The 55,573-nt window shown below is 67.4% G+C and carries 52 protein-coding genes and 1 tRNA gene (1 of these 53 only partly in view); 28 read left to right on the top strand and 25 right to left on the bottom strand.

Going from position 1 to position 55,573, the window contains the following annotated elements; translation table 11 throughout:
• Window positions 1-354, top strand: the end of a protein-coding gene (locus PSA7680_RS08190; RefSeq protein ID WP_085868222.1) for an aminotransferase class V-fold PLP-dependent enzyme. Its footprint begins 777 nt before the window's first position; the window shows 354 of its 1,131 coding nt (coding positions 778-1,131); its start codon lies off the left edge, out of view; the stop codon is at window positions 352-354.
• Between the two features lie 103 nt (window positions 355-457).
• Here the strand turns inward: PSA7680_RS08190 and PSA7680_RS08185 are convergent, their stop codons facing one another.
• Genes PSA7680_RS08185 through PSA7680_RS08175 form a run of 3 tightly spaced genes read right to left on the bottom strand, consistent with a single transcriptional unit; the run spans window position 458 to window position 2,643 of the window.
• Window positions 458-1,666 carry a UbiH/UbiF family hydroxylase gene (locus PSA7680_RS08185; protein ID WP_085868221.1) on the bottom strand — a complete coding sequence of 403 codons (1,209 nt, stop codon included), beginning with the start codon at window positions 1,664-1,666 and terminating at the stop codon, window positions 458-460.
• A gap of 28 nt (window positions 1,667-1,694) precedes the next feature.
• The gene (locus PSA7680_RS08180; RefSeq protein WP_085868220.1) at window positions 1,695-1,937 is read right to left on the bottom strand and encodes a hypothetical protein; all 243 of its coding nucleotides are present in this window, start codon (window positions 1,935-1,937) and stop codon (window positions 1,695-1,697) included.
• Between the two features lie 46 nt (window positions 1,938-1,983).
• Window positions 1,984-2,643: a pyrimidine 5'-nucleotidase gene (locus PSA7680_RS08175; RefSeq protein ID WP_085868219.1), complete on the bottom strand. Its 660-nt coding sequence runs from the start codon at window positions 2,641-2,643 to the stop codon at window positions 1,984-1,986.
• Window positions 2,644-2,749: 106 nt separating this feature from the next.
• Between PSA7680_RS08175 and PSA7680_RS08170 the strand changes: the two genes are divergently transcribed.
• A complete protein-coding gene (locus PSA7680_RS08170) occupies window positions 2,750-3,400 on the top strand; it encodes a GntR family transcriptional regulator (RefSeq protein ID WP_085868218.1) in 651 nt (216 codons plus the stop codon).
• On the opposite strand, the gene PSA7680_RS08165 is transcribed toward PSA7680_RS08170, so the two are convergent.
• Both PSA7680_RS08165 and carA read right to left on the bottom strand, forming a co-directional pair.
• Complete coding sequence (locus tag PSA7680_RS08165) at window positions 3,366-5,303, bottom strand: glycosyltransferase family 2 protein (RefSeq protein WP_085868217.1); 1,938 nt, start codon at window positions 5,301-5,303, stop codon at window positions 3,366-3,368. The two genes, PSA7680_RS08170 and PSA7680_RS08165, sit on opposite strands and share 35 nt — an antisense overlap.
• A 138-nt stretch (window positions 5,304-5,441) precedes the next feature.
• The gene (carA, locus tag PSA7680_RS08160; protein ID WP_085868216.1) at window positions 5,442-6,620 is read right to left on the bottom strand and encodes a glutamine-hydrolyzing carbamoyl-phosphate synthase small subunit; all 1,179 of its coding nucleotides are present in this window, start codon (window positions 6,618-6,620) and stop codon (window positions 5,442-5,444) included.
• A 192-nt stretch (window positions 6,621-6,812) separates the two neighbouring features.
• Here carA and PSA7680_RS08155 point away from each other — a divergent pair, with 192 nt between their 5' ends.
• The 3 genes from PSA7680_RS08155 to PSA7680_RS08145 all read left to right on the top strand — a co-directional run bounded on the left by PSA7680_RS08155 (window position 6,813) and on the right by PSA7680_RS08145 (window position 9,386).
• The gene (locus PSA7680_RS08155; RefSeq protein ID WP_085868215.1) at window positions 6,813-7,271 is read left to right on the top strand and encodes a GatB/YqeY domain-containing protein; all 459 of its coding nucleotides are present in this window, start codon (window positions 6,813-6,815) and stop codon (window positions 7,269-7,271) included.
• Between the two features lie 200 nt (window positions 7,272-7,471).
• Window positions 7,472-8,788 (top strand): enoyl ACP reductase FabMG family protein, encoded by a 1,317-nt coding sequence (locus PSA7680_RS08150; RefSeq protein ID WP_085868214.1) that lies wholly within the window; start codon window positions 7,472-7,474, stop codon window positions 8,786-8,788.
• Between the two features lie 196 nt (window positions 8,789-8,984).
• Complete coding sequence (locus PSA7680_RS08145; RefSeq protein WP_176244100.1) at window positions 8,985-9,386, top strand: CBU_0592 family membrane protein; 402 nt, start codon at window positions 8,985-8,987, stop codon at window positions 9,384-9,386.
• 402 nt (window positions 9,387-9,788) lie between these two features.
• Here PSA7680_RS08145 and PSA7680_RS08140 read toward each other — a convergent pair whose 3' ends face one another.
• From PSA7680_RS08140 to lipB, 4 genes are all read right to left on the bottom strand, one after another.
• Window positions 9,789-10,325 (bottom strand): DUF2244 domain-containing protein, encoded by a 537-nt coding sequence (locus tag PSA7680_RS08140; RefSeq protein WP_085868213.1) that lies wholly within the window; start codon window positions 10,323-10,325, stop codon window positions 9,789-9,791.
• A gap of 38 nt (window positions 10,326-10,363) precedes the next feature.
• A complete protein-coding gene (gene ctaD / locus PSA7680_RS08135) occupies window positions 10,364-12,037 on the bottom strand; it encodes a cytochrome c oxidase subunit I (RefSeq protein WP_085868212.1) in 1,674 nt (557 codons plus the stop codon).
• Window positions 12,038-12,192: 155 nt separating this feature from the next.
• Window positions 12,193-12,612 carry a c-type cytochrome gene (locus tag PSA7680_RS08130; protein ID WP_085868211.1) on the bottom strand — a complete coding sequence of 140 codons (420 nt, stop codon included), beginning with the start codon at window positions 12,610-12,612 and terminating at the stop codon, window positions 12,193-12,195.
• A gap of 99 nt (window positions 12,613-12,711) precedes the next feature.
• Entirely contained in the window at window positions 12,712-13,455 is a 744-nt protein-coding gene (gene lipB, locus PSA7680_RS08125) for a lipoyl(octanoyl) transferase LipB (RefSeq protein ID WP_275936522.1), read from the bottom strand.
• Between the two features lie 125 nt (window positions 13,456-13,580).
• On the opposite strand from lipB, the gene PSA7680_RS08120 reads away from it, so the two are divergent.
• Both PSA7680_RS08120 and cobT read left to right on the top strand, forming a co-directional pair.
• A tRNA-Leu gene (locus PSA7680_RS08120) sits at window positions 13,581-13,667 on the top strand.
• 199 nt (window positions 13,668-13,866) lie between these two features.
• Window positions 13,867-14,880, top strand: a complete 1,014-nt coding sequence (cobT, locus tag PSA7680_RS08115) for a nicotinate-nucleotide--dimethylbenzimidazole phosphoribosyltransferase (RefSeq protein ID WP_085868209.1) — start codon at window positions 13,867-13,869, stop codon at window positions 14,878-14,880.
• Window positions 14,881-14,999: 119 nt separating this feature from the next.
• On the opposite strand, the gene PSA7680_RS08110 is transcribed toward cobT, so the two are convergent.
• Entirely contained in the window at window positions 15,000-15,389 is a 390-nt protein-coding gene (locus PSA7680_RS08110; RefSeq protein ID WP_085868208.1) for a hypothetical protein, read from the bottom strand.
• Window positions 15,390-15,643: 254 nt separating this feature from the next.
• On the opposite strand from PSA7680_RS08110, the gene PSA7680_RS08105 reads away from it, so the two are divergent.
• Complete coding sequence (locus tag PSA7680_RS08105; protein WP_085868207.1) at window positions 15,644-17,038, top strand: bifunctional enoyl-CoA hydratase/phosphate acetyltransferase; 1,395 nt, start codon at window positions 15,644-15,646, stop codon at window positions 17,036-17,038.
• Window positions 17,035-18,186, top strand: a complete 1,152-nt coding sequence (locus tag PSA7680_RS08100; protein WP_085868205.1) for an acetate/propionate family kinase — start codon at window positions 17,035-17,037, stop codon at window positions 18,184-18,186. Before PSA7680_RS08105 ends, PSA7680_RS08100 begins: the two co-directional genes overlap by 4 nt.
• Before the next feature lie 142 nt (window positions 18,187-18,328).
• Here PSA7680_RS08100 and PSA7680_RS08095 read toward each other — a convergent pair whose 3' ends face one another.
• The 3 genes from PSA7680_RS08095 to PSA7680_RS08085 are packed head-to-tail and all read right to left on the bottom strand — an operon-like array spanning window position 18,329 to window position 21,703.
• A complete protein-coding gene (locus PSA7680_RS08095; RefSeq protein WP_370738543.1) occupies window positions 18,329-19,324 on the bottom strand; it encodes a glucokinase in 996 nt (331 codons plus the stop codon).
• Between the two features lie 19 nt (window positions 19,325-19,343).
• On the bottom strand, window positions 19,344-20,672 hold the full coding sequence (locus PSA7680_RS08090; protein WP_085868201.1) for a GH1 family beta-glucosidase: 1,329 nt from the start codon (window positions 20,670-20,672) through the stop codon (window positions 19,344-19,346).
• Window positions 20,669-21,703, bottom strand: a complete 1,035-nt coding sequence (locus tag PSA7680_RS08085) for a substrate-binding domain-containing protein (RefSeq protein WP_085868200.1) — start codon at window positions 21,701-21,703, stop codon at window positions 20,669-20,671. Before PSA7680_RS08085 ends, PSA7680_RS08090 begins: the two co-directional genes overlap by 4 nt.
• A gap of 293 nt (window positions 21,704-21,996) precedes the next feature.
• Between PSA7680_RS08085 and PSA7680_RS08080 the strand changes: the two genes are divergently transcribed.
• The 5 genes from PSA7680_RS08080 (at window position 21,997) to PSA7680_RS08060 (ending at window position 28,317) form a co-directional block, all read left to right on the top strand.
• Window positions 21,997-23,265 carry an ABC transporter substrate-binding protein gene (locus PSA7680_RS08080; protein ID WP_085868198.1) on the top strand — a complete coding sequence of 423 codons (1,269 nt, stop codon included), beginning with the start codon at window positions 21,997-21,999 and terminating at the stop codon, window positions 23,263-23,265.
• An 88-nt stretch (window positions 23,266-23,353) separates the two neighbouring features.
• Window positions 23,354-24,379: a carbohydrate ABC transporter permease gene (locus tag PSA7680_RS08075; protein WP_085868196.1), complete on the top strand. Its 1,026-nt coding sequence runs from the start codon at window positions 23,354-23,356 to the stop codon at window positions 24,377-24,379.
• A complete protein-coding gene (locus PSA7680_RS08070) occupies window positions 24,379-25,539 on the top strand; it encodes a carbohydrate ABC transporter permease (protein WP_085868194.1) in 1,161 nt (386 codons plus the stop codon). Before PSA7680_RS08075 ends, PSA7680_RS08070 begins: the two co-directional genes overlap by 1 nt.
• A 13-nt stretch (window positions 25,540-25,552) precedes the next feature.
• Entirely contained in the window at window positions 25,553-27,205 is a 1,653-nt protein-coding gene (locus PSA7680_RS08065) for an alpha-glucosidase (RefSeq protein WP_085868192.1), read from the top strand.
• A gap of 20 nt (window positions 27,206-27,225) precedes the next feature.
• Window positions 27,226-28,317: an ABC transporter ATP-binding protein gene (locus PSA7680_RS08060; RefSeq protein WP_085868191.1), complete on the top strand. Its 1,092-nt coding sequence runs from the start codon at window positions 27,226-27,228 to the stop codon at window positions 28,315-28,317.
• 74 nt (window positions 28,318-28,391) lie between these two features.
• Here the strand turns inward: PSA7680_RS08060 and ssb are convergent, their stop codons facing one another.
• Window positions 28,392-28,901, bottom strand: coding sequence for a single-stranded DNA-binding protein (ssb, locus tag PSA7680_RS08055; protein WP_085868189.1), 510 nt, complete (start codon window positions 28,899-28,901; stop codon window positions 28,392-28,394).
• Between the two features lie 142 nt (window positions 28,902-29,043).
• On the opposite strand from ssb, the gene PSA7680_RS08050 reads away from it, so the two are divergent.
• The gene (locus PSA7680_RS08050) at window positions 29,044-29,634 is read left to right on the top strand and encodes a lytic transglycosylase domain-containing protein (RefSeq protein ID WP_085868187.1); all 591 of its coding nucleotides are present in this window, start codon (window positions 29,044-29,046) and stop codon (window positions 29,632-29,634) included.
• A gap of 348 nt (window positions 29,635-29,982) precedes the next feature.
• On the opposite strand, the gene PSA7680_RS08045 is transcribed toward PSA7680_RS08050, so the two are convergent.
• From PSA7680_RS08045 to miaA, 6 genes are all read right to left on the bottom strand, one after another.
• On the bottom strand, window positions 29,983-32,067 hold the full coding sequence (locus PSA7680_RS08045) for a dipeptide ABC transporter ATP-binding protein (RefSeq protein WP_085868186.1): 2,085 nt from the start codon (window positions 32,065-32,067) through the stop codon (window positions 29,983-29,985).
• A 107-nt stretch (window positions 32,068-32,174) separates the two neighbouring features.
• A complete protein-coding gene (locus tag PSA7680_RS08040; protein WP_085868185.1) occupies window positions 32,175-33,335 on the bottom strand; it encodes an ABC transporter permease in 1,161 nt (386 codons plus the stop codon).
• Window positions 33,336-33,348: 13 nt separating this feature from the next.
• Window positions 33,349-34,395 carry an ABC transporter permease gene (locus PSA7680_RS08035; RefSeq protein ID WP_085868183.1) on the bottom strand — a complete coding sequence of 349 codons (1,047 nt, stop codon included), beginning with the start codon at window positions 34,393-34,395 and terminating at the stop codon, window positions 33,349-33,351.
• A gap of 151 nt (window positions 34,396-34,546) precedes the next feature.
• On the bottom strand, window positions 34,547-36,214 hold the full coding sequence (locus tag PSA7680_RS08030; protein WP_085868181.1) for an ABC transporter substrate-binding protein: 1,668 nt from the start codon (window positions 36,212-36,214) through the stop codon (window positions 34,547-34,549).
• A 309-nt stretch (window positions 36,215-36,523) separates the two neighbouring features.
• A complete protein-coding gene (locus PSA7680_RS08025; RefSeq protein ID WP_085868180.1) occupies window positions 36,524-37,342 on the bottom strand; it encodes an AraC family transcriptional regulator in 819 nt (272 codons plus the stop codon).
• A gap of 134 nt (window positions 37,343-37,476) precedes the next feature.
• A complete protein-coding gene (gene miaA / locus PSA7680_RS08020) occupies window positions 37,477-38,385 on the bottom strand; it encodes a tRNA (adenosine(37)-N6)-dimethylallyltransferase MiaA (RefSeq protein ID WP_085868178.1) in 909 nt (302 codons plus the stop codon).
• 129 nt (window positions 38,386-38,514) lie between these two features.
• Here miaA and pyrH point away from each other — a divergent pair, with 129 nt between their 5' ends.
• The 13 genes from pyrH (at window position 38,515) to lpxB (ending at window position 50,774) form a co-directional block, all read left to right on the top strand.
• A complete protein-coding gene (gene pyrH / locus PSA7680_RS08015; protein WP_085868176.1) occupies window positions 38,515-39,252 on the top strand; it encodes a UMP kinase in 738 nt (245 codons plus the stop codon).
• Between the two features lie 58 nt (window positions 39,253-39,310).
• Entirely contained in the window at window positions 39,311-39,877 is a 567-nt protein-coding gene (gene frr, locus PSA7680_RS08010; protein ID WP_085868174.1) for a ribosome recycling factor, read from the top strand.
• 33 nt (window positions 39,878-39,910) lie between these two features.
• Window positions 39,911-40,630, top strand: a complete 720-nt coding sequence (gene uppS, locus PSA7680_RS08005) for a polyprenyl diphosphate synthase (protein WP_370738541.1) — start codon at window positions 39,911-39,913, stop codon at window positions 40,628-40,630.
• Window positions 40,627-41,418 carry a phosphatidate cytidylyltransferase gene (locus PSA7680_RS08000; protein WP_085868171.1) on the top strand — a complete coding sequence of 264 codons (792 nt, stop codon included), beginning with the start codon at window positions 40,627-40,629 and terminating at the stop codon, window positions 41,416-41,418. Before uppS ends, PSA7680_RS08000 begins: the two co-directional genes overlap by 4 nt.
• Complete coding sequence (gene dxr / locus PSA7680_RS07995) at window positions 41,418-42,593, top strand: 1-deoxy-D-xylulose-5-phosphate reductoisomerase (protein ID WP_085868170.1); 1,176 nt, start codon at window positions 41,418-41,420, stop codon at window positions 42,591-42,593. The genes PSA7680_RS08000 and dxr overlap by 1 nt, the downstream gene beginning before the upstream one ends.
• 9 nt (window positions 42,594-42,602) lie before the next feature.
• The gene (gene rseP, locus PSA7680_RS07990) at window positions 42,603-43,949 is read left to right on the top strand and encodes an RIP metalloprotease RseP (RefSeq protein WP_085868169.1); all 1,347 of its coding nucleotides are present in this window, start codon (window positions 42,603-42,605) and stop codon (window positions 43,947-43,949) included.
• A 105-nt stretch (window positions 43,950-44,054) separates the two neighbouring features.
• Window positions 44,055-44,195, top strand: a complete 141-nt coding sequence (locus PSA7680_RS18705) for a hypothetical protein (RefSeq protein ID WP_176244099.1) — start codon at window positions 44,055-44,057, stop codon at window positions 44,193-44,195.
• 163 nt (window positions 44,196-44,358) lie between these two features.
• Window positions 44,359-46,707 (top strand): outer membrane protein assembly factor BamA, encoded by a 2,349-nt coding sequence (gene bamA / locus PSA7680_RS07985; protein ID WP_139838584.1) that lies wholly within the window; start codon window positions 44,359-44,361, stop codon window positions 46,705-46,707.
• Window positions 46,707-47,411: an OmpH/Skp family outer membrane protein gene (locus PSA7680_RS07980; RefSeq protein ID WP_085868167.1), complete on the top strand. Its 705-nt coding sequence runs from the start codon at window positions 46,707-46,709 to the stop codon at window positions 47,409-47,411. Before bamA ends, PSA7680_RS07980 begins: the two co-directional genes overlap by 1 nt.
• Window positions 47,412-47,551: 140 nt before the next feature.
• Window positions 47,552-48,010: a 3-hydroxyacyl-ACP dehydratase FabZ gene (fabZ, locus tag PSA7680_RS07975; protein WP_085868166.1), complete on the top strand. Its 459-nt coding sequence runs from the start codon at window positions 47,552-47,554 to the stop codon at window positions 48,008-48,010.
• A 5-nt stretch (window positions 48,011-48,015) separates the two neighbouring features.
• Window positions 48,016-48,813, top strand: a complete 798-nt coding sequence (gene lpxA, locus PSA7680_RS07970) for an acyl-ACP--UDP-N-acetylglucosamine O-acyltransferase (protein WP_085868165.1) — start codon at window positions 48,016-48,018, stop codon at window positions 48,811-48,813.
• Window positions 48,814-48,816: 3 nt separating this feature from the next.
• The gene (locus PSA7680_RS07965; protein ID WP_085868163.1) at window positions 48,817-49,620 is read left to right on the top strand and encodes an LpxI family protein; all 804 of its coding nucleotides are present in this window, start codon (window positions 48,817-48,819) and stop codon (window positions 49,618-49,620) included.
• Window positions 49,617-50,774 carry a lipid-A-disaccharide synthase gene (gene lpxB / locus PSA7680_RS07960; protein ID WP_085868242.1) on the top strand — a complete coding sequence of 386 codons (1,158 nt, stop codon included), beginning with the start codon at window positions 49,617-49,619 and terminating at the stop codon, window positions 50,772-50,774. The genes PSA7680_RS07965 and lpxB overlap by 4 nt, the downstream gene beginning before the upstream one ends.
• Before the next feature lie 109 nt (window positions 50,775-50,883).
• On the opposite strand, the gene PSA7680_RS07955 is transcribed toward lpxB, so the two are convergent.
• The 5 genes from PSA7680_RS07955 to PSA7680_RS07935 all read right to left on the bottom strand — a co-directional run bounded on the left by PSA7680_RS07955 (window position 50,884) and on the right by PSA7680_RS07935 (window position 55,396).
• The gene (locus tag PSA7680_RS07955; protein WP_085868161.1) at window positions 50,884-51,294 is read right to left on the bottom strand and encodes a Fur family transcriptional regulator; all 411 of its coding nucleotides are present in this window, start codon (window positions 51,292-51,294) and stop codon (window positions 50,884-50,886) included.
• 88 nt (window positions 51,295-51,382) lie between these two features.
• Window positions 51,383-52,630 (bottom strand): cation:proton antiporter, encoded by a 1,248-nt coding sequence (locus PSA7680_RS07950; protein ID WP_085868160.1) that lies wholly within the window; start codon window positions 52,628-52,630, stop codon window positions 51,383-51,385.
• 76 nt (window positions 52,631-52,706) lie between these two features.
• The gene (locus PSA7680_RS07945) at window positions 52,707-53,399 is read right to left on the bottom strand and encodes an endonuclease/exonuclease/phosphatase family protein (protein WP_085868159.1); all 693 of its coding nucleotides are present in this window, start codon (window positions 53,397-53,399) and stop codon (window positions 52,707-52,709) included.
• Window positions 53,400-53,404: 5 nt separating this feature from the next.
• The gene (locus PSA7680_RS07940) at window positions 53,405-54,844 is read right to left on the bottom strand and encodes a protein adenylyltransferase SelO (protein ID WP_085868157.1); all 1,440 of its coding nucleotides are present in this window, start codon (window positions 54,842-54,844) and stop codon (window positions 53,405-53,407) included.
• A gap of 99 nt (window positions 54,845-54,943) precedes the next feature.
• A complete protein-coding gene (locus PSA7680_RS07935) occupies window positions 54,944-55,396 on the bottom strand; it encodes a GNAT family N-acetyltransferase (protein ID WP_085868155.1) in 453 nt (150 codons plus the stop codon).
• Window positions 55,397-55,573 lie beyond the last annotated feature (177 nt).

The following is a 55,573-nucleotide window of genomic DNA, read 5'->3' as shown; positions in this document are numbered from 1 at the left end:
CGCGACACGATGCTGGAAACCCGAAAATACGGCTTCGAGAAGCTGCGCGAGGCGCAATGGGAGCAGGGCCGCAGGGTGCGGGAGCTGCTCAAACGCCACGGCATCCGTTCGGTGGCGGCGGAAGGCTTCGAGGCGCCGGGGGTCGTGGTCAGCTTCACCGAGGATCCCGACGTGCAGTCGGGCCGCGCCTTCGCGGCGCAGGGGCTGCAGATCGCGGCCGGCGTGCCGCTGCAATGCGATGAAGGCCCCGACTACAAGAGCTTCCGCCTCGGCCTCTTCGGGCTCGACAAGCTCTACGACGTGGACGCCAGCGTGGCGCGTCTGGAAAAGGCCTTGGCGAAAGCCATCGGCTGATCCGGGTGGCGGCGCTCGCGAAACGCACGGCCAAAAGACGGGGCCCCACTTTGTTCCGAAAATATCCCGGGGGAGGCGCCGCAGGCGGCGGGGGCGGAGCCCCCTAGCGCCGGGCGGCCATCCCCATGCCGGCGCGCATGAGCGTCTTGCGCACGGGGGCCACGGAATAGAGCGTGTTCAGCAGGCCGGCGCGCAGATCGCGCAGGCCCTGCGCCCCCATCATCGAGGCGCGGTTGAGCGCATCGATCCCAGTGACGCGCAGCTTCACCTCCGGATGGCGGAGGCGGTTGTAGCGCGACAGCATCGCGGCATCGCCGAGCGCGCCAGGGTCGGCGCGGGCGAGATCGAGCAGCACCCGCAGATCGCCGAGACTCATGTTCAACCCCTGGGCGCCGATCGGCGGCACGGCGTGGGCGGCCTCGGCCACCAGCGCCGTGCGCTCGGCGTCGAAACGCTCGGCGATCTGGCTGATCATCGGCCAGATCGAGCGCTCGGTGACGAGGGTGAGCGGGCCGAACAGTCCGCAGGACCGGATGTTCATCTCGGCCTCGAAATCCGCGACGGGCAGCGATTTCAGGCGCAGCGCCTCGGGGCCGCGCTCCATCCAGACGACGGCGGAGCGGGGCGTGCCCTCGAGATCGGGCAGCGGCACCAGCGTGAAGGGGCCGCCGGAGCGGTGGATCTCGGTGGAGACATTGCCGTGCGGGATCGGGTGGGTCACCGAGAAGGCCAGCGCCTTCTGGCCGTAGCGCAGGGTGCGCACCGGGATGCCGAGCGCCTCGCGGGTTGGGGAGTGGCGCCCGTCCGCGGCGATCAGCAGCCGCGCGGCCACGCGGGTTCCGTCGCTCAGGCGCACGTGGGCGGCGCTGCTGCGGGTGAGCACGCCCACGGTGGAGACGCCGGGCCGGAAGGTGACGTTGGGCAGCTCGCCCAGACGCGCCACCATCTCCCGCCGCAGCAGCCAGTTCGGCAGGTTCCAGCCGAAAGGCGCGTCCGAGATGTCGGAGGCGTCGAAATCCTTCACCACGCGCGGCTCCGGCACCTTGCCGCCGGCATCCACGATCCGCATCACCTGCAGCGGCGCGGCATGGGGGGCGAGCCGCTCCCAGAGGCCGGCATCTTCGAGGAAGGCGCGCGAGGGTTGCAGGAAGGCCGTGGTGCGCAGGTCCGTTCCCGGGGCGTCGGCCTCGGTCACGGGCGGCTGCGGATCGACGCAGATCACCGAGAAGCCCGCGCTGCCGAAGGCGGCCGCGGCGGTGAGCCCGGCGACGCCGCCGCCGGAGACCAGGATGTCGGTGTCGATGCGGCTCATCGAAGGCTCCCTGCGGGCGCGCGGCGCATCAGCCGCGGCTGATCAGCACCAAAACGAGGAACATCACCGGCACGGCCATCACGGCCGGGATGGCGATCCCCACGATGCCGAAGGTGAGGCCGGAAATCAGCCAGAGGCTGACCACCGTGATGATGTGATACCAGATGTTGGCATCCTGCCCCTCGTGGTAATCCTTCAGAATCCAGCCGAAGACGGGAAGGGCAAAGACCAGGCGCTGCCAGAAGGGGCGGCGTGCGGCGATACTCGTCATGATATGTCCTGTGCGCTTGTGTGTTCACCATGGATATAGGCGTCTTCTAGCGCGTTTCGCCCCCGGCGACCTGCGACAGAAAGTCGGCCAGGTCGGCGGTGTGGTGATGGATATGCGCGGCCGGTTCGGGCTCCGGCGCCACGTGGACGGTGCGCATCCCCATGGCGTGGGGGGCCTGGAGGTTGCGGGAATCGTCTTCGAACATGGCCGCGGCCTCCGTCTGCACGCCGTCGCGGGCGAAGACGGCCTCGAAGGCGCCGGTTTCGGGCTTGGGGCGGTAGCCGGCGTGCTCCACGCCGTAGATCGCATCGAAGACTCCCGAAAGCCCGCGGGCGGCGACGACGCGTTCGGCGTAGGGCGCGCTGCCGTTGGTGTAGACGATCTTGCGCCCCGGCAGGCCGCGGATCAGGGCGGCGAGGCGCGGATCGGGTTCGAGGTGGTCGAGGCTGATGTCGTGGACGTCCTCGAGGTAGGGCACGGGATCGACCCCGTGTTCGGCCATCAGCCCCGCCAGAGTGGTGCCGTGCAGGGCCCAGTAGCGGCGGCGCAGACGGTCGGCCTCGGCGCGCGGCACGCCGAGCGCATCCATGACGTAGGCTGTCATCCGGGTTTCGATCTGGTCGAACAGCCGCGCCTGTGGCGGATAGAGCGTGTTGTCGAGATCGAACACCCAGTGGCGGACGTGGGAGAAGGAAGCGGAAATCATGGCGCCATGGTAAAACGCCGCGGGGCGGGGTTCAATCGGAGCCACGTCTTGATCCTCTGCGGCATCCCGCCCTAGGGTGGCGCAAACAGGGGATTTTTCGAGAGCCATGGCCGAGACGAAACCGCAGAACAAGGATGCCTACGCGCTGATCCTCGAAGCCATCGACGTGGGCATCTACAAGCCCGGCGACCGGTTGGTGGAAAGCGAACTGGCCGATCGCTTCGGCGTGTCGCGCACGCCGATCCGGGAGGCTTTGCAGCGGCTGGAAACGCAATCCCTGCTCACGCGGGACGGCCGCTCGCTGATCGTCGCCTCGCTGGATCACAACCAGATGGCCGAGCTCTATGCCGTGCGCAGCGAGCTGGAGGGGCTGGCGGCGCGGCTGGCCGCGCGCCACGCCACGCCGGAGGAGGTGAAGGTGCTGCGCGACATGGTGATCGAGGATCAGGCCTTCATGGATGATCCGGAGGCGCTTTCACGGGCGAACCGGCGTTTCCACAAGCAGATCCACCTGGCCAGCCACAACCGCTACCTCGTCCAGCAGCTGGATCTCGTGCACCGCACCATGGCGCTCATGGCCACCACCTCGCTGGCGGCCGAAGGGCGCGGCGAAACCGCGCTGGCGGAGCATGGCGCCATCGTGGAGGCGATCGCGGCCGGCGATGGTGATGCCGCCTATGCCGCCCTGCGCCGCCACCTGTCGCAGGCCTTCGAGACGCGCCTCAAGCAGGACGCGAAGAAGGAGCTTCTGGGCTAGCGGCCCCGCCATGATCGCCGTGGTCGGTCTTGTCCCAGTAGAAGGGATCGCGGATCAGCTCGAAGGCGGCCTTGTAGGCGGCGAAGGTGCCCAGCGGATGGTAGAAGTGCAGCGTCGGCACCCATTTCACCAGCCAGCCCGCGCCCCGGCGCAATACCGCCACCGCACCGATGGTGATGTTGCTCACCTCGGCGGCGAGAAACAGGCCGACGGCGGCCCAGATCAGCGCCGGCGGCAGCAGCGATGACACCGGGTGCGGCAGGCCGAAGAACATCAGCCAGCAGCTCCAGAGCAGGGGCGCCAGCCAGACCTGCATCAGCGACCCGGCAAAGAGCACCTGCACCCCGAGAAAACGCCAGGGGCCGAGATCGCGCAGCAGCGCCGCCGGGTTGCGCATGTGCACGGCATAGGTGACGGCATAGCCCTTGATCCAGCGCGAGCGCTGCTTGATCCAGGGCAGGGCGCGGGCGTTGGCCTCTTCGCGGGTGACGGTGGTGAGGGTTTCGGCGCGGTAGCCGTGGCGGGCCAGCCGCAGGCCGAGATCGGCGTCTTCCGTCACGTTGTGGGCGTCCCAGCCGCCCAGGTCCTCCAGCGCGGCGCGGCGGAAGAAGAGCGTCGTGCCGCCGAGCGGGATCACGAGGCCGAGGCGGCAGAGGCCCGGCAGGATCACCCGGAACCAGGTGGCGTATTCGATGGTGAAGCAGCGCGCCAGCCAGTTGCGTTCGGCATTGTAGAAATCGAGGATGCCCTGAAGGCAGGCCACCTCGGGGCCGCGTTCGTGGAAGCGTTTCACCACCGCATGGATCTGCCCAGGTGCCGGGGCATCCTCGGCGTCGTAGATGCCGATGAGGCTGCCGCGGCAGAAATCCAGCGCGTAGTTCATTGCGCGGGGCTTGGTGCGCACGCGGCCGCGCGGCACCGGCACGATGCTGACCCAGGGCGGAAGCTGGATGCGCGAGAGCGTGGCGCGGGTGGTGAAATCGTCCTCTTCGAGGACGAGGATCACGTCGAGCAGCTCGCGCGGGTAGTCCAGCGCTTCGAGGCGGGCGAGCAGGTGCTCGGCGATGCGGCGTTCCTTGAACAGGGGCACGAGGATCGAGACGATGGGCAGCCGGGCGATGCTGGGGGGCGGCGCCGCGCGCGCCGCCAGCACCTCGGTCGCCCCCGGCGCGGGCGCCGGTTTCGGAGCGGCCACGGCGGCGGCGATCTTGAGCGCGGTGAGCGCGACGAGGCTGAGGCAGGCCAGCAGGAACAGCGCCACGAGCGCCTGGGCGGGGTAGAGCAGCGCGGCTGTGAGGAAGACCGCGAGCACGGAGCGCATCAGGGGCGCGGGCTGCGCCCAGCGGCGGCAGCTTTCGCGCTGCATGACGCGGGCCTCCGCGCTGGCCACGAGCGCCGAACCCATGGCCTGCGCCACCGCCCGGCGCACCGCCGCCTGCCGCGCCAGCACCATGTGCACCGGCCCCAGCGAAGGCGGCAGGCTGCGGCGCAGCGCGGCAAACTGCTCGGGCCGCGAGGTGGCCAGCACGATGCCGTTTCCGAGGCGCCGCCAGGGCACGCAGCCGTTCTTCAGGCAGAAGGAGCCGCCGAGGCGGCGCACGAGGCCGGGATCGGGCGGCTCGGTATCGAGATCGACCTCCGGGCAGCCCCAGCGGCGGGACATCGCCAGCATCAGCCCGTCTTCGCTGATCCAGCCGTTCGCGAGCAGGATTTCTGGGGTGTCGGCCTCTTCGCGCTGGCGCAGCGCCAGCGCGCGGGCCAGATCGCCCGGATCCACGCCGCCGTATTCGACGAGACACTCCGAGAGCGGCGCCATCGGGCGGGCCGTGGCGCTGCCGGGCCGGGGCGTGGTTTCCGGCGTGCCGGTTGCAGCCGGCACGAGGCGCAGGGGAGATCGGGGCATCGCATCTCCTGGAACGGGTGGACCGCCGAAGTGCTGCGGCGCCGCCAGTCTAGGGACGCGAGGTTAACGCCGGTTTAAGTGCTTCGCTGACCCTCCGGGCCCATGCCAGGCAAGCGGGGAGGGGTGCCGCGCGGCGCCTCAGCCGGCGGCGCGGGCGCTCATGGCCTCGGCGAAGCGCTCGAACAGGTAGTAGCTGTCCTGCGGGCCGGGGCTGGCCTCGGGGTGATACTGCACCGAGAACACGGGGCGATCGGCGATGCGGATGCCGCAGTTGGAGCCGTCGAACAGCGAGACATGGGTTTCCACCACGCCTTCGGGCAGGCTCTGGCTGTCCACGGTGAAGCCGTGGTTCATCGAGGTGATCTCCACCTTGCCGGTTTCCAGATCCTTCACCGGGTGGTTGGCCCCGTGGTGGCCGTGGTTCATCTTGATCGTGCGCGCACCGAGCGCGAGCGCGAGCATCTGGTGGCCGAGGCAGATGCCGAAGACGGGCAGATCCGTCTTCTCGAGGATCTCGCGGATCATCGGCACCGCGTATTCACCGGTGGCCGCCGGATCGCCCGGGCCATTGGACAGGAAGACGCCGTCCGGCGCGTGCGCCAGCACCTCCTCGGCGGTGGCGGTGGCGGGCAGGACGGTCACGTCGCAGCCGGCGGAGGCGAGGCAGCGCAGGATGTTGCGCTTGGCGCCGAAGTCCAGCGCCACCACCTTGTGGCCGGGCGCGCTGCGCCGGCTGTAGCCCTCGGGCCAGGCCCACCGCATTTCATCCCACTTGTAGGATTGGGCGCAGGTGACGTCCTTGGCGAGATCGAGCCCTTCCAGCCCCTTGAAGGCGCGGGCCTTGGCCACGAGGGCCTCGATGTCGAAATTGCCCTGAGCGTCATGGGCCAGCGCCACGTGGGGCGCACCCTGCTGGCGGATGGCGCGGGTCAGGCGGCGGGTGTCGATGCCGCCGATGCCGATGCGGCCGCGCTTGGCGAGCCAGGCGCCCAGCTCTTCGGTGCTGCGCCAGTTGGAGGGCTCGGTGGGATCCCATTTCACAACCATGCCGTCGGCCACCGGATCGGTGGTTTCGTCGTCTTCCGGGTTCACGCCGGTGTTGCCGATGTGGGGGAAGGTGAAGGTGACGATCTGGCCGGCGTAGGAGGGATCGGTCATGATCTCCTGGTAGCCCGTCATCGCCGTGTTGAAGCAAAGCTCGGCCTGGGTGCTGCCCTCCGCCCCGAAGCCGTATCCGTAGAACAGTGTTCCGTCGGCCAGTGCAAGGCAGGCCGTTGGCTTGGTGGGGGTGAACAGGGCGCTGGCAGCGGCAGACATCACGGGACTCCTCGGCACAAAATTGTCGGGAAACTAGGGGCAGCGGGGGCATTGGTCAAGTCGAAACCTCAAATTTGAAAATGCAATGAAAACAATAGCTTGCGAGGCTGTGCCGCCATTGTCTTGCCGGCGCCTTCGGGCTAAGGTTCAGGCTTTGGGGAAACTTCGGAACGCTTGGGGACAGCCAGACCGATGAACATGAGAAAACAGATCAGCGCCGCGCTCAAGGAGGCGATGAAGGCCAAGGATGCCGGCAGGCTCTCCACGTTGCGGCTCATCAACGCCGCCATCAAGGACAAGGACATCGCCCTGCGGGGCGAAACCGGCGAGGGGGAAGTCTCCGATGCCGACATCCTTGGAATCCTTGGGAAAATGGTTAAGCAGCGCCAGGAGAGCGCGCGCGCCTACGAAGAGGGCGGGAGGCTGGAACTGGCCGAGAAGGAACGGGCCGAGATCGCGGTGATCGAGGATTTCCTGCCGCGCCAGCTCTCGGACGCGGAAATCGCCGCCGCCATCGATGCCGCCATCGCCGAAACCGGCGCCGAGTCGATCCGCGACATGGGCAAGGTGATGGGCGTGCTGAAGGGCAAATACACCGGCCAGATGGATTTCGGGAAGGTCGGCGGGATGCTGAAGGACCGCCTCGGTTGAGCCGGCGGGCGGCGCTCGCCCGCCGCTTCCGGCGCCCGTGCGCGCCGGTTTCGCGGCGGGGCGCATCGGCCACATTGTGCGCCGCGGCGCGCAACTGCGCTTGACGGCGGCAGCCCGCCGTTGCAGTTGTCGTCCGGACACGCGCGGCGTTTACGCTGCGGAACCATGGAACACATGATCACCAGCGAAGGTTTTCGACAATGACTCCCCTGAACCCAATTCGCAAAGTTCCGGCCCCCGCAGGCTATGGCGCCGGTGATGTGCTCGTCGTTTTCGGCGAGGTCTTCGGGCGCGGCTACGTGAACGGGCTGATCGACGCCGCGGAGAAGGCGGGGATGACCGTGCTCTACGGCACCGTCGGGCGCCGGGACGCAGAAGGCAACCTGCGCCCGCTGACCGATGCGGAACTGGCCGAGAAGGGCCACGGCCCGATCATCAACGTGCCGCTGGAAGCGGGTTTCGACAAGGAGAAGGGCTCCGACGGGCTGACGCTTTCCGACCGCCTCAACGCGCTGGGCAAGGATTGGGAGAACGGCAGCCTCGACATGGCGGCCATCGAGGAGACCCGCCAGAAGGGCGAGGCCAGGTTCAAGGCCAGCGTTGCCGCGTTCATGGCGGCGCTCAAGCCGCATCTGCCCGAGGGGGCCAACGTGCTCTTCGCCCACACGATGGCGGGCGGCATTCCGGCGTCCAAGCGGGTGCTGTCGGTGTCCAACCGGGTGTTCAAGGGCACGGGCGCGCGCTTCCAATCCTCCGAGACCTACTGGAACTCCCCGATCGGGCGGGCCTGCGAGATCTCCTTCGAGGAGGTCACCGCGCGCACCCTGAAGCACCTCGTGGAGGGCTCCGCCGAACTGCGCGCCGAGATCGAGGCCAAGGGCGGGCGCGTGAACTACGTGGCCTACGGCTACCACGGCACCGAATGCCTGATCGACGGCAGCTACCAATGGCAGACCTACGCGCCCTACCTGCAGGGGTTCGCCAAGATGAAGCTCGAGGATCTCGCCGCGGAGGCCCGCGCCACGGGCGTGAACGTCTCCGTCTACAACGCGCCCGAGATCCTGACGAACTCCTCCGGCGTCTTCGTGGGCGTGGAGCTGCCGCTCTACCGGCTGCTGAACGCGCTGGACCACGAGGCCGAAAGCGCGCCGCTCTCCGCAACGGTCAAGGCCAACTGCGCAGCCAAGCTGACCGACGGCGAGGCCGCGCTGGCCCGCGTGCAGGAGATCCTGGACACCTACCACGCCGATCCGGCGACGCAGTACATGCGCGTCTTCGAGAACTGGCCGCAGCACAACACCCAGGAGCAGATGGACATCATGCTCGGCAGCTCCGCCGAACTGCGCGCCATGCACAAGGACAGCGACGATCTGATGACGAGCTACCTGAGCCAGCTCGTCTTCACCGCCTGCGGCCACATCATGCTGCACCAAAGCTGGACGGCCGACAGCGCCGCCTACTGGATGGGCCATGACGTGGTGTCCAAGACGCTGGGCGTCACCGGGCTGCCGGGCTGACGCCGGCAGCAGCGCCAGCCAGACCGAACCTGCGGAAAGCCCGGCCAGCGCGCCGGGCTTTTTCATGCCCTTCGCATAGGGGCGTGAGCGGATCGCGATTGCCGGCCTCACGGCCCCCTGACGCCCGTGAAGCGGCGCGTCGGGCACCTTCCGCGCACCAAGGTTTCCCGGTGATGTGGTTTCGGTGGGTGGGCGGATGGGTTTGTTCGAGTCGGCTTTGCAGGTTCTGGCCCTTCAGGGGCCCGCGGTCGTCGGCGTGGCCGGCGTCTGCCTCTACGTAGGCAACTACTGCCTGCTGGTGCTCCAGCGCACCGACAGCCGCTGCATCGGCTATTTCCTCGTGAACATGGCGGCGGCGGCCTGCGTGCTGGTGAGCCTGACGCGGGATTTCAACCTCGCCTCGGCCATGATCCAGGTGCTCTGGATCGCGCTCGGCACCGTGGGGATCGCCCTGCGGCTGGCGCGCCGGAAGCGGGGGCAGGCGGCCGCCGGTGCGGTTCCGGCGCTGCCGCGCGACGCCCGCCGCCGTGCGCCGCCGGCCCGTGGCGCGATGCGCCGAACGCCGGGGCGCGTGCGGGTGCAGGGCCTCGGGCGCTGAGGCGGCAGCGCGCCCAGCTGCCCCCGCGTTAACGCGGCGGCGCTTTCCCGCTAACGGTTGGTTCACATCTTTCGGGCTAGACAGTGGCAGGCGCCGCATCCGGGTTTCATTCCCGCCCGCTGGGGCGCCGATTTTCGAAAGGCGCGGCCCCCGTGGTCCTAGCCCGCCACTTCCAACCCCGCTCGTTTTCCCGTGCGGGAGGGCGATGGGGCACGGCCCGTGCGAGCAGAACTTTCGAAAAAGCGCATCGCGCGCATGGATGGCCTTGTGCCGGCCGCCGCCCGCCCTGTGTCCCCTCTGGGCATCCGGCTGCGGCCCGCACTGCTCCTGGTGTCCTGCCATCCGGCGGCGCGCGGCGAAACGGGGAGGGCACCAGCCTTCTTCATGTGCCTCTGGCTCTGGTCAGTTCCCCAGACGCCCGAGCCAGAGGCGCAGATCCGCCGCCAGCTGCACGCGTTCCTCCTCGCTCAGGAAACGGCCGATCTCCACCGGGCGCGGACCGCCTTTCAGCACGATGTAGTTGGGCACCGGGCCACCGCGCTCCACCAGCTCCACGCTGATCCAGTAGGGGTTGGCCTCCCATGTCCGCTCCGGCCCCCGCGGCGCGATGTGGCGCAGCAGCGCGCGGTCCGGCCAGAGGGTGAGTTCCTCGGTGATCGCGGCGTCGCGCTGGTTGCGCCGGATCGCATACCAGACGCCGCCGACGGCGAGCGCGAAGAAGGGCAGCAGCCCCCAGAGCACCGGCGAGCCCAGCACCGCCAGAAGCGGCAGCAGGAAGAGCGCCGCCGTCGCACCGATGAAGATCACGAAGCCGCGCGGCGTGAGCGATTGATGCGGCTCCAGCAGCAGGCGCACGCGGGGCAGGGCGTGGCCCTCACGGAAAGGGGCCCCGGATTGCTCCGGGGCCCCTTCAGGATATTCAAGCCATGTGGCCGGCATCTTCGATGCTTCGTCAGCTAGGCTGGGTCAGGCCGCCCTCAGTGGGCGTGGCCCTTGTCCCAGTCGGACTGCTTGGGCAGGGTTTCGAAGGTGTGCTCCGGCGGCGGGCAGGGCAGCGTCCACTCGAGCGTGTCGGCATACTCGTTCCAGTAGTTGTCTTCTTCGATCTTCTTGCCGCGGGTCAGGGTGTAGAACACCACGCCGATGAAGAAGAGGAAGGAGGCAAAGGAGAGGAAGGCGCCCCAGCTGGAGATGGTGTTCCAGTAAGCGAAGGCTTCCGGGTAGTCGATGTAGCGGCGGGGCATGCCCTGACGGCCCAGGAAGTGCTGGGGGAAGAAGGTCATGTTCGCGCCGATGAACATCATCCAGAAGTGCAGCTTGCCGGCCCATTCCGGGTATTGGCGGCCGCTCATCTTGCCGATCCAGTAGTAGATGCCGGCGAAGATGCAGAACACGGCGCCGAGGCTCATCACGTAGTGGAAGTGGGCAACCACGTAGTAGGTGTCGTGGTAGGCGCGGTCGACGCCGGCCTGGGAGAGCACCACGCCCGTCACACCGCCCACGGTGAACAGGAAGAGGAAGCCGAAGGCCCAGAGCATCGGGGTCTTGAATTCCACCGAGCCGCCCCACATCGTGGCGATCCAGGAGAAGATCTTGATGCCGGTGGGCACCGCGATCACCATCGTGGCCAGCATGAAGTAGGACTGCTGCGTCAGGCTCATGCCCACGGTGTACATGTGGTGCGCCCAGACGACGAAGCCCAGAACACCGATCGCCACCATGGCGTAGACCATCGGCAGGTAGCCGAAGATCGGCTTGCGCGCGAAGGTCGCGATCACCTGGGAGATGATGCCGAAGCCCGGAACGATGATGATGTACACTTCCGGGTGGCCGAAGAACCACAGGATGTGCTGGTAGAGGATCGGGTCACCGCCGCCGGAGGGCTGGAAGAAGGTGGTGCCGAAGTTGCGGTCCGTCAGCAGCATCGTGATGGCGCCGGCCAGCACGGGCAGCGACAGCAGGATGAGCCAGGACGTCACGAAGATCGACCAGCCGAACAGCGGCACCTTGTGCAGCGTCATGCCGGGGGCGCGCATGTTCAGGAAGGTGGTGATCATGTTGATCGCGCCGAGGATCGAGGAGGCGCCGGAGACGTGCACCGCGAAGATCGCCAGATCCATCGACATGCCGCCTTCGTTGGTGGAGAGCGGCGGGTAGAGCACCCAGCCCACGCCGGAGCCGAGCTGATCGTTGCCACCCGGGGCCAGCATGGAGGCCACGCCGAGCGCCACGCCGGTGACATACATCCAGTAGGAGAGGTTGTTCATCCGCGGGAACGCCATGTCAGGCGCGCCGATCTGAAGCGGCATGAAGTAGTTGCCGAAGCCCCCGAAGAGTGCCGGGATGACGACGAAGAACATCATCAGCACGCCGTGATAGGTGATCATCACGTTCCAGAGGTGGCCGTTGGGGGTGCAGACCTCGTCGGATGCGAGGAAACGTGCGCCTTCCAGGCACATGTACTGCACGCCCGGTTCCATCAGCTCCAGCCGCATGTAGACGGTGAAGGCGACGGAAATGAAGCCTACGATGCCCGCGGTGAAGAGATAAAGGATACCGATATCCTTGTGGTTCGTTGACATGAACCAGCGCGTGAAGAACCCGCGCTCGTCATGGTGTTCGTCATGGCCTTGAATGGCTGCGTCCGCCATGTAAGTGCCTCCCGGTCCCTAGTTCGATTCTGTCGCACCGGGAGTCACCTCCCGCAGCGCGTTCCGCCCCCCTCTTAAGCATGCAGGGGGGCGGAGACAATGTATCAGAGCGCCGCAGCGCATTTTTTTGTTTGCGGGTTCCGCCCTGTTCCGCCCTACTGGGCCGCGCCGACGGAGGCGAGGTAGGCCACCACGTCTTCCGCGCCCTTGGTGAGCTTGAAGCTCATCTTGGATTTGGCGCCGCCGTCACCGAGCGTTTCCTGCAGGAACTTCTTCGGATCGGCGAGGTAGGAAACGAGGTTTTCCTCGTTCCACACCAGCCCGGCTTCGCCTGCGGCGACCAGATCGTTGCCGTAGCGGAAGCCCTCGACGGAGCCGGCCTGGCGCCCGATCACGCCGTAGAGGTTGGGGCCGGTCTTGCCGCCCTTGAAGATCACGTTGTCGCCGTCGGCGATCATGTGGCAGGCCTTGCACTTCTTGAAGCCCGCTTCGCCCTTGGCCACGTCGCCGGCGGCGAGGGCGGGGGTGGCGAGCGCAAGGGCGGCGATGGTGGCGAGAATACGTTGGGTGGTCATCTGTGCCTCACGTTTCAATGGCTGTCGGAGAAGGACAATAGCCCTTTTGCGCCGCCTGGGAACGTCACAGATGTCGCAGCACTCCGGCCGGCGGCGCCGTCAGCCGAACACCGTGTCGAACTGGGCGCGCAGGGCGACGTCCAGATCGTTCATCGTCACCGGCAGGCCGAGGTCCACGAGGCTGGTGACCCCGTGTTCGGTGATTCCGCAGGGCACGATGCCGGTGAAATGTTCGAGGTCCGGCTCCACGTTGATCGAGATGCCGTGGAAGCTGACCCATTTGCGCAGGCGGATGCCGATCGCGGCGATCTTGTCCTCCCGCACCGCGCCGCTCGGGCCGCGCGGCTTCTCGGGGCGCTGCACCCAGACGCCGACGCGCCCTTCGCGGATCTCGCCCTTCACGTTGAATTCGGCCAGGGTGGCGATCACCCATTCCTCCAGCTGCTGCACGAAGCGGCGCACGTCGCGCCCGCGCCGGCCCACGTCCAGCATCACGTAGACGACGCGCTGGCCGGGGCCGTGGTAGGTATACTGCCCGCCGCGCTTGGTCTCGTAGACGGGGAAGCGGTCCGGGTCGGTGAGATCCTCGATCCGCGCCGAGGTGCCCGCGGTATAGAGCGGCGGATGTTCCACCAGCCAGATCAGCTCCTCGGCCTCGCCGGCCGCGATCGCGGCGGCGCGCGCCTCCATGAAGGCCACGGCCTCGTCGTAGTCGAGCAACCCCTCGCGGGTGATCCATTCCACCATGTCGTGCCTCTCCTGACAGCCTGCCGGAGCGGTAGCGAAGGGGCGCGCGCTTGTCCAGCGGCGCCGCTGGCCGGGGGCGGGGAGGGGGGCTGGCATGGGGCTGGCAAGGGGCCGGGGTGGAGCGCGCGGGGGCGTGGCAAAAAAATTTTCGAAAACCGGTTTTTTCCGCTTCACATCCCGAAAAGCAGGGGCTAAGTAGCGCCTCACCTACCTGATCACGTGCGGTCGTGGCGGAATTGGTAGACGCGCAGCGTTGAGGTCGCTGTGGGGTAACTCCCGTGGAAGTTCGAGTCTTCTCGACCGCACCAACCACCCCCTGAAGCGGGGTGGACAGGAAAAGGCCAATCTAGGAAATTTTCGTTATTGCGGCCCCTTGCGGGGCGTTCTTCGCGTGGCCTCCGGCGCCTGTGACGCTGGGGCGCCGCGCCATGCCGCCTTTGCCGCTTTGCCTGCCGGCCGCGCGCCGCTACACAGGCGGGCGAGAGCAAGACGAGGAGAGCCCATCCCATGAGCCAATCGCAGCCCGTGACCCTGAAGGACTGGTCGGACCTGCTGAAATCCCTGCCCAAGGCCGATGCCGCCGCCGCGCAGGCCGCGCGTGCGCGCAACGGCGTGCTGACCAAGCCGCCCGGCGCCTTGGGGCGGCTCGAGGACCTGGCGATCTGGTATGCCGGCTGGCGCGGGACCGACAGGCCCTCCGTCGAGTCGCCGCAGGTCATCGTCTTCGCCGGCAACCACGGTGTCGCAGCGCGCGGGGTCTCGGCCTTTCCGGGCGAGGTGACGGTGCAGATGGTGGCCAATTTCGAACACGGCGGCGCGGCGATCAACCAGCTCTGCAAGGCCGCGGGCGCTGCGCTTTCGGTGGTGCCGCTCGATCTCGACACCCCCACCGCCGATTTCACGCAAGGCCCGGCGATGAACGAGGCCGAATTCCTTGCCGCGCTGGCGGCGGGCTGGAACGCGGTGGATCCGCAGGCCGATCTCCTCGTCGTCGGGGAGATGGGCATCGCCAACACCACCTCGGCGGCGGCGATCTACCTCGCGCTCCACGGCGGCAGCGCGCTGGACTGGACGGGGCTCGGCACTGGAATCAGCGAAGAGGCCCTGCCGCTCAAGGCGCAGGTGGTGGCCGATGGCGTGGCGGCGAATCCGGGGCGGGGCGGGCTCGAGATCCTCGCGAATCTCGGCGGGCGCGAACTGGCGGCCATGGCGGGCGCGGTGGTGCGCGCGCGCGTGCTGTCGATCCCGGTGATCATGGACGGTTTCGTTTGCACCGCGGCGCTCTCCTGCCTGGCGCGCGAAAGCGCTGATGCGCTCGATCACGTGGTGGCCGGGCATGGCTCCGCCGAACAGGCCCATGGCGCGGCGCTGGCGAAACTGGGGATGGAGCCCCTGCTGGATCTCGGGATGCGGTTGGGCGAGGCCTCGGGCGGCGCGCTGGCGATCCAGATCCTGAAAGGGGCGGTGGCCTGCCATTCCGGCATGGCGACCTTCGCGGAAGCCGGGGTGTCTGAGGGTTAATTCTGCCCGTCACGATAGTGGCGGGCACGCGCCCGCCCGCCCCATGGCGGGCGCGTTTCGCGCCCACCCGGGCAGGCGCTTTGCTCTAAAGCACGACGCCCGCACTTTGTTGTGAGTGCTTACTTAGCTTTGTGCTTCTCCAGCGTTTCCTTGAACAGATACATCGGCAGCACGATCGCCGCGATCAGCGAGCCGAGCCAGACCAGCAGCGTTGCGGCCAGCAGGTTGGAGATGCCGCCGATGGTGAGGCCGGGCAGGATCAGGTTGGTGATCACGAGGCCCACGAAGACCGTCACCAGCGCCACCCCGCCCTGAAGCGCGGGCAGGTTCTTGAGCGACATCTTCGTCAGCAGCGGCCCCGCCACCACCGTGATGGCGGTGAACAGCAGCACCACGATCACGAACGATATGAAATCGATCGAGAAATTCGGCAGCAGCAGCCACGCCAGCAGCAGCCCCACCGCATTGGCCAGTGTCGTGAACACGGCCGAGATCAGCATCTTCATCATTCCTTGCGTCTCCGTCGGATGGACATCCCGGCCACAGTAGCGCCTTGAGGATGTGCGTCCAGCCTTTTGCGATTGCGGGGGAAATCGCGCTCGGGCGGTTGCCGGGTGGTTGCGGGCGGGCGTCGCGGAACTGGACCGGGCGCGCGTTTGATGCAAGTCATGGGAGCAGGCGGCGGCCCGTGCGATCGGGGGGCGCGCGGCACCGGACGCATTTCAGGCGCGGCGCGCCGCAGCCACAGGGTTTGGAGACCGGCATGGACTACCTTGAAAACCGCACCTTCGACGAGATCGCCCCCGGCGACAGCGCGGCGCTGACCCGGACGCTCACCACCCGCGACATCGATCTCTTCGCGGTGATGTCGGGCGACGTGAACCCGGCCCACATGGATGCCGAGTTCGCCGCCGCGGCCGACAGCCACCGGATCGTGGGCCACGGCATGTGGGCGGGGGCGCTGTTCTCGACGCTTCTGGGCACCGAGCTTCCGGGCGCGGGCACGCTCTACCGGGGCCAGACGCTGCGCTTCCACGCGCCCGTGGGGCTGGGCGATACCGTCACCGCGCGCGTCACCGTGCGCGCGAAGCACGCCGAGGGGCACCGGGTGATCTTCGACTGCCGCTGCGAAGGGGCCGACGGCAGCCTGCTGATTTCGGGCGAGGCCGAGGTGGCGGCACCGACGGAGAAGATCCGCCGTGCCCGCGTGGATCTGCCCGAGGTGCAGCTGCGCCGCCGGCGCGGGGCCTACGAGGCGCTGCTGCAGGCCACCGAGGCGCTGGATCCGATCCGCACCGCCGTCGTGCACCCCTGCGATGCGGTCTCGCTGGGCGGCGCGCTTCAGGCGGCCCGGCTCGGGCTGATCGCGCCGGTTCTGGTGGGGCCGGAGGCACGCATCCGGGCCACGGCGCAGGCGGAGGGGCTGGATCTTGACGGCGCGGAGATCGTCGATACGCCCCACAGCCACGCCTCCGCGGCCGAGGCCGTGGCGCTCGTGCGCGCCGGGCGGGCGGAGGCGCTGATGAAGGGGGCGCTGCACACCGACGAGGTGATGGGTGCCGTCGTCGACAAGGCCACCGGCCTGCGCACCGAGCGGCGCATGAGCCATGTCTTCGCGCTGGACGTGCCCAGCTACCCCAAGCCGCTGTTCATCACCGACGCCGCGATCAACATCTTCCCCGATCTCGCCGTGAAGGCCGACATCGTGCAGAACGCCATCGAACTGGTGCGCAGCATGGGGGTGGCGGTGCCGAAGGTGGCGATCCTCTCCGCCGTGGAAACGATCATGCCGAAGATCCCTTCCACCGTTGAGGCCTCGGCGCTCTGCAAGATGGCCGATCGCGGCCAGATCACCGGCGGGCTGCTGGACGGGCCGCTGGCGTTCGACAACGCGATCTCGCTGGCCGCGGCGCAGACGAAGGGCATCACCTCGCCCGTGGCCGGGCAGGCCGACATTCTCGTGGCGCCGGATCTGGAGGCGGGCAACATGATCGCGAAGCAGCTGATGTACCTGGCCGGAGCGGAGAGCGCCGGGCTGGTGCTCGGCGCGCGGGTGCCGATCATGCTCACCAGCCGCGCCGACGGCGAGATTTCCCGCGTGGCTTCGGCCGCCATGGCGCAGCTTTTCGTGCGCCGCAAGCCGGAGCTTTCCGCATGAGCCGCGCGATCCTTGTTCTGAATGCCGGCTCGTCCTCTCTGAAGTTCGGCCTCTACGATGCTGAAACCCAATCCGAAATCCTCTCCGGGCAGGCCGAGCGCATCGGCGCGGGGCCAAGGATCGCCCTTGCTGGTGAGGTGCAGGAGACGGGCCTGCCTACCGAGGCCGGCCACGGCGCCGTCCTGGCCTGGGTCATCGCGCGGCTGCTGGCGCAGGGGGCGGATCTGGAGATCGCCGCGGTGGGCCACCGCATCGTGCATGGCGGGCGGGAGTATGGCGCGCCCTGCGTGTTGGGGCCCGAGGACATGGCGCGGCTCGAAGCCCTCGTGCCGCTCGCGCCCGCCCACCAGCCGCACAACCTCGCCGGGGTGCGGGCGGCGCAGGCGGCTTTGCCGCAGGCGGTTCAGGTGGGCTGTTTCGACACCGCCTTCCACCGCAGCCAGCCGCGCCTTGCGCAGATCTTCGCGATCCCGCGCGAACTGACCGCCGAAGGCATCCTGCGCTACGGGTTCCACGGGCTGTCCTACGAGCATATCGCCGCGCAACTCCCCGTGATCGCGGGGAAAAACGTTGAGCGCGCCGTCGTGCTGCACCTCGGTCACGGGGCTTCGGCCTGCGCGCTTCGCAATGGCAGAAGCCACGCCACGAGCATGGGGTTCACCGCGCTGGACGGGCTGGTGATGGGCAAGCGCTGCGGCAGCATCGATCCGGGGGTGCTGCTGCACCTGATGCGCGAGAAGGGCTACGGGCCCGGAACGCTCGAGGCGCTTCTGGGCGGGCAGTCGGGGCTTCTGGGCGTGTCGGGTCTGTCGAGCGACATGCGCGACCTGCTGGCGAGCGAGGCGCCGGAGGCCCGCGAGGCGGTGGATCTCTTCGTCTACCGCGCGGTGGGGTGCGTGGCCGAAATGGCCGCGGCGCTCGGCGGGATCGACGCGCTGGTGTTCACCGCAGGCATCGGCGAGCACGCGGCCCCTGTCCGGCAGGCCATTCTCGAAGGCTGTTCATGGCTCGGTTTCACGCCGGATGCGGTGCGAAACGCCGAGCATGGCCCGGAGATCACCGCGGAAGGGAGTGCGAAACGGGCCTTCGTGATTCCGACCGACGAGGAGGGCGTCATCGCCCGCCACGCGGCACGGCTGCTGGGATAGGAGGGGCAATGCAAACTCGGGGGAGCGGCCCTGCGCAACGGTAGCGCCGTCCCGAGGGGAGGCGCAGTCGCGCCGCCCCGTGGGGGCGGGACGGCGCGGCCCAACAGTGCCTGTTGGGCGAAACCGGACGGGATCTAATGCGTCAAAGCGCGCCCGACTCGCCCATCAGAGCGGCGAGGTGGTGGGCGCAGCCGGTGAGGGCGGCGTAATCGTCCTCGATCACCGTCACGTCGAAATTCTGCATGAACCCGGCGAAGCGGCCCTTGTCGCGGAAGGCCTCGGTGAAGCCGTGAGGGCCGTAGTGGGGCAGGAACGCGCGCGCGACGCCGCCCACGAGGTAGATGCCGCCGAAGGGCAGGTGGATCAGCGCCATGTTGCCCGCCACCGAGCCCAGGAGCCGGGTGAAGCAGGCCACGGCCTTCACGGCGCGCGCATCGGAGCCGTCGTTGGCGCCGGCCATGATGTCGGCGGCGGATTTCTCGGCCGGATCGCCGGCTTCCTTGCCGAGCCAGTCGTAGATGCGCTCCAGCCCGCGGCCCGAGATCGCATCCTCCACGGAGGGAAAGCCGTGGATCGTTTCGAGGTAGGTGCACAGGCGCAGATCGTCTTCGGTGCGCGCCGGAAGGCTGGCGTGGCCGGCTTCCGACGGGGTCACGAGCCGGCCCTGCGCGGTGTCGTAGACGGCGGCGATGTTGAAGCCGGTGCCCACGCCGATCACCAGTTTCGCGGCGTTGGGGCCGGGCTGGGGCTTGTCGCCGTGGGCGTCGATCACCGGGCGCAGCACCTCGGGCGACAGGTGCCCGATCGCGTGCCCCTGCGCCTGGAGATCGTTCAGGATCGCCGTGGCCTTCGCGCCGGTGGCGCGGGCGAGCATCGGCTTGTCGATCGTCCAGTCGAGGTTCGTCATGGTGGCGACGCCATCATGCACCGGCCCGGCGGCGGCCACGCAGGCGCCGGCGCAGGCGGCCACGCCCTCGCCCTCCAGATAGGTGCGCAGGATGGTTTCCAGCCCGGGGAAATCGGCGTTGCGGAAGCGCTTGACGCTGCCGTCCTGCAGCGCGGTGCCGCGGGCGAGCGCCACGCGCGTGTTGGTGCCGCCGATGTCGGCAACGAGGCTGTATCCGGGGTCGGCGTTCACGGCGGCCATCCTCTTCGTCTTACGCGGCCAGGGCCGCTTTCAGCGCCTCATAGGAGGCTTTCGGCGTGCGCTGCAAGCTCTCGTAATCCACGTGGACGAGGCCGAAACGCTGGTCGTATCCTTCCGCCCACTCGTAGTTGTCGAGCAGGGACCACAGGAAATACCCCTTCAGGGGCACGCCCTCTGATAGCGCTAACGCGGCCTGATGCAAGTGTTTATCGATGTAGGCGATGCGGTGATCGTCCTGCACGCGGCCGTTCTCGATGGGATCGAAGCCGGCGGTGCCGTTCTCGGTGACGAAGATCGGCAGGCCCTTGGAGTATTCGTCGTTGAACATCTTCAGGAAGTGGTGAAGCCCTTCCGGGAAGATCTCCCATCCGATCGAGGTCTTCGGCAGCGGGCCGGGGACCTCTTCGTAGGAGGGCCAGGGCGCATCCGTCTCGCGCAGCAGCTTGCGGGTGTAGTAGTTCAGCCCGCACCAATCCAGCGGCGCGGTGATGGTGGCGAAATCCTCCTGCCAGCCCTTGGGCAGATGCGGCTCCAGCCCTTCGAGCACCAGCTCGGGGTATGCGCCCTTGAAGACGCCGGAGATGAAGAAGCGGTTGAAGATCGCGTCATAGCGCGCGGCGGCGCGGCGGCTGCCATCGCTGTCATCGGCGGGCAGGGCGTATTCGGCGTTGAAGACGCAGCCGAGGTTCTTGATCCCCATGGCGCGCATCCGCTCGATGGCGGTGCCGTGGGCGAAGTTCACGTGGTGCATGGCGCGGGCGGCGGCGCGGATGTCGCGCAGGCCGGGGGCGTGGATGCCGTGGAAATGGCTCAGCCAGGCCACGCACCACGGCTCGTTGATCGGGGCCACGGAATACATCCTGTCTCCGATGCGGCCCATGATGACTTCGGCGAAATCGCCGAACCACTGGGCGATGTCGCGGTTCGTCCAGCCGCCCATGTCCGCCAGCGCGCTGGGAAGCTCCCAATGGTAGAGCGTGGCGCAGGGCTTCAGGCCGGCCTCCAGCAGCGAATCCGTGAGCCGGTCGTAGAAATCGAGCCCCTCTGGGTTCACCGCGCCGCGCCCCTCCGGCATCACCCGCGCCCAGCTGGTGGAGAAGCGGTACATGTCGAAGCCCGCCTCCTTCATCAGGGCGATGTCTTCCGGGTAGCGGTGGTAGTGATCCACCGCGCGCGCGCCGTTCTCGGCGCGGGCCACGTTGCCGGGCGTGGCGGCGAAAGTGTCCCAGTGGGTGGAGCCGGCACCGCCGAAGGCGTGGCCTTCGATCTGGTAGCTCGAGGTTGCGGCCCCGAACAGGAAACCTTCCGGGAAATCGGAGCGTTTGATGGTGAGGGTCATGTGAATTCCTTGGCGGCGGGGCCGGTGGAGAGGCCGAGGGTCAGGTCCGTTTCCCACAGTTCCTGGACGGGGGGAAGGTCCGGGTTGGCGATGTGATCCAGCACGATCTCGGCGCAGCGCCGCCCGGCGGCCCGCACGGAGGATTTCGTGGCGGTGAACATGGGGATTTCGTCGCCGTTGCGCAGGTAGGAGAGATCGTCGTCATGGGTGACGATCGACACGTCCTTCCCGATCTTCAGCCCGGCCTGCGAGACCGCGCGGCGCACGCCGATGGCGGAGATGTAGGAGGACACGAGGAAGGCCGTGGGGGCCTCGGGCAGCGCCAGCATCTCGCGGGCGCTGCGGTAGGCGTTCTGTTCCGTCATCTCCTGCGCCGACATCAGCTCGGGCCGCGGGCGCACGTTGCGCGCGGCGAGCGCGGCCTCGTAGCCGAGGCGCCGGCGCCGGGCGAAATCCATCGACTCGATGCCGTTGATCAGGGCGATCCGCCGGTGGCCCAGGTCGAGCAGGAAATCCGTGGCCCGGCGGAAGGAGTGGCCGTTGTTGATGTCGACCCAGGAATAGGGGCGCGTGTCGTTGCCGGCGCGGCCGTGGACGACGAAGGGCAGGCCGATCTCCATCAGCAGTTCGATCCGGGGATCGTTTTCGCGCGGGCCGTGCACGATGATGCCGTCCACCGAGCCCTTGGTGGCCATCTCCCGGTAGGCGGCCTCCTCGTCTTCATCGTTCACCACCGACAGCAGCATGTCGTAGCCCGAGCGGGAATAGGTCTCCCCGGCGCCGGCGATGAAATCGGCGAAGATCGGGTTCACCATCTCGTGCTTGGAGGAGATCGGGATCACGTGGCCGATGGCCATCGACCGCCCCGTGGCCAGGCTGCGCGCCCGGCTGGAGGGCGCGTAATTGTATTTCTTCGCCGCCGCCATCACCTTCTGGCGCGTGGCTTCGCTCACCTCGGGATAGCCGTTCAGGGCACGGCTCACCGTGGTCTGCGAGAGGCCGAGAAGGCTGGAGAGTTCCTTGAGGTTCATGTGGCGGAGAATGCCAAAGCGCTTTGAGTCACGCAAGGGGGCAGAGGGGCAGGATTGCTGCCTTTTTTCGATGTGCCCGGACGGCGCGCCGAAAAACGCCACCGGAAATATTGGAAAAATGGCCGAAACACGCGAAGTGAATCGTTGACTCTGGCCCGCCGTTGTGCGTTTTTGAAATGGTTCAAAGCGCTTTGGGAAATTTCAGCGGATTGGCCGCTGCCCCGCAAGTGGCTTTCGGCCGGGGAAGGACCCGGCACATTGACGTTCAATAGGGAACACGGGAGGACATCCTTATGAAACATGCACTCTATGCAGGTGTGGCCGCGATGGCCCTGGCGGCAGGCGCCGCCCAGGCCGAGCAGCTCACCGTCTTCGGCCCCTGGCTCGGCCCGGACCAGGAAAACGTGGAAAAGGTGCTGGCCGCCTTCGCCGAGAAATCCGGCCATGACGTGCGCTACGTCGGCTCCGACAGCTTCGAGCAGCAGATCCTCGTGGACGCCGAAGCCGGCTCCGCCCCCAACATCGCGGTCTTCCCGCAGCCGGGCCTTGCCGCCGATTTCGCAAGCCGCGGCTTCCTGACCCCGCTGAAGGAAGGCACCGCCGACTGGATCCGTGAAAACTACGCCGCCGGCCAGTCCTGGGTCGATCTGGGCACCTACGCCGGCCCCGACGGCTCCGAGAACCTCTACGGCTTCTTCTACAAGGTCGATGTGAAATCCCTCGTCTGGTACGTGCCGGAGAACTTCGAGGATGCCGGCTACGAAGTGCCGGAAACCATGGAAGAGCTGAAGGCGCTCACCGATCAGATCGTCGCCGACGGCGGCACCCCTTGGTGCATCGGCCTCGGCTCCGGCGGCGCGACCGGCTGGCCAGCCACCGATTGGGTGGAAGACATGATGCTGCGCACGCAGACGCCGGACGTCTACGACCAGTGGGTCAGCAACGAGATCCCCTTCACCGATGAGCGCGTCGTCGCCGCCATCGAGGAGTTCGGCCATTTCGCGCGCAACGACGCCTACGTGGCCGGTGGCGCCGGGGCCGTGGCCTCGACCGACTTCCGCGACAGCCCCAAGGGCCTCTTCTCCTCGCCGCCGCAGTGCTACATGCACCGCCAGGCGAGCTTCATCCCGGCCTTCTTCCCGGAAGGCACCGTGGTGGGTGAGGATGCTGATTTCTTCTACTTCCCGGCCTATGCCGAGAAGGATCTGGGCTCCCCGGTTCTGGGCGCCGGCACCGTCTGGGCCATCACCAACGAGAACCAGGCCGCCCATGACCTGATCGCCTACCTGCAGGAGCCGGAAGCCCACGAGATCTGGATGGCGCTGCAAGGTTTCCTCACCCCGCACAAGGGCGTGGACACCTCCGTCTTCTCCGATCCGACCCTGAAGAAGATGAACGACATCCTGCTGGGGGCCACCACCTTCCGCTTCGACGGCTCCGACCTGATGCCGGGCGGCGTGGGCGCGGGCTCTTTCTGGACCGGCATGGTGGACTACGCCGGCGGCAAGGATGCGGCCGAAGTGGCGGCCGAGATCCAGGCCAGCTGGGACGCGCTGAAGTAAGGCGCTTCCTCCCCGACTGACGGAGCGCGCGGGCGATCTGCGCGCTCCCCTTTCCCCAAGCCCAACATCTTCACGGCGGAGGCCCCCCATGCACCCGGCTTTGCAGGGCCTGCTGACCATTGCTATCGGCGTCAGCGGCTGTATCGGTTACTTCTACTTCTCGAACCTGATCCTGGATCGCTTCATCTTTCCGGCGAAGGGGCCCAACGCGGGCCGCAACATCACCCGCGCCAACATGGTTCGCCCGTGGCTGTTCCTGTTGCCCGCGATCATCGCGCTGGGGCTCTACCTCGCCTATCCCGTGATCGAAACGCTGCGGCTGTCGCTCACCGAGCGCGTGCCGGTGCCCGGCGGCGGGCCGGGGGAATACGCCTACAACTGGGTTGGGGCAGAAAACTACGTGAAGATGATGGCCGAGCCCAAGTTCTGGGAAGCCATGCGCAACAACATGCTGTGGCTCATCGTCGTGCCGGCCTTCTCCACCGCCTTCGGCCTGCTGGCCGCCCAGCTCACCGACCGGCTCAGCTGGGGCAACGTGGCGAAATCGCTGATCTTCATGCCCATGGCGATCTCCTTCGTGGGCGCCTCGGTGATCTGGAAGCTCGTCTACGACGCCCGCCCGGAAGGGCAGGAGCAGATCGGCATCCTCAATGCCATCGTCACCAGCTTCGGCGGCGAGCCGCAGACCTGGCTCACCATTCCCTTCTGGAACAGCTTCTTCCTGATGGTGGTGCTGATCTGGATCCAGACCGGCTTCGCCATGGTGATCCTGTCGGCCGCCCTGCGCGGCATTCCCGAGGAAACCGTGGAAGCCGCCATCGTGGACGGCGCCAACCCGTTCCAGATCTTCTTCAAGATCAAGGTGCCGCAGATCAAGTCCACCATCATGGTGGTCTGGACGACGATCACGCTCGTGGTGCTCAAGGTCTTCGACATCGTCTTCGCCATGACCAACGGCCAGTGGGAGACGCAGGTTCTGGCCAACTACATGTTCGACAAGCTGTTCCGCGCCAACGACTGGGGCATCGGCTCCGCCAGCGCCATGGTCATCATGCTGCTCGTGACGCCGATCCTCGTGTGGAACGTCCGCAACGCCCGCAAGGAGATGCGCTGATGGATAATATCGCAGGTTCCAAATCCTCCCTTCAATGGGCGGTGCAGCTCTCCGTGATCGCGCTGGTGCTGCTGTGGCTCTTCCCCACCGTCGGGCTGCTCGTTTCCTCCTTCCGCACCGCCGACCAGATCGCCACCAGCGGCTGGTGGAAGGCGATGTTTCCCTCCGAGCAGAACCTCGTGATCCGCGCCGCCGACCCGGACGACGAGGGCGTGCAGGTGCAGCAGGGCGATCTCTGGGTGATCGAGGGCAACCTCTTTGCGCTCGACGGGCGCAGCCAGGGCGAAATCAGCGTCTGGGGCACCTCCTCGCGCGAGATCGACGCCTACGCCGCCGGCGAGACGGCCGAGCTGAAGGACGGCCAGCAACTGACCGTCGAGGCCAACGGCGACTACCGCCTCACCGCGCCCGAGCAGATGACGGGGCGGGGGCAGCGCGTCTTCCTCACCGCCGTCGCCCCGCCGGAGTTCACGCTGGACAACTACCACTCCATGCTGCTGGATCCCAACAACAGCGAGGGCATGGCCAAGGCATTCTTCAACACGCTCACGGTGACGATCCCGGCCACGGTGATCCCGATCCTGATCGCGGCCTTCGCGGCCTATGCGCTGGCGTGGATGGATTTTCCCGGCCGGGCGATCCTGATCGCCATCGTCGTGGGCCTGCTGGTGGTGCCGCTGCAGCTGGCGCTCATCCCGCTGCTGAAGTTCCACAACAACATCGGCATCGGCAAGGGCTACCTCGGGGTCTGGCTGGCGCATACCGGCTTCGGCCTGCCGCTGGCGATCTACCTGTTGCGCAACTACATGGCAGGCCTGCCGCGCGACATCATCGAGAACGCCAAGGTGGACGGCGCGTCGGATTTCCAGATCTTCACCCGGATCATCCTGCCGCTCTCCTTCCCGGCGCTCGCCAGCTTCGCGATCTTCCAGTTCCTCTGGACGTGGAACGATCTGCTGGTGGCCAAGGTGTTCCTGATCGACGCCTCCGGCGAAACCACGGTGATGACGAACAAGATCGTCGAACTGCTGGGCACCCGCGGCGGCAACTGGGAAATCCTCGCAACGGCGGCCTTCGTTTCGATCGCCATGCCGCTGCTCGTCTTCTTCGCAATGCAACGATACCTCGTACGCGGCCTGCTGGCCGGATCGGTGAAATAGGATGTCTATCGCAATGAACATGCAAAGCGGCACGCTGCACGCAAACGTCGCACTCGACAAGGATTGGTGGCGCGGGGCGGTGATCTACCAGATCTATCCGCGCTCCTTCCAGGACAGCAACGGAGACGGGATCGGCGATCTGCGCGGCATCGTGCAGCGCATCCCCTACATCGCCAGCCTCGGCGTGGACGCGATCTGGATTTCGCCCTTCTTCACCTCGCCGATGAAGGATTTCGGCTACGACGTGAGCAACTACTGCGACGTGGATCCGATGTTCGGCACGATCCAGGATTTCGACGCGGTGATCCAGACCGCCCACAAGCACGGCGTGAAGGTGCTGATCGATCTCGTGCTCAGCCACACCTCCGACGAACACCCGTGGTTCGTGGAAAGCCGCCTCTCGCGGGACAACGCCAAGGCCAACTGGTATGTCTGGGCCGACCCCAAGCCCGACGGCAACCCGCCCAACAACTGGCTGTCGATCTTCGGCGGCTCGGCCTGGCAGTGGGATGGCCGCCGCCAGCAGTATTACCTGCACAACTTCCTGCGCGAGCAGCCCGATCTGAACTTTCACGAACCGGCCGTGCAGGAGGCGCTGCTGGACGTGGCCCGCTTCTGGCTGGAGCGCGGGGTGAACGGCTTCCGTCTGGATACGATCAACTTCTACGTCCACGACAAGCAGCTGCGCGACAACCCGCCGCTCGCGCCCGAGCTGCGCAACGCCACGATCGCGCCGCAGGTGAACCCCTACAACCACCAGGAGCACCTCTACGACAAGAACCAGCCCGAGAACCTCGAGTTCCTGCGCAAGCTGCGCGCGGTGATGGAGCCGTTCAACGCGGCGGCCGTGGGCGAGGTGGGCGATGCCCAGCGGGGGCTCGAAATCCTCGGGCAGTATACCGCCGGCGATGACCTGATGCACATGTGCTACGCCTTCGAATTCCTCGCCAACGAGCGCCCCAGCGCGCAGGAAGTGGCGCAGGTGATGGGCCGGGTGGACGAGGTGGCCGCCGATGGCTGGCCCTGCTGGGCCTTCTCCAACCACGACGTGCGCCGCCACGCCTCGCGCTGGAACATCTCGCTGCAGGGGCAGAAGCTGATGACGACGCTGATGATGTGTCTGCGCGGCTCGGCCTGCATCTACCAGGGCGAGGAACTGGGCCTCGTGGAGGCCGATGTGGCCTTCGAAGATCTGCAGGATCCCTACGGCATCGAGTTCTGGCCCGAGTTCAAGGGCCGCGACGGCTGCCGCACGCCGATGGTCTGGGAGAACTCCAACCGGAACGCGGGCTTCTCCGAGGGCAAGCCCTGGCTGCCGGTGGCGCCCGAGCATATCGCCAGCAACGCCGCCGCGCAGGAGGAAGACCCGGAGGCGCTGCTGCACCACTACCGCAAGGCCATCGCCCTGCGCCACGCCCACGCGGCGCTGGCCAGCGGGGAGCATGACGGGGTGAAGGCCGACGGTTCGGTCGTCTATTTCACCCGTATGCACGAGGGCGAGGAGATCTTCTGCGCGTTCAACCTTTCGGACGAGCCGGCCGAGATCGGCCTGCCCGCGGGCAAATGGGCGCAGATCGGGGCCGAGGTCGGCTCCGTCGCGCCGGGGGCCGACGGGCGGGTTCAACTGGGCGGCTGGCAATGCTGCCTCGCCATCAAGGAAAGCTGAAGGAAAAGGGGGAGGGGACGATGACGGATCTCAAGCTCACCGACGTGGCCAAGTCCTATGGCGAGGTCGACGTACTGAAGGACATCAATCTCGACATCAAGGAAGGGGAGCTGATCGTCTTCGTCGGGCCCTCGGGCTGCGGCAAGTCCACGCTCCTGCGGATGATCGCGGGGCTGGAGAAGATCACCGGCGGCACGCTGGAGATCGGCGGCACCGTGGTGAACGACGTGCCGCCCGCGCAGCGCGGCATCGCCATGGTGTTCCAGTCCTACGCGCTCTACCCGCACATGACGGTGCGCGAGAACATGCAGTTCGCGCTCAAGATCGCCAAGAAGAGCCAGGCCGAGATCGACGCGGCGGTGGAGAACGCCGCGCGCATCCTGCAACTGGAACCCTACCTCGACCGCCTGCCCAAGGCGCTCTCGGGCGGGCAGCGCCAGCGGGTCGCCATCGGCCGCGCCATCGTGCGTGAACCCAGCGTCTTCCTCTTCGACGAGCCGCTCTCCAACCTCGACGCCGCCCTGCGGGTGGCGACGCGGATCGAGATCGCCCAGCTCAAGGAGGCGATGCCCGACAAGACGATGATCTACGTGACCCACGATCAGGTCGAAGCGATGACGCTGGCCAGCCGCATCGTGGTGCTGGCCAACAAGGGCATCGCGCAGGTCGGAACGCCGCTGGAGCTATACGAGCGCCCCGAGAACGAGTTCGTGGCCCAGTTCATCGGCTCCCCCGCGATGAACCTGCTGCCGGGCAAGGTGACGGGCACCGGCGCCCAGACGCAGGTGGCGCTCGCCGGCGGTGGCGTGGCCGCCTCGGCCTATCCCACCACCGAGTCCGACAAGGGCATGGCCGTGAACGTGGGCGTGCGCCCGGAGGACATGGTGATCTGCGGCCCCGACGAAGCGCCGCTCTTCACCGGCACCGTGGACATCACCGAGGCCCTGGGCGAGGTGACGCTGCTCTACTTCAAGGCCGAGGCGGGGCAGGATCCGGTGATCGCCAAGCTGCCCGGAATCCATGCGGGGCTGCGCGGCACCACGGTGAACCTGAAGGCCGATCCGGCCAAGGTGCACCTGTTCAGCAACGGCCACTCGCTGCTGTATCGCTGACGGGACGCCGCAGAACCGGAATGAAAAAAACGCCCCGCGATCGCGGGGCGTTTTTCTTTGAAGCCGTGTTCGGATCAGAACGGGATTTCGTCGTCCATGTCCGGTGCGCCGCCGCCGGCCGGGCCGCCGCCGTAGCCGCCGCCACCGGAGGGGCCGCTGTCGTAGCCGCCGCTGTAGCCGCCGCCACCGCCCTGGCCACCACCGTAGCCGCCGCCGCCACCGCCGCCTTCGCCGCGGCCGTCCAGAAGCGTCAGCTCACCCCGGTAGGGGCGCAGCACCACCTCGGTGGAGTAGCGGTCCTGGCCGGATTGATCCTGCCACTTGCGGGTCTCCAGCTGGCCCTCGATGTAGACCTTGGAGCCCTTGCGCAGATATTGCTCCGCGATCCGGGCCAGCGGCTCGGAGAAGATCGCCACGGAGTGCCACTCCGTGCGTTCGCGGCGCTCGCCGGTGTTGCGGTCTTTCCAGGTTTCAGAGGTGGCGATGCGCAGGTTGCAGACCTTGCCCCCGTTCTGGAAGGTGCGCACTTCCGGGTCGCGCCCCAGATTGCCCACCAGAATGACCTTGTTTACCGAGCCTGCCATGACATCCCCTTCGATTCCTTCCGTCGTGTTGGAAGGACGTTACACCACCCGCGCAGGGGTAAGAAAAGGCTAAAACCTCTCCGGACTGGCCCGAACCCGAAAAATCTGTATATTGCCGGGCGAGGTATAGGTGAGGCGAGCAATGAAACGCACGTTGAGCGCAGTATCCATTTTTGTGTTTGCGTTTTCTTCCTGGGCGGCGGCGGAGTCGTCCTCCGTGAAATCGAAATCCCGTTCGGCGCTTTTCCAGTCGCAGCTCTCGGTGCTCGACGGGCGCGCGGCCACGCAATACGCCGGCTCTTCGCGCCTGCTGCCGAACTCGATCACCAGCAGCATCAATGCCGCCATCCCGCGCTACACGGGGAAGTATCGGGGCGAATACATGCGCATGGCCCGCGAGGCGGCGCGCAAGCATGCCATTCCCGAGGATCTGTTCCTGCGCCTCGTGCAGCAGGAGAGCGGCTGGAACGCGCGGGCGAAATCCCACAAGGGCGCGCTCGGGCTGGCGCAGCTGATGCCGGCCACGGCGCGTTCGCTGCGGGTCGATCCACTCAACCCCAAGCAGAACCTGGAAGGCGGCGCCCGCTATCTGAAGCAGCAATACGACCGGTTCGGCTCATGGCGGCTGGCGCTGGCGGCCTACAATGCCGGGCCCGAGGCCGTAGTGAAATACGGCGGCGTGCCGCCCTACCGCGAGACGCGCAACTACGTGAAGAAAATTCTCGGGAGTTGACCTTGGCCCTACATTGCGGCCTTACGTTGCGTAAGGCGCGCGTTTTTGGCGCAAGCTGTTATAAAGACACGAGAGTATGGGGGGAATCCCCCTGACTCGACAGGTCAAAGCGTTCGAAGCCACCACTACTCACGGGGCACGGAACGCCGAAAAGGGGGGTGTGCAGACCCCCCTTTTTGTTTGCCGATCCAATGATTTGTTAAGATTTCTTAATCTTCCGGCCGCGCCCCGCGCGCCGCCGCGGCGAAAGGGTGCGCCGGGGAATCGCCCGCGCCCCGATGCAACCTGCCGACGAAAAAGGCCGGGCGCAGCGGCCCGGCCTTCTCCCGATCCGAAGCCCGCGAGGGCCTATTCCGCGGCCACCTTGATGACGGGTTGCATGCGCGCCAGGACGTCTTCGGCGAGGTGGCATTTGATCTGGTGCCCGTCCGCGAGCGTCTTCACCGGCGGCACGTCGCGCTCGCAGAGCCCGCCAGGCACTTCCGATTTCCACCGGCAGCGCGTCTGGAAGGGGCAGCCCGGCGGCGGATCCATCGCCGAGGGGATGTCGCCCTCCAGCACGATGTGCTCCTTCTGGATCGAGGTGTCCGCGATCGGAACCGCCGACAGCAGCGCCTCGGTGTAGGGGTGGTAGGGGGGCGAGAAGACCTGATCGGTGGTGCCGATCTCCACCACGTGGCCGAGGTACATCACCATCACCCGGTCGGAGAGATAGCGCACGATGGACAGATCGTGCGAGATGAACAGAAGCGTCGTCTTGTTCTGGCGCTGGATCTCCATCAGCAGATCCGTCACCGCCGCCTGCACCGAGACGTCGAGCGCGGAAACCGGCTCGTCGGCCACCACGATCTGCGCATCCCCGGCGAAGGCCCGCGCGATGCCCACACGCTGCTTCTGCCCGCCCGAAAGCTGGCGCGGCATGCGGTCCGCGAAGGCGCGCGGCAGTTTCACGAGGTCCAGCAGCTCCAGCATCCGCTGCCTGCGGTCGGCCTCGTTCTTGCCGACCTTGAAGATCTCCAGCGCACGGATGATCTGCCGGCCCACCGTCATCGAGGGGTTGAGCGTGTCAAACGGGTTCTGGAACACCATCTGCACGGTCGAGACCGTCTCCGTGTCGCGCTCCTGGATGGGGATGTTCTGGATCGCGGAGTTGTTGAGCAGCACGTGGCCGTCGGTGGCGGTTTCCAGCCCCATCAGCACCTTGGCGAAGGTGGATTTCCCGCAGCCCGATTCCCCCACGATGGCGAGGGTTTCGGATTCGCGGGCCTCGAAGCTGATCGTCTCGTTGGCCTTCACCACCTTGGTGTTGCCGCCGCCGAACATCGCGTTGGCCGCCACCTCGTAGTATTTCTTCAGATCCTCGATCTTCAGCACCACGTCGCCGACCTCGGCCTTCTCCGTCGTCGTGCCGGCCTGCACGGGGGCGTTCCAGTCTATCTCCTCGAACTTCAGGCAGCGGCTCGCGTGGCGGTCGTTGCCGGGGATCTTGCGCATCGGGATGTCGCCGGCGTTGCAGCGGCCCTCTTCGAAATAGTCGCAGCGCGGGCCGAAGTTGCAGCCCGGCGGGCGTTCGTGGGGCAGGGGGAAGTTGCCGGGGATCGCGACGAGGGGGCGTGCGTTCTTGTCGGCGCCCGGCAAGGGAATGGAGCGGAACAGCGCCTGCGTGTAGGGGTGCTGCATCTGGTCGAAGACATCCCCGATGGAGCCCGTCTCCACCGCCTCGCCCGAATACATCACGCAGATCCTGTCGCAGGTCTCCAGCACGAGGCCGAGGTTGTGGCTGATGAACAGCATCGAGGTGCCGTATTTCTTGCCGAGATCCTTCACCAGGTCCACCACGGCGGCTTCCACCGTCACGTCCAGCGCGGTGGTCGGCTCGTCGAGGATCAGCAGCGACGGCTTGGACATCAGCGCCATGGCGATCACGATGCGCTGCTGCTGGCCGCCCGAAAGCTGGTGCGGGTAGCTGTCGAGCATCCGCTTCGGATCGGGCAGGCGCACGTCCGTCACCACTTCCAGCGCGCGCTTGTAGGCCTCCTCCTTGCTCACGCCCTCATGGATCATCGGCACTTCCATGAGCTGGCGGCCGATCTTCATCGCCGGGTTCAGCGAGGCCATCGGCTCCTGGTAGATCATCGCGATCTCGGAGCCCCGGATGTCGCGCAGCTCCTCGGCGCTCATCTCGTTCAGGTTGCGGCCCTTGAACTTGATCGAACCGCCCACGATGCGCCCGTTCACGCCCAGGTCCTGCATGATCCCCAGCGCCACGGTGGATTTGCCGCAGCCGGATTCGCCCACGAGCCCCATCGCCTCGCCGGGCTGCACCACGCAGGAGAAATCCATCACCGCGGGGATCTCCCGCAGGCGCGTGAAGAAGGAAATCGAGAGGTTCTCGATTTCGAGGATCGGGCCGTCGTAGTCCCATTTTGCCATGTCGTTTCTCCTTTCTCGGAGCGGTCGGGCGGGGCGCTTTGCCCCATCTCCTGACCGGAAGTATCCCGGGGGGCCGGGGGCGGCGCCCCCGGCCTTTTCCTTTTCGCCTAGTCCTTCAGGCTCTCCTCCCGCAGGCCATCGGCCAGCAGGTTCAGCCCCAGAACGAGGCTCATGAGCGCAAGGGCGGGGGCCAGGGCGGGGTGCGGGAAGATCGACAGCAGGCGGCGGCCCGCGTTGATCGTCGTGCCCCAGTCCGGGCTTTCCGGCTCAAGGCCCAGCCCGAAGAAGCCCAGTGTCCCGAGAAGGATCGTGGTGTAGCCGATACGCAGGCAGAAATCGACGATCAGCGGCCCGCGCGCGTTGGGCAGGATCTCCCAGAGCATGATGTACCACGGGCCCTCGCCGCGGGTCTGGGCGGCGGCCACGTAGTCGCGGGTCTGGATGTCCAGCGCCAGCCCGCGCACGATGCGGAACACCGTGGGCGAGTTCACGAACACCACCGACACGAAGACGATCAGGATGTTGGACTGCATGTTGAAGAAGCCGGTGGGATCAGCCCCCCAGGCCGTGCCGAGGTAGACCCAGCCCCCCAGCAGCAGCGTGATGGCAACGAAGACGTTGCGCTTCTGCGGCTGCGTGAAGTAGCGGGAGTTCCACAGCACCACGAGGAAGATGATCGGGAACAGGAAGAGCACCCCGGCCATGTAGGTGGGCAGCCCCGTGGCCACGATCTCCGGCGTCACCAGCAGGTAGAACAGCAGGATCACCGGGAAGGCGAGGATCAGGTTCGCCAGGAACGACAGGAACGTATCCAGCCGCCCGCCGAAATAGCCCGCCGGCAAGCCCAGCGTGATCCCCACCATGAAGGCGAAGAGCGTAGCGAAGGGGGCGATCTGCACCACGATGCGGCTGCCGGCCACCATGCGGCTGAAGACGTCCCGCGCGAGGTTGTCGCCGCCGAGCAGGTAGTATTCGAACCCGGCCGTTCCCTCGGGCACCGGGGTGCCGGGCACCTTGTTCTTCATGCCTGAGACCTGCACCAGCGGGTCATGGGTGATGATGAGGTTGGAGAAGATCGCCGTGAACACCCAGAACATGACGATGCCGAAGCCGATCATGCCGATGGGGCTGTCGAAGAGTTTGCCGTAAAGGCCGAGTTTGCGTTTGTAGATGATCGATGCCGTGAAAAGCACCACCAGCGCGATCCACACCGGCGTGAACTGGATGAACATCTGGCCGATGATCTGGCCCCAGGAAAGCGGTTCCATGTCCAGTCCTCCCTTAAGATACGCGGATGCGCGGGTTGAGGTAAACGTAGCCGATATCGCTGATCAGCTGCGTGACGAGCACGACGAAGACGGCCACGACGGAGCAGCCCAGAAGGAGCTCGATGTCGTTGTTGCCGGCGGCCTGGACGAGTGTCCAGCCGAAGCCCTTGTAGTTGAAGAGCGTCTCCACGATCACCACGCCGTTCAGCAGCCAGGGGAACTGGAGCATGATGACGGTGAAAGGGGCGATCAGCGCGTTGCGCAGGGCGTGTTTCATCACGATGTTGGGGAAGCTCACGCCCTTCAGCCGCGCGGTGCGGATGTATTGGGCCGTCATCACCTCGGTCATCGAGGCCCGCGTCATCCGCGCGATGTAGCCCACGCCGTAGAGCGCGATCGTCACCACCGGCAGGAAGAAGTTCTCGAAGGTGGCGTTGTCCATCGCCGCGGTCGCCGTGCCCTTGAACCACTTGAGCCCGAAGGCCGAGGAGGCGAAGACCGCGATCAGGATCACGCCCGAGACGTATTCCGGCGTCGCGGTGGAGGCGATGGAGAAGGTCGAGAGCGTCCGGTCCAGCTTGCTGCCTTCGCGCATCCCCGCCAGCACCCCGATGATGAGGGCGGAGGGCACCATCAGCACCATCACCCAGAACATCAGCTTGCCGGTGAGCGCGAGCCGCTTGCTCACGATGGTGCCCACCTCGTCCTTGAACACGGTGGAATAGCCCCAATCCCCCTGCAGGATGCCGCAGAAGGTGGGCGCGTCGGCGGCCTCCACCCCGGTGCGGATGCAGCGGCCGGTGACCTTGCCGTCCTCATCGGTGTGGGTGAAGCCGGGCAGGACGCCGAGCCACTGGCCGTATTTCACCGGAATGGGTTCGAGATAGCCCCGGTCCCCGAGCCAGCTTTCGACCTGCGCATCCGTCATGCGCATGTTGCCTTGCGTCTTGGCCAGTTTTTCGAGGTTCGGATAGAGGTTCGTCAGGTAGAAGACGATGAAGGTCAGGCATAGAGCCGTGAGGATCATGACCCCGACACGGCGTAAGATGAACAGTCCCATAGAGATCCCTGTTTTCAGATCGCGGGCGCCATTCTCGGCTGGCGTTGGTGCGGAAGACCCCTGCCTCCCGGCCCGCTGCTTGCACGCCGGGCCACGTCTCCGCGGCCCGGCGCAATCGGTTCAGGCCAGCCCCGCGGGGCCGGCCCGCTGATCAGCCGGCGAAGCCGATCTTGTAGAGCTGCGGCAGGTAGGCGATGTGCATGTCCGCGCCCACGATGCCTTCCTTGTGGTGGCGGTAGAGCGAACGCCAGTAGGGCTGGATCGTCACGCCTTCGTCCACCATGATCTGTTCGATCTTCGCCATCACCTCGCGGCGCTTGTCCACGTCGGCGATCGCGAGGGCTTCGTTCAGCAGGCTGTCGAACTCCTCGTTGGCGAAGCCGGTCTCGTTCCAGGCTTCACCGGAACGGTAGGCCAGCGCCAGCACCTGCACGCCCAGCGGGCGGTGGTTCCAGTTCGTGGAGGAGAACGGGTATTTCGCCCAGTCGTTCCAGAAGGTGGAGCCCGGCAGGATGGTGCGTTTCACCTTGATGCCGGCGTCGCGCAGCTGCGCGGCCACGGCGTCGGTGGTGTTCTTGCGCCAGTCGTCGTCGATGGAGAGAAGCTCGTGCTCGTAGTCGGCCATGCCCGCCTCTTCGAGCAGCTTCATCGCGCCTTCCGGATCGAACACCGGCTGGCCGATGTCGGCGTATTCCGGGTGCACCGGGGCGACGTGGTGGTTCTCGGCGACGACGCCGCGATCCCCGTAGCCCAGTTCGAGGCAGACGGCGTTGTTGCAGGCCATGGCCAGGGCGCGGCGCACGCGCTTGTCGGCGTAGGGCTTCATGCCGTCCACTTCGGCCAGCTGGTTGGGCCGCACGACGATGGTGGCGCCGGTCACGATCTCGGAGCGGACCCAGCCGATGCCGTCCATGATGTCGATGAAATCACCGACGGTTTCATAGAGCATGTCCACCTCGTCGGCTTCGGCCGCGGCCAGCCAGGAGGAGGGGTCGGTGCCGAAATCGATCATCTCGATGCGGTCGAGGTAGGCGCCGCCGATGGTGTCGGCGCCCCACCAGGCGTGATCGGTGTTCTTCACCAGCACGCCCTTCACGCCCACTTCCAGCGATTCCGGCAGGTAGGGGCCGGTGCCGACGGGGTTGCTGAGCATGTCGTCGGGGTTGTGCGAGCTGTGCACGATGGCGGCCGGGTAGTCGGCCATGCCCGGAATGATCGAAATGTCGGGGTTGGGCAGCTTCAGCTTCACGGTGTGGCTGTCCACCACCTCGATCGCGCCTTCGATGGCCTTGCCGGTGTCGGCGTCGATCAGCGTGGCCATGCGGCCGGCCATGGAGTTGCCTTCCACGTCCTTCTCGCACCAGAGCGCGATGTTGCGGGCCACGTCCTCGGCGGTGAAATCATCGCCGTTGTTCCATTTCACGCCCTTGCGCACGTTCAGCGTGTATTCGGTGGCGTCGTCGTTGACGTCCCAGCTTTCCAGCAGCATGCCCTTGAACGTGCCGTCGGAGTTGTATTCCACCAGGTATTCCAGCCAGCCGGAGGTGAACCAGGCGATCTGGGTCCAGTCGTAGGTGCGCGGATCCTTGAGGGCGCGCACTTCGATCTGGATGCGCAGGGTGCCGCCGGGCTGGGCCATTGCACGGGCCTCGCTCGGCGCAACCAGGCCGATGGCCCCGTAGGCTGCGGCGGCCGAGGCACCGAGCGCGGAGGAGCGCGCAAGGAATTCGCGGCGGCTCAGCTGGCCGGCCTTGAATTCCTTGGCGTACATCTCGACGGCCGGGTGCAACGGCTTTGTTGTTTGGGTGGATTTCGTCATCTTGTTCTCCCTGTGGCACGTGTCGCGCCGTTCTTGTCTGCGGAAGGGTTCCGGCCATCTGCGCAGCCGCTGTTCGTGAGTGGGTGGCCGGGCGCAACATCGGGTCCTTCCGGAGCTTCATTCGGCAACAGAATTGCGCCCGCGTCAATGAGCGCAATCGGCGTATCCCGTAAAAAAAACGACATCATGAGGCCACGATTGCGACATTCGGCGCGCGGGGGCAAGCGGGTTTTCGGCCCGGCGCTCACGCGATGGTGGCAGGCGTCCGGGCGGGCGAAGCCGCCGGGCGCAAGCCGCGGCCCTTGTGTCTCAGGCCTTCGGGCCGCCAGCGGAGGTGCTGCGGAAAGAGGAGGGCGTGCGCCCGGTGTGGTGCTGGAAGGCGCGGGTGAAATAGGCGGCCGAGGTGAAGCCGAGCGAGGCGGCGACATCCTTGATCGGGGTGTCCGTCTCCTCCAGCAGGCGGCGGGCCTCGAAGATCACGCGATCAGTGAGCAACGCGGAGGCGGGGCGCCCGCAGGCCTTCTTGCAGACGCGCGTCAGATGCGTGGGCGTCACCCCGAGCGCGGCGGCGTAATCGGCCACCGTCTTGTGGGAGCGGAACTCCGCCTCGACCATCTCGGTGTAGCGCTGAAGCAGGCGCACGGCGGCATCCGGCGAAGGGGCGTCGGCCTCGTGCAGCAGGATCTGCCGCTTGAGCCAGACGGCGATCAGCCCGGCGTGATGGTGGGTGGCGCGCAGCCGCTCCGGGCGGTTGCCCTCAAGCTCGCGCTGCAGGCCGTCCAGCAGCGCGCTCAGTTCCGTCTGGGAGGCGGCGTCCCGGATCCGCAGGTGCACGGGGGCGGTGGGCAGGGGCAGCATGCTTTCGCGCGGGATCGACATGGCGGTGCCGAACACGCTGCCCGACATCTCGAAGCCGTGCATGGTGTTGGCGGGGATGAAAACGGCGTTGTGGGCGCCGTAGCCGCGGGTCACACCGGCGACGGTGATCCGGCCCTGGCCGCGGGTGAACCAAAGGAGCTGGTCGCGCGAATAGCTGCGCATGGCCTCCACCCGCCATTTGCCGCCCTGTGCGAGGCGCGGAATGGGCGTGAGCCGGATCTCGGGCAATCTCTGCTGGGTCAAGTCCATGGAACAATCGCACATACTGGTCAAAAGATGCGGCACCATACACGGTTCGCCGTGAAAATCGTGCAAAAAATGCAAGCGGCGCGGCGCTCGAGGGGCACAGGGCGCGCGCGGATGTGGGGATTCGGAAAGCGGCGTCAGGCCGGGCCGGTGGCGGCGGGCAGGGCCAGAGGGTGCCACTGCGCCATCTTGGAGCGGAACCAGGTGCGCTGCCGCTTGGCATATTGGCGCGAGGCCAGCTTGGCGGCGGCGACGGCCTCGGGCAGCGTCATCTCGCCGTTCAAATGGGCGATCAGCTCCGCGGCGCCGATGGCCCTGGAGGACAGCCGCGCCGGATCCCAGCCGGGGCGCATCGCCTCGGCCTCGGCCAGCGCGCCCATCTCCATCATCATGTCGAACCGGCGGTCGATGCGCGCGTTCAGCCAGTCGCGCTCCACCCGCATCACGATCGGGAAGGTGTCCTGCAGCGGCAGCAGGGGCGGGGGGGTGTCGGCCTGCCACTCGGCCAGCCCGCGCCCCGTGGCGCGCAGCACTTCCCAGGCGCGCTGCACGCGCATCGGGTTGAGCGGATCGATCCTGGCACGGGTCGCGGCGTCCAGTTCCGCCAGCATCCCGGCCACGCCGCCCGCAATGCGGCGTGCGTCTGCCTCGGCGCGCACCTGCGCCGGGGTCTCCGGGATCTCGGCCAGGCCGCGCGTCAGGGCCTCGAAATAGAGACCGGTGCCGCCGACGATGATCGGGCGCGCCGCGCCGCGCAGGATGGGGGCGAGGTCGCGCAGCCAGTGGCCGACGGAATAAGCCTCGGTGTGGGGCACGTGGCCGTAGAGTTCGTGGCGCGCGCGGGCGAGATCCTCGGCCGGGGGGCGGGCGGTGAGGATGTGCCAGCCGTCGTAGACCTGGAGCGCATCGGCGTTCACGATCACCCCGCCGTCGCGTTCGGCGATGGCCAGCGCGAGCGCGCTCTTGCCCGAGGCGGTGGGCCCGGCGATCAGGACGGGGGCCTGCCGCGGGATCGTGGGCAGGCGATCGAGCCAGGCCGCGCTCATCGCGCGCCACCTTGCCGCGCGGCGGGCCGGCGCCCGTTCGTCCGGGCTTTCGATCTTTCTGCGTTGAACATGCCGCTGTTTTCCGACATTTTGCGGCAAAGGCAATCAGGAATTCGGTGGATCACACGAATGAGCGACGAGAACGCGCCCACACCCGCCCCGACCTTCAACCGCGTCATGCTGAAAATCTCCGGCGAGGCCCTCATGGGGGATCAGGGCTTCGGCCTGCATCCGCCCACCGTGCAGCGCATCGCCCGCGAGGTGAAGAGCGTTCAGGAGATGGGCGTCGAGATCTGCATGGTGATCGGCGGGGGCAACATCTTCCGCGGGCTCGCGGGCTCGGCACAGGGCATGGAGCGCACCACGGCGGACTACATGGGCATGCTGGCCACGGTGATGAACGCGCTGGCGATGCAGAGCGCGCTGGAGGGCATGGGGGTGTTCACCCGCGTCATCAGCGCCATCCGCATGGACGAGGTGGCGGAGCCCTACATCCGCCGCCGCGCCGTGCGCCACCTGGAGAAGAAGCGGGTCTGCATCTTCGCCGCCGGCACCGGCAACCCCTATTTCACCACCGACACCGCCGCCACCCTGCGCGCCAACGAGATGAGCTGCGAGGCGATCTTCAAGGGCACCAAGGTGGACGGCGTCTACGACAAGGATCCGGTGAAGCACGCGGACGCCGTGCGCTACGACACCGTGAGCTACGATGACGTGCTGGCCAAGCGGCTGGGGGTGATGGACGCGTCCGCCATCGCTCTGGCGCGCGACAACAACCTGCCGATCATCGTCTTTTCCCTGGATGAGCCGGGCGGGTTCCGCGGCATCCTCTCGGGCCAGGGCACCTATACAAGGGTGCAGGGTTGAGCGTAACATCTGCCCGCGGGCAGCGTGATTGAACGATACAGAGAAAAGAAGAACTGACATGTCCGAAGAAGACCTAGACATCGATCTCGACGATCTGCAGCGCCGGATGGACGGTGCCATGGCCGCGCTGCGCACCGAGTTCGCCTCCCTGCGCACGGGCCGTGCCTCGGCGGCGATGCTGGAGCCGGTGATGGTGGAGGCCTACGGCCAGCGCACCCCGATCAACCAGGTCGGCACGATCAACGTGCCCGAGCCGCGCATGGTGACGATCAACGTGTGGGACAAGTCCATGGTCGGCAAGGTCGAGAAAGCGATCCGCGAAAGCGGCCTCGGCATCAACCCGCAGCTCAACGGCACCATCATCATGCTGCCGATCCCGGAGCTGAACGAGGAGCGCCGCCGCGAACTGACCCGCGTGGCCGCCCAATATGCCGAACACGCCCGCGTCGCCATCCGCAACGTGCGCCGCGACGGCATGGACCAGCTCAAGAAGGCCAAGGCCGCCGGCATGAGCGAGGACGAACAGAAGATCTGGTCCGACGAGATCCAGGAGCTGACCGACAAGGCGATTGCCGCCGTCGACAAGGCGCTCGAGACCAAGCAAGAAGAGATCATGCAGGTCTGAGGCCTGCGTGATCTGATTTGAAAGGAAGATATTTTGACATCGGATTCGGCGGGAAGAGCGACCCATGTCGCCATCATCATGGATGGCAACGGGCGCTGGGCGAAGCAGCGGGGCAAGCCCCGCCTTTTCGGCCATCACGCGGGCGCCAAACGGGTGCGCGAGATCGTGGAGGCCTGCCCGAAGTACGGTGTCAAATATCTGACGATCTTCGGCTTCTCCACGGAGAACTGGAAACGCACCCAAACCGAGGTCGCGGGGCTGATGTCGCTCTTCAGGATGTATATCCGCAAGGAGGCGCGCGAGCTGAAGCGGCAGGGGGTCCGGGTGCGCTTCATCGGCGATCGCATCAAGCTGGACAAGAAGCTGCGCGACCTGATGGACGAGCTGGAAGCGCTCACCGAGGACAACGACAAGACCCATCTCACCATCGCGCTGAACTACGGCGGCCGCGACGAGGTGGCGCGCGCCACCCAGCGGCTTGCCGAAGAGGTGGCCGCCGGGCGGCTGAAGCCCGAAGACGTGGATGAAGAAACGCTGCCAAGGTTCCTTGATACCTGCGTTCTTCCCGATCCGGACCTGGTGATCCGCACCAGCGGCGAGGCCCGGATCTCCAACTTCCTGCTCTGGCAGTCGGCCTATTCGGAATACGAGTTCATCGATACGCTCTGGCCCGATTTCAGCGAGGCGGTCTTCGCCGAGGTGCTGGCCGGTTTCGGCAGCCGCGAGCGCCGCTTCGGAGGCGTCAAGGCATGAGCAGCCTGTCGCGCTGGGACGATCTCGCACCGCGGCTGATGTCGGCGGCGGTGATGCTGGCGGTGGGTGCGCTGGCGGTGGCGCTGGGCGGGTTGCCCTTCCTGATCCTCTGCGCCCTGATCGGCGCAGGGATGGTGTGGGAGCTTTCGCGCATGATCGCGCCGCAGGAGAAGGGGCTGGCGCTGGCGCTGGCCGCGGCGGCCGCGCTCGCCGTGCTGCTGGCGCGGCTTGCGCCGGGCGGAACGGGCCTCGCGATGCTGCTGCTTCCTTCCGTGCTCGGCGGCTGGCGCCTGCCGCGCAACCGGGCCGTCTTCGCCGCCTTCGCGCTGGCCATCGGGCTGGCGACCTTCGGGCTTTCCCATTTCCGCGATGCCTCGGGGCCGGGGATCATCCTCTGGCTGCTGCTGGTGGTGATCGCCACCGACGTCTTCGGCTATTTCGCCGGCAAATCCCTCGGCGGTCCGAAGTTCTGGCCGGCCGTGAGCCCGAAGAAAACATGGTCGGGCACCGCGGCGGGCTGGCTGGCGGCGGGCGCCGTCGGCTTCGTGTTCAGCCTGCTGACGCCGGCCGGCCCCGGCCTCGTGCTGCTGTCGATGCTCGTCTCTTTCGCCGGGCAGATGGGCGACATCGCCGAAAGCGCCGTGAAGCGGCGGCTCGGCGTGAAGGATTCCTCCAACCTGATCCCCGGCCACGGCGGCCTGTTCGACCGCTTCGACGCGATCCTCGGCGCCACGCTCTTCATGCTCTTGATTTCCCTCTTCGTTTCCGTTCCCCAGGTCAGCCCCTGATGCGACGCATTTCCGTTTTCGGTGCAACCGGCTCGATCGGTCGGAACACGCTTGATCTGGTGGCGCGCGCGCCGCGCGGCAGCTATGACGTGGTGGCCCTGACGGGCGGCGCCAACATCGCGCGGCTCGCCGCCGATGCCCGCCGCTTCAATGCCGAGATCGCCGTCACCGCCTATCCCGAGAAACTGGACGCGCTGCGCGACGCTCTCGCAGGCAGCGGCGTGGAGGCCGCCGCCGGCCCCGAGGCACTGCGCGAGGCGGCGGCGCGCCCGGCGGACTGGGTGATGAGCGCCATCGTCGGCGCCGCCGGGCTCGAGCCCGGCCTCGAGGCCGCGAAGACGGGCGCGACGCTGGCGCTGGCCAACAAGGAAAGCCTCGTCTGCGCCGGCCCGCTGCTGATCGAGACCGCGCGCGCGGCCGGCAGCACCATCCTGCCGGTGGACAGCGAGCATTCCGCCGTGTTCCAGGCGCTGGTGGGCGAAGACGTCGCCCGCGTGGAGCGGCTCATCATCACCGCCTCCGGCGGCGCCTTCCGGGACTGGCCGCTGGAGAAACTGGCCACCGCGACGGTGGCGCAGGCCTCCTCCCACCCCAACTGGGACATGGGGCAGCGTATTACGATCGATTCCGCTTCCATGTTCAACAAGGCGCTGGAACTGATTGAGGCAAAAGAGTTTTTCGGCATCGCTCCGGAGAAGATCGAAGCGCTCGTCCACCCGGAATCGCTGGTGCACGCGCTCGTGGGCTTCTGCGACGGCGGGCTGATGGCCCACGTTGGCCCGCCCGACATGCGCCACGCCATCGGCTACGCGCTGCACTGGCCCGACCGCGGCCCGGTGCCCGTGGAGCGGCTGGACCTGGCCGCCATCGGCCGGTTCACCTTCCGCGCGCCGGAAGCCGCCCGCTACCCGGCGCTGGCTCTGGCGCGGCGGGTGATGGAGCAGGGCGGCCTGAGCGGTGCTGTCTTCAACGCCGCGAAGGAAGAGGCGCTCACCGCCTTCATCGAGAACCGGATCGGGTTCCTGCAGATGGCGGAGGTCGTGGAGCGGGTGCTCGACGCAGTTTCGGCCCGCGAAGATCTTGAGAATGCCGTGATCAGCCTTGATAACGTGCGGGCAGCGGACCATCTCGCTCGTCAAACGGCAGCAGAAACGATCGCCCGGGCGGTCGCATAAGGAACAACAGTGGATATTCTCGGCCTGATCCCGTCTTTCGGCAACATCATCTTCACGCTCGCCGCCTTCGTCATCGCGCTGTCGGTGATCGTGGCCATCCATGAATACGGCCACTACATCGTGGGGCGCTGGAGCGGCATCCACGCCGAAGTGTTCTCGATCGGCTTCGGGCCGGTGATCTGGTCGCGGATGGACAAGCGCGGCACGCGCTGGCAGATCGCCGCGCTGCCGCTCGGCGGGTTCGTGAAGTTCCTCGGCGATGCGGACGCGGCCTCGGCCGGGGTCGACAAGGCGGCCATGGCCGAGTTGGGCGAGGACGCCGAGGCCCTGCGCCACACCATGCACGGCGCGCCGCTCTGGGCGCGGGCGGCCACGGTTGCGGCCGGGCCGATCTTCAATTTCGTGCTGTCGATCATCGTCTTCGCCGGGCTGGCGCTCTGGCAGGGGCAGGTGCGCGAGCCGCTCACGGTGCAGCAGCTTCTGCCGCACCCGGTGGCCGAGGGCGCCTTCGAACCGGGCGACGAGATCCTCGCCATCGAAGGCCGGCCCTTCGGCGCGCTCGCCGAGTTCCGCGACGTGGTGGAGGGCCTGCCGCTCAAGCCCGAGATGGCCTATGACATCCGCCGTGACGGCGCGGGGCTGACGGTGACCGGCCCCTATCCCTATCCCTCGCATGCCGTGGCCGTGCAGCCGGGCTCCGCTGCGGAAGCGGCCGGGGTTCTGCCCGGCGACGTGATCACCGCCGTGGACGGGCAGCCCGTCTTCGCCTTCGAGCAACTGCGCAGCTACGTGGGCGACTCCGACGGCTCGCCGGTGACGCTGACGATCTGGCGCGCGGGCGAGGAACTCAAGCTGACGATGGCACCCAAGCGCGTGGACCTGCCGCTCGCGGAAGGCGGCTTCGAGACCCGCTGGCTGATCGGCATCACGGGCGGGCTGTTCTTCGAGCCGCAATCGGTGGGGCGGGGGGTGATCTCCTCGCTGGACTACGGCGTGGCCCAGACCGGTTTCATCATCCGCTCCTCGCTCTCCGGGCTCTACCACGTCATCACCGGCGCGATCAGCAGTTGCAACCTCTCCGGCCCCATCGGCATCGCCGAGACGTCCGGTGCCGCGGCCAGCCAGGGGCTCAACAGCTTCATCTTCTTCATCGCGGTGCTCTCCACCGCGGTCGGCCTGCTCAACCTCTTCCCGATTCCCATTCTCGACGGCGGGCACCTCGTGTTCTTCGCCTACGAGGCCGTCTCCGGGCGCGCGCCCAGCGAGAAGGCATTGCGCGTGATGATGATGGCGGGGCTTGCGATCATGCTGAGCCTGATGCTCTTCGCCCTGTCCAACGATCTGTTCTGCCCCTGACAGGGGGCGGCGCTTGGGGCTGCGGGGCGGTCTGCCCCATTGGTGCCACATTCCGTTGTTAAGCTGAAGGCGAACGAAAACGAAAACGGCTGACTGGAGGCTGTCATGGACACCGTGCGTGAGGGATATCGGGGGCTTGCCCTGATCCTGAACCTCAACTGGGATCGCATTCTCTACCCGGCGACGATCGCGCTGGCGCTCTTTGCGGGCGCCTACCTCGGATCGCTGGCTTTCCCGGCCCACTGAACCCGCGCGGTTTCCGGCGCGGGCACGCAGGCCGCGCCCCGGCGTCACACCGCTTTCCTCGACCCCCGGGCGAAATCCGCCGCGGGGGTTTTCTGCCTTTTGACATAAGGCCCCCGAGCCATTAATCCGTTGGGTGAGGGATCAAAAAAACGGAACGAGGAAAATGGGCAGCGCCACATCCGGCCGCATCGGTCGATTTGCAACTGCGACGCGCCAGGCAGCAGCGTTCGTATTCACGATTTTTATGTTTGTTTTCCTTCTGGTTCCGGGGGGCGCCAGCGCCCAGACCTACCAGTTCAACACCATCCAGGTGGAAGGCAACCAGCGCATCGAGAGCGCCACCATCCAGACCTACGCGGGAATCGCCGCCGGCCAGCCGGTCGACGTGGCGCAGCTGAACGACGCCTACCAGCGCATCCTCGCCTCCGGCCTGTTCGAAACCGTGGTGATCGAGCCGCGCGGCGGCACGCTCTACATCGAGGTGGAGGAGTATCCCACGATCAACCGGATCTCCATCGAGGGCAACAAGCGCTTGAAGGACGAAGATCTGCTCAACGTCGTCTCCTCGCAGCCGCGCCGCGTCTACAGCCCCGCCACCGTTGAAGCCGACGCCCAGCTTCTGGCCCAGGCCTACAACATCGCCGGCCGCTCCGCCGCCTCCGTGACGCCCAAGATCATCAAGCGCTCCGACAACCGCGTGGATGTCGTCTTCGAGATCGCCGAAGGGGGCGTCTCCGAGATCGAGCGCCTGTCCTTCGTGGGCAACCGCGCCTTCTCCGATCGCCGCCTGCGCCGGGTTCTGGAAACCAAGCAGGCCGGCTACCTGCGCCGCTTCATCCGTGCCGACAGCTTCGTGCAGGACCGGCTCGAAGTGGACAAGCAGCTGCTGACCGATTTCTACCAGTCCCGCGGTTTCGTCGATTTCCAGGTGCTTTCCGTCACCAGCGAGGTCTCCCGCGAGCGCGACGGCTACTTCGTGACCTTCAACATCCGCGAGGGCCAGAGCTTCAAGATCGGCGAGGTGACCGTGGTTTCGGATCTGCCGGAGGTGGACGCCGCCGCATTCGTCGGTGCCAACAAGCTGCGCACCGGTCAGACCTATTCACCCACCCGCGTGGACAACAGCGTCCGCCGCCTTGAGAACAAGGCGCTTCAGGACGGGCTGAACTTCATCCGCGTCGATCCGCGCATCACCCGCAACGATCGGGATCTGACGCTGGACATCGAGCTAGCGCTGGTGCGCGGCCCGCGGATCTTCGTCGAGCGGATCGACATCGAGGGCAACACCACCACGCTGGACCGCGTGATCCGCCGCCAGTTCAAGACGGTGGAGGGCGATCCCTTCAACCCGCGCGAGATCCGCGAGAGCGCCGAGCGCATCCGCGCGCTCGGGTTCTTCGAGGAAGCCGAGGTGAACACCCGCGAAGGCACCGCCTCCGACCGCGTGATCGTGGACGTGGACGTTGTGGAGCAGCCCACCGGCTCGCTGACGCTGGGCGCCAGCTACGGCATCGACTCCGGTCTTGGCCTGACGCTGGGCTTCTCCGAAAGCAACTTCCTCGGGCGCGGGCAGTTCTTCTCGCTTCAGGTCGGCAGTGGCTCCGACAACGTGTCCTCGGCCTTCCGCTTCTCCGAACCGGCGCTGCTTGGGCGGGATCTGGCGCTCGGCCTGAGCGCCTTCTACAAGGAAACGAACTACGACAACGCCTTCTACGACACGCTGAGCCTCGGCATCTCGCCCGACATCACCTTCCCGATCAGCGAGAACGGCCGTCTGAGCCTGCGCTACCAGTGGTCGCGGGAAGATCTTTCCAACGTCTCCGCCGACTCCTCCGCCATCCTGAAGGCCGAGGAAGGCTCGTTGGACCGCTCCGCGATCGGCTACACCTACTCCTACGATTCCCGCCGCGCCGGGCTGAACCCGAACGCCGGCGTCGTCCTCCGCTTCCGCCAGGACATCGCGGGCTTCGGCGGCGACGCCCGCTACCTGCGCACCGAGGCGCTTGCCGGCGCGGAGACGAAGATCCTCAGCGAGGAAGTCACCGTCCGCGCGATCTTCGAAGGCGGCATGATCAACATGCAGAAGGGCACCTCCCGCGCGACGGACCGCTTCTTCCTGAACCGGATGCGCGGCTTCTCCACCAACGGGCTCGGCCCGCGGGATCTGAACGCCGCCAACGAGGACGCCCTCGGCGGCAACATGTTCGCGCTGGCGCGTTTCGAGGCGGATTTCCCCCTCGGCCTGCCCGAGGAATACGGTATCACCGGCGGTCTGTTCATGGATGTGGGTTCGGTCTGGAGCCTCGACAACGTGGCCGGCGGCCCGCAGACGGGCTGCACCGTGGCCGATTGCACCGTGGACGACTCGCTGAACCTGCGCGCCGTGATCGGCTTCGCCCTGTTCTGGGATACGCCCATCGGCCCGCTGCGCTTCAACTTCACCCACGCGCTGAAGAAGGAAGTCTATGACAAGGATCGTTCCTTCGACCTGACGATCTCCACGACCTTCTGATGAAGAGATCGAAGAAGCTGCACCGGCTGGGCGGGGCGGTGGTGGCGCTGGCGCTGCTGGCGCCGGTCGCTGGCCCCGCCGTGGCGCAATCGCTCGGGGTGCCGGTCGGCCAGCCGCCGGCCAGCGCGATCCTGACCATCGACCAGGAGGCGCTGTTCGCCAGTTCGCTCTTCGGCCAGCGCGTGCAGCGCGAGGCCGAGGAGGCGGCACGGGAGCTGAGCGAGGAAAACAGCGTGATCCAGCGCGCGCTGGAGGCGGAGGAGCTGCAACTCACCCGGCAACGCTCCCAGATGGATCCCGAAGCCTTCCGCGCCCTTGCCGACGCCTTCGACACCAAGGTGCAGGAAACCCGCGCCCTGCAGGAGCAGAAATCCCGCGACATCGCCCGCACGGTGGAACTGGAGCGCCAGCAGTTCCTGCAACGGGCGCTGCCCGCGCTCTCCGACATCGTGCGCGAACGCAATGCCGTGGCCATCCTCGAAATCGGTTCGGTTTTCCTCAGCGCGGAATCGATCGACGTGACCCGCGAGGCCGTGGCCCGGATCAACGCCGACATCGGCGACGGCACGGTGGAGCCTTCCGAGAACGCCGCCCCCGTGCCGCGCCCCGTGCCCGGGGGCGAAGCCGCGCAGGAGAGCGGTGGCGGGAGCACCGATGCGCAAGGCCAGGCCCCGGCGCCGGGGCAGGAGGGCGCGCAGGACTGAGCCGGCCCGCGCCGCCGGCCCCGCCTGCGCTTGTGCGCCCGTCATCGAGTTGATACTCCGGTAGAAAGCCGCGGCACCGCCCGCGCACCGATCCGCAGGCCCGCCCAGGTGTCCTGCCAGCAAGAAAGAGAACACGCGCCATGACAGACCCGGTGACCCACGCCGATCTCGACCTGATCCAACGCATCATCCCGCACCGCTACCCCTTCCTGCTGGTGGACAAGGTGCGCGACATCAAGGACGGCAAATCGGCCGTCGGCATCAAGAACGTCACCTTCAACGAGCCCCATTTCCAGGGCCATTTCCCGGGGGCGCCGATCATGCCGGGCGTGACGATCGTCGAGGCGATGGCGCAGACCGCCGCCGTGATGGTGGGGGCGCATCTCGGCCTCGCCGACAAGAACATGCTCGTCTATTTCATGTCGATCGACGGCTGCAAGTTCCGCCGCAAGGTGGTGCCGGGCGACGTGCTGGAACTGCATGTCGAGGTCACCAAGGAGCGCCGCAAGATCTACAAGTTCCGCGGGGAAGCCTTCGTGGAAGGGGAACTGGCCGCCGAGGCCGAGTTCACCGCGATGATGGATCTGCCGCAGGAATAAGGCCCATGGGGATCCATCCCACCGCCACCGTTCATCCAAGCGCCTTCGTGGAAGAAGGCGCCGAGATCGGGCCGGAGTGTTCGATCGGCCCCTTCTGCACCGTCGGCCCCGAGGTGCGCCTCGGGCGCGGCGTCGTGCTCAAGAGCCATGCCGTGGTGACGGGCGATACCGAGATCGGGGATGAGACCGTGATCTTCCCCTTCGCCACCATCGGCGAGATCCCGCAGGATCTGAAATTCGCCGGCGAGCACACGAAGCTGATCGTGGGCAAGCGCAACCGCATCCGCGAAGGCGTGACGATGAACACCGGCACCGAGGGCGGCGGCGGCATCACCCGCGTGGGCGATGACTGCCTGTTCATGACCGGCGCCCACGTGGGCCACGACGCGCAGGTGGGCAACCGCCTCGTGATGGCCAACCAGAGCGCGCTCGCCGGCCACTGCATCATCGAGGATGACGTGATCATCGGCGGACTGTCGGGCATCCACCAATGGGTGCGCATCGGGCAGGGCGCGATCATCGGCGCGGTCACGATGGTGACGAACGACGTGATCCCCTACGGGCTCGTGCAGGGGCCGCGCGGGGTGCTGGACGGGCTCAACCTCGTCGGGCTGAAGCGGCGCGGCGTGGCCCGGGCCGACATCACCGCGCTCAGGGCGGCCTTCCAGATGCTGGCGCAGGGCGAAGGCGCTTTCGCCGAACGCGCGCGCCGGCTGGGCGAGGAAACCGAGAGCGCCTACGTGCAGCAGATCGTCGATTTCATCCTTGGCGAGAGCGATCGCCACTTCCTGACGCCGGGCTGAGCCGTGGCGGGCCGTCTGGCGATCCTCGCGGGCAGCGGCGCTCTGCCGGGCCTCGTGCTCGCGGCCAATCCGGGCGCATTGGTTGTGACCTTCCGCGGCGTGGAAGCGGATGTCGCCGGGGTTGAGGCCAGCTTCGAGAAGCTCGGCGGGCTGTTTCGCCTGCTGCGCGCCGAGGGGGTGGAGCGTGTCTGCCTCGCCGGCGCCATGCAGCGCCCGGCCCTGAGCCCGATCCGCTTCGACACCAAGATGATCGCCCTCGCGCCGCGCCTGCTGAAGGCGATGAACGGCGGCGATGACTCGCTTCTCTCGCTCGTGGTCCGGATCTTCGAGGACGAAGGTTTCACCGTCGTCGGCGCCCATGAACTCGTGCCCGGCCTGACGCCGGAACGCGGGCTGCTGATCGGCGCGAAGCCGGGCAAGGCCGATCTGGCCGACGCGGCGCGGGCGGCGGCGATCCACGCGGCGCTGGCGCCGGTGGACGTGGGGCAGGGCTGCGTGGTGGCCGGCGGGCTGTGCCTCGGGATCGAAACAGTGCAGGGCACCGATGCGCTTCTGGAGTTCGTCGCCCGGACGCCCGAGCACCTGCGCCGCGGGGCGAAAGGCGTGTTCTACAAGGCGCCGAAGGCGGGGCAGGAGCTGCGGGTGGACATGCCCGGCATCGGCGTCGAAACCGTGCGCCGGGCCGCCGAGGCGGGGCTTGCGGGCATTTTCGTGCCGCCGGGGGGCGTGCTGCTGCTGGATCGCCCAGCCATAACCGCGGAGATCGCGGCGCGCGGCCTGTTCCTCGCCGCATGGGAGGGCGCATGAAGGTTTTCATCCTTGCGGGCGAGCCCTCCGGCGACAAGCTGGGCGGGGCGCTGATGGCCGGCCTCAAGGCGCTGGCGCCGGGCGTGGCCTTCGAGGGCATCGGCGGGCCGCAGATGCAGGCGCAGGGGCTTGAGAGCCTGTTTCCGATGGAGGAGCTTTCGGTGATGGGCCTCGTGGAGGTGCTGCCGAAATATCGCCATCTGAAGCGTCGCATCCGCGAAACCGCCGAGGCGGTCCTGGCCCAGAAACCCGACGTTCTGATCACAATCGACGCGCCCGATTTCTCGCTGCGCGTCGCCAAGCTGGTGAAGGCCGCGTCAGACATCCGCACCGTGCATTACGTCGCCCCCACAGTCTGGGCGTGGCGCGAGGGGCGCGCGGCGAAGATGGCGAGGGTGATCGATCAGGTGCTCGCGCTCTTTCCCTTCGAGCCGCCCTACATGGAGGCTGCCGGGATGGAGTGCGATTTCGTCGGCCACCCGGTGGTGGCGGAGCCGCAGGCCACGCAGCAGGAGGCGCAGGCTTTCCGCGACAGCCTCGGGATGCTGCCGGGCGCGCCGCTGATCCTCGTGCTGCCCGGCTCGCGCCGGGGCGAGGTGAGCCGCCTTGCCGACACTTTCGGCCAGGCGCTCGTCCCGGTGTTGGCGCAGCGCCAGAACGCCCGGATCGTGGTGCCGGCGGCCGGCCCGGTGGAGGATCTGGTGCGCGAGGTCACAAGCCGCTGGCCGGGCCGCGTGCAGGTGATCGCGGCGCAGGACACCGCGGCCAAGCGCGCCGCCTTCCGGGCCGCCGACGTGGCGCTGGCGGCTTCGGGGACGGTTTCGCTCGAACTGGCGGCGGCCGATACGCCCATGGTCATCGCCTACGACATGAACTGGCTTACCCGCCAGATCATCGCGCGGATGCTGAAGGTGGATACCGTCACGCTGGTGAACCTCGTGAGCGAGAGCCGCGCCGTGCCGGAATACCTTGGGGCGGATTGCGAGCCGGACCGGATCGCGGGCGCGCTGCTGGACGTGCTGGAAGATCCCGGCGCGCAGGGCGCCGCCATGGCGCTCACGATGGAGCGGCTGGGGCGCGGGCAGGAGGATCCGGGGCTGCGGGCGGCACGGGCGGTTCTGCGGGGGCTGGAAGGCCACCAGCGCAATATTTGATTTGAAACGCCGCCCCGGTTTGACGGGGGCGGCGCGGCACGGCAGTGCCCGTCTTGAAAGGGTTGAACGTGGAAGCGAGGGCCAGATCCTCGCCCGGCTGGGCGTGGCCTTACTTCTTCAACGGCACGCCGAACAGCTCCAGCCGGTGCCCCTTGAGCTTGTAGCCCAGCTTCTCGGCGATCTTTTCCTGCAGCGCTTCGATCTCCGGGTCCACGAACTCGATCACGTCGCCGGTGGTGATGTCGATCAGGTGGTCGTGGTGCTCGCGGTCGGCGGTTTCGTAGCGCGCGCGCCCGTCGCCGAACTCGTGCTTGTCGAGGATGCCCTTCTCCTCGAAGAGCTTCACCGTGCGGTAGACGGTGGCGAGCGAGATCTTCGGGTCCACGGCCGAGGCGCGGGCGTAGAGCTCCTCGGCGTCGGGGTGATCGTCGGCCTCCTGCAGGACGGCGGCGATGGTGCGGCGTTGATCGGTCAGGCGCAGCCCCTTGGCTTCGCAGCGCTCCAGGATGGTTTCGGTCATGAGTCTCTCGTCTCGCGGTGTGGCGCGCTTCCTAGAACAGCGCTTCCCCGAGGGCCAGCCTATTGTGCCGGGGCGCAGGAGAAAAGCCTCAGATCAACTCCGGCTCGCGCCCCACCTTCTGGGCCAGCTTCGCCACGGTGAGCCCCTGCACGATGATCGAGAACACGACGACGACGTAGGTGGCGGTGAGGATCAGCGGCTTCCACTCGCTCTCGGGCAGCGAGAGCGCCAGCGCAACCGAGATGCCGCCCTTCAGCCCGCCCCATGTCATGATCGGGATCACGCCGGGGGCGAAGCCGTGGAAGGGGCGCAGCAGCAGCACCGGCACGGCCACGGCGGCAAGCCGGGCCAGCAGCGCAAGGCCGATGGCGAAGACGGAGGCCAGCAGCGCATCCGCGGAGAAGGTGATCGCGAAGACCTCGAAGCCGATCATCAGGAACAGGACCGCGTTGAGGATCTCGTCCACCATCTCCCAGAAATGGTTGACGTATCTGCGGGTCTGCTCGCTCATGCCATGTTTCATGCCGGCGTCGCCGATGAACAGCCCGGCCACCACCGCCATGATCGGCGCGGAGACATGCAGCGCCACGGCCAACTCATAGCCGCCGAAGGCCAGCCCCAGCGTGAGGAGCACCTCAAGCGCATAGTCATCGATCCGACGCATCAGGCGGAAGACGAGCCAGCCCAGCACCGCGCCCAGAAGCGCGCCTCCGAGGGCCTCCTGCAGGAACAGCAGCGTGATGCCGGCTGCGTCCATCTCGTGGTGGCCCGGCGCGGGGAAGGCAAGGGCCGCGAGCACGAGAAAGACGACGTATCCCACGCCGTCGTTGAACAGCGATTCCCCCGCGATCTGGGTTTCCAGAGATTTCGGCAGGTTCGCCTCGCGCAGCACGCCCAGCACGGCGACGGGATCGGTGGGCGAGATCAGGGCGCCGAACACCAGCGCGATCAGCAGCGGCATCCCGGTGATCCAGGAGAAGCCGAAGCCCATGATCGCCGTGGAAAGCCCCACGCCCAGCGTCGCCATCAGCGCCACCACCGCCCATTCGCGCCGCAGATCCTGCACCTTCACATGCAGCGCGCCGGCAAACAGCAGCAACCCCAGCATCCCTTCCAGCAGCGCGTCGGAGAAATCGAGCCCCATCACCGTGGAGCGGATCACGTCGTCGATGGCGAAGGCCGGGTAGACCAGATCGATGCCGATGATGGCGAGCGAGGCCAGCAGCGCCACCACGAGGATGCCGATGGTGCCGGGCAGGCGCAGGAAGAGGTAGTTGATGGAGCCGAACAGGCCGGCGAGAACGATGATGAGCGATGTCAGTTGCAGGATGGTCATGGCGCGGGCCCCGGTGGGTATCGGAGCCAAACCCCTAGCATGGCGTCCAAAAACGGCCAAGCCCGCGCAGGGCGCGTCAGTCCGGGCGCAGGGCGACCTCGGCCCAGATCGGCAGGTGGTCGGAGGCCAGCTGCGCCAGCTCCCCTTTCTCCACCCCGGCGCGCAGCAGGTGGGCGGTGTCGTTGAGCGCGATCCTGTCGAGCCCGGCGACGGGGCGGCGGGCGTGGTAGCTCAGCCCCGGCGCATGGACATGGAACCGGCCGTTCAGCGGCTCCATGCCGCCATGCGCGCTCCATTCGTTGAAATCCCCGAGGATCGCCGTGGGCATCGGCGGCTGCCCCTCCAACGCTTCCGCGATCGCCTGCATCTGCAAGAGCCGATAGCGGCGCAGCAGCCCGAGGTGGGTGCCCACGACGCGCAGCGGGCCTTCCTCCGTCTCGACTTCGGCCATCACCGCGCCGCGCGGCTCCAGCCCGGGCAGCTCCAGCCGTTCGATCCGGGTTTCCCGCACCTGCGGGCCAAGAAGGATGGCGTTGCCGTGCCAGCCGAGGCTCACGTCGTTCTCCGCCAGAGGCACCGGGCGGAAATCGCTGTAGGCCGAGATCGTGGAGGCGGGCAGGGCGGCGGGGCGCGGGCCGAGGCGGTGATCGGCCTCCTGCAGCACCACGACATCCGCCCCCAGCCCGTTGATCACCTCGACGACGCGCCCCGGCGCGCGGCGGCGGTCGGTGCCGAGGCATTTGCGGATGTTGTAGCTCGCAAGCCGCATCGTCGTCACGTCCCGCAGAATGTGGCCCGCACCACTTCGTCTTCGGCCGGTGGCCGGGCGAGATCCTCCGCGCCGGGCTGTTCTTCCCAGGGATTGGCGAGCACGGCCACGAGGCGTTCGAAGGGGGCGGTGTCGCCGGCGAGGGCGGCGGTGATGGCCTGTTCGATCCGGTGGTTGCGCGGGATGTAGGCCGGGTTCGTGGCGCAGATCAGCGCGCGGGCCTGTTTTGGCGCGATGCCGCCCTGCGCAAGCCGCGCCTGCCAGCGGGCTTCCCAGGCATCGAAGCCGGCGGGATCGAGGAAGTGATCCCGCGCGCGTGCCGTGCCGAGGCTGCAGAAGGTATTGGTGAAGTCGGCCTGACCGGCGCTCATGGCGTGCAGCAGATCAACCACCAGCGCCTCGTCGCCCTCCTGCACCTCGGCGAGGCCGATCTTGCGGGCAAAGAGGGCAAGCCACTCGGCGCGGAAGGTCTCGCCGAAGCCCTGGAGCACGGCGCTGGCCTCGGCGACGGCGGTGTCGGAGTCGTTCCCCATCACCGGCACCAGCGCGCTGGCAAGCTGGGCGAGGTTCCACAGCAGGATGTCGGGCTGGTTCTGGTAGGCGTAGCGGCCGCCGCGATCGATCGAGGAATAGACGGTGGCCGGGTGGTAGGTGTCCATGAAGGCGCAAGGGCCGTAGTCGATGGTTTCGCCGGCGATCTGGGTGTTGTCGGTGTTCATCACGCCATGGATGAAGCCCACGCCCATCCATTGCGCCACCAGCCGCGCCTGCGCCGCACAGACCGCCTTCAGCAGCCCCAGCGCGCCCTCGGCCTCGGGGTAGTGGCGGGCGATGACGTAATCGGTGAGCAGCCGCAGGGCCTCGCCATCGTTGCGGGCGGCGAAATACTGGAAGGTGCCCACACGCACGTGGGAGGTGGCCACGCGGGTGAGCACGGCGCCGGGCAGGGGCGTTTCGCGGTAGACTTCTTCACCGGTGGTCACGGCGGCCAGCGCGCGGGTGGTGGGGATGCCGAGCGCGTGCATGGCCTCGCTCACGACGTATTCGCGCAGCACCGGCCCAAGCCAGGCGCGGCCATCGCCCCGGCGGCTGAACGGGGTGGGGCCGGAGCCCTTGAGTTGCAGGTCGTAGCGCCTGCCGTCCGCCCCGCGCAACTCGCCCAGAAGCAGCGCGCGCCCGTCGCCAAGCTGCGGGGAGAAGCCGCCGAACTGGTGCCCGGCGTAGGCCTGCGCCAGCGGCGCGGCGCCCTCGGGCACGGCGTTGCCCGCGAGAATGGCCACGCCTTCGGGGCTTTCCAGCGCGGCCGGATCCAGCCCGAGCTCCCGCGCCAGCGCGTGGTTCACTTTGATCAGCCCCGGCGCGCGCACGGCGGTCGGGCCGAGCCGCGCGTAGAAGCGCTCAGGGAGCTTTTCGTAGCTGTTGTCGAAGGCGAAACGGATGGTCATCAGTCAATCCCGGTCTGTAACCCGAAGTAACCTCTCCGGATGGGAATTTCCACCGTATGCGGCACTGCACCCGGCGAGGCGCGGGGCGCCGCCCGGCACTCAGCCCAGAACGCGGGTCATCAGGTGGTATTTTTCGCGGGATTCAAAGCCGAGGCGGCCATAGAGGCTGCGGGCGCGGGCGTTCTCGCGATCCACTTCGAGATGCAGCGCCTTCACCCCGTGCCCGGCCAGGGCGGGCAGGAGCGTGCGCAGCACTTCGCCGCCGAGGCCACGGCCGCGCAGCTTCTCGCGGATGAAGAATTCGTCCACGAAGCCGTCGATGCCGCCCAGTTCCACCGAGTAGCCGAAGCTGATGACGATGTAGCCCACGGGCGCGGTGCGGGGGCCGATCAGGTAGGCCACGCCGTGCGGCGTGCCCTCCAGCAGCGGCGCCAGTGCTGCGCGGCGGGCCTCCTCGCTTTGGGTGATCCCCTCGAATTCGTGGTAGCGGGCCACGAGCCCGGCGAGGCGGTCCAGGTCTTCGGGCTTGGCGAGGTGCAGCTTGGCGCTCATGGGGCGGTCTCCTTCGAGGCCCTTCATGGCGCAATCCGGCGCGGTATGCACGGGGAATGCGGGCAGGTCGCCATGATCGGCAGGATATTGTTCAGCCTGTTTCGCCAGAAACAGGCACGCGCCTGCCCTGGCCGTCACACCGGAGGTGTGCTTTCAGCACAACGGCAGGCGCGTTCG

This window comes from Pseudoruegeria aquimaris (genome assembly GCF_900172235.1).
In the GTDB taxonomy this organism is placed as follows: Bacteria; Pseudomonadota; Alphaproteobacteria; order Rhodobacterales; family Rhodobacteraceae; genus Pseudoruegeria; species Pseudoruegeria aquimaris.
The sequence above is the reverse complement of the archived record's forward strand: the minus strand, read 5'-3'. Positions and strand labels throughout refer to the sequence as shown.

Coding starts and splice junctions, on each gene's coding strand:
- PSA7680_RS08185 (WP_085868221.1), bottom strand. CDS start 1,666: ATGAGCCGCATCGACACCGACATCCTGGTCTCCGGCGGCGGCGTCGCC.
- PSA7680_RS08180 (WP_085868220.1), bottom strand. CDS start 1,937: ATGACGAGTATCGCCGCACGCCGCCCCTTCTGGCAGCGCCTGGTCTTT.
- PSA7680_RS08175 (WP_085868219.1), bottom strand. CDS start 2,643: ATGATTTCCGCTTCCTTCTCCCACGTCCGCCACTGGGTGTTCGATCTC.
- PSA7680_RS08170 (WP_085868218.1), top strand. CDS start 2,750: ATGGCCGAGACGAAACCGCAGAACAAGGATGCCTACGCGCTGATCCTC.
- PSA7680_RS08165 (WP_085868217.1), bottom strand. CDS start 5,303: ATGCCCCGATCTCCCCTGCGCCTCGTGCCGGCTGCAACCGGCACGCCG.
- carA (WP_085868216.1), bottom strand. CDS start 6,620: ATGTCTGCCGCTGCCAGCGCCCTGTTCACCCCCACCAAGCCAACGGCC.
- PSA7680_RS08155 (WP_085868215.1), top strand. CDS start 6,813: ATGAACATGAGAAAACAGATCAGCGCCGCGCTCAAGGAGGCGATGAAG.
- PSA7680_RS08150 (WP_085868214.1), top strand. CDS start 7,472: ATGACTCCCCTGAACCCAATTCGCAAAGTTCCGGCCCCCGCAGGCTAT.
- PSA7680_RS08145 (WP_176244100.1), top strand. CDS start 8,985: ATGGGTTTGTTCGAGTCGGCTTTGCAGGTTCTGGCCCTTCAGGGGCCC.
- PSA7680_RS08140 (WP_085868213.1), bottom strand. CDS start 10,325: ATGCCGGCCACATGGCTTGAATATCCTGAAGGGGCCCCGGAGCAATCC.
- ctaD (WP_085868212.1), bottom strand. CDS start 12,037: ATGGCGGACGCAGCCATTCAAGGCCATGACGAACACCATGACGAGCGC.
- PSA7680_RS08130 (WP_085868211.1), bottom strand. CDS start 12,612: ATGACCACCCAACGTATTCTCGCCACCATCGCCGCCCTTGCGCTCGCC.
- lipB (WP_275936522.1), bottom strand. CDS start 13,455: ATGCCAGCCCCCCTCCCCGCCCCCGGCCAGCGGCGCCGCTGGACAAGC.
- cobT (WP_085868209.1), top strand. CDS start 13,867: ATGAGCCAATCGCAGCCCGTGACCCTGAAGGACTGGTCGGACCTGCTG.
- PSA7680_RS08110 (WP_085868208.1), bottom strand. CDS start 15,389: ATGATGAAGATGCTGATCTCGGCCGTGTTCACGACACTGGCCAATGCG.
- PSA7680_RS08105 (WP_085868207.1), top strand. CDS start 15,644: ATGGACTACCTTGAAAACCGCACCTTCGACGAGATCGCCCCCGGCGAC.
- PSA7680_RS08100 (WP_085868205.1), top strand. CDS start 17,035: ATGAGCCGCGCGATCCTTGTTCTGAATGCCGGCTCGTCCTCTCTGAAG.
- PSA7680_RS08090 (WP_085868201.1), bottom strand. CDS start 20,672: ATGACCCTCACCATCAAACGCTCCGATTTCCCGGAAGGTTTCCTGTTC.
- PSA7680_RS08085 (WP_085868200.1), bottom strand. CDS start 21,703: ATGAACCTCAAGGAACTCTCCAGCCTTCTCGGCCTCTCGCAGACCACG.
- PSA7680_RS08080 (WP_085868198.1), top strand. CDS start 21,997: ATGAAACATGCACTCTATGCAGGTGTGGCCGCGATGGCCCTGGCGGCA.
- PSA7680_RS08075 (WP_085868196.1), top strand. CDS start 23,354: ATGCACCCGGCTTTGCAGGGCCTGCTGACCATTGCTATCGGCGTCAGC.
- PSA7680_RS08070 (WP_085868194.1), top strand. CDS start 24,379: ATGGATAATATCGCAGGTTCCAAATCCTCCCTTCAATGGGCGGTGCAG.
- PSA7680_RS08065 (WP_085868192.1), top strand. CDS start 25,553: ATGAACATGCAAAGCGGCACGCTGCACGCAAACGTCGCACTCGACAAG.
- PSA7680_RS08060 (WP_085868191.1), top strand. CDS start 27,226: ATGACGGATCTCAAGCTCACCGACGTGGCCAAGTCCTATGGCGAGGTC.
- ssb (WP_085868189.1), bottom strand. CDS start 28,901: ATGGCAGGCTCGGTAAACAAGGTCATTCTGGTGGGCAATCTGGGGCGC.
- PSA7680_RS08050 (WP_085868187.1), top strand. CDS start 29,044: ATGAAACGCACGTTGAGCGCAGTATCCATTTTTGTGTTTGCGTTTTCT.
- PSA7680_RS08045 (WP_085868186.1), bottom strand. CDS start 32,067: ATGGCAAAATGGGACTACGACGGCCCGATCCTCGAAATCGAGAACCTC.
- PSA7680_RS08040 (WP_085868185.1), bottom strand. CDS start 33,335: ATGGAACCGCTTTCCTGGGGCCAGATCATCGGCCAGATGTTCATCCAG.
- PSA7680_RS08035 (WP_085868183.1), bottom strand. CDS start 34,395: ATGGGACTGTTCATCTTACGCCGTGTCGGGGTCATGATCCTCACGGCT.
- PSA7680_RS08030 (WP_085868181.1), bottom strand. CDS start 36,214: ATGACGAAATCCACCCAAACAACAAAGCCGTTGCACCCGGCCGTCGAG.
- PSA7680_RS08025 (WP_085868180.1), bottom strand. CDS start 37,342: ATGGACTTGACCCAGCAGAGATTGCCCGAGATCCGGCTCACGCCCATT.
- miaA (WP_085868178.1), bottom strand. CDS start 38,385: ATGAGCGCGGCCTGGCTCGATCGCCTGCCCACGATCCCGCGGCAGGCC.
- pyrH (WP_085868176.1), top strand. CDS start 38,515: ATGAGCGACGAGAACGCGCCCACACCCGCCCCGACCTTCAACCGCGTC.
- frr (WP_085868174.1), top strand. CDS start 39,311: ATGTCCGAAGAAGACCTAGACATCGATCTCGACGATCTGCAGCGCCGG.
- PSA7680_RS08000 (WP_085868171.1), top strand. CDS start 40,627: ATGAGCAGCCTGTCGCGCTGGGACGATCTCGCACCGCGGCTGATGTCG.
- dxr (WP_085868170.1), top strand. CDS start 41,418: ATGCGACGCATTTCCGTTTTCGGTGCAACCGGCTCGATCGGTCGGAAC.
- PSA7680_RS18705 (WP_176244099.1), top strand. CDS start 44,055: ATGGACACCGTGCGTGAGGGATATCGGGGGCTTGCCCTGATCCTGAAC.
- bamA (WP_139838584.1), top strand. CDS start 44,359: ATGGGCAGCGCCACATCCGGCCGCATCGGTCGATTTGCAACTGCGACG.
- PSA7680_RS07980 (WP_085868167.1), top strand. CDS start 46,707: ATGAAGAGATCGAAGAAGCTGCACCGGCTGGGCGGGGCGGTGGTGGCG.
- fabZ (WP_085868166.1), top strand. CDS start 47,552: ATGACAGACCCGGTGACCCACGCCGATCTCGACCTGATCCAACGCATC.
- lpxA (WP_085868165.1), top strand. CDS start 48,016: ATGGGGATCCATCCCACCGCCACCGTTCATCCAAGCGCCTTCGTGGAA.
- lpxB (WP_085868242.1), top strand. CDS start 49,617: ATGAAGGTTTTCATCCTTGCGGGCGAGCCCTCCGGCGACAAGCTGGGC.
- PSA7680_RS07955 (WP_085868161.1), bottom strand. CDS start 51,294: ATGACCGAAACCATCCTGGAGCGCTGCGAAGCCAAGGGGCTGCGCCTG.
- PSA7680_RS07950 (WP_085868160.1), bottom strand. CDS start 52,630: ATGACCATCCTGCAACTGACATCGCTCATCATCGTTCTCGCCGGCCTG.
- PSA7680_RS07945 (WP_085868159.1), bottom strand. CDS start 53,399: ATGCGGCTTGCGAGCTACAACATCCGCAAATGCCTCGGCACCGACCGC.
- PSA7680_RS07940 (WP_085868157.1), bottom strand. CDS start 54,844: ATGACCATCCGTTTCGCCTTCGACAACAGCTACGAAAAGCTCCCTGAG.
- PSA7680_RS07935 (WP_085868155.1), bottom strand. CDS start 55,396: ATGAGCGCCAAGCTGCACCTCGCCAAGCCCGAAGACCTGGACCGCCTC.